The organism is Bacillus sp. JJ1503, from assembly GCF_036965125.1.
Classification (GTDB): Bacteria; Bacillota; Bacilli; order Bacillales; family Cytobacillaceae; genus Cytobacillus.
The window spans coordinates 7643-62847 of record NZ_JBALOZ010000076.1 but is presented as its reverse complement, the minus strand read 5'-3'; the positions used below and the strand labels follow the sequence as shown (position 1 = coordinate 62847).

49 protein-coding genes and 1 pseudogene are annotated in these 55205 nt (G+C 37.8%); 36 read left to right on the top strand and 14 right to left on the bottom strand.

Going from position 1 to position 55205, the window contains the following annotated elements; translation table 11 throughout:
- The 12 genes from hemA to V7149_RS07205 all read left to right on the top strand — a co-directional run.
- Window positions 1-992, top strand: a 992-nt coding sequence (hemA, locus tag V7149_RS07260; RefSeq protein WP_335344978.1) for a glutamyl-tRNA reductase, incomplete at its 5' end; no start/stop codon positions are given.
- A gap of 77 nt (window positions 993-1069) precedes the next feature.
- The gene (locus V7149_RS07255; protein ID WP_335344977.1) at window positions 1070-1777 is read left to right on the top strand and encodes a pirin family protein; all 708 of its coding nucleotides are present in this window, start codon (window positions 1070-1072) and stop codon (window positions 1775-1777) included.
- Between the two features lies 1 nt (window position 1778).
- Complete coding sequence (locus V7149_RS07250; protein WP_335344976.1) at window positions 1779-2045, top strand: hypothetical protein; 267 nt, start codon at window positions 1779-1781, stop codon at window positions 2043-2045.
- A 28-nt stretch (window positions 2046-2073) separates the two neighbouring features.
- The gene (locus V7149_RS07245; protein ID WP_335344975.1) at window positions 2074-2628 is read left to right on the top strand and encodes an NADPH-dependent FMN reductase; all 555 of its coding nucleotides are present in this window, start codon (window positions 2074-2076) and stop codon (window positions 2626-2628) included.
- Between the two features lie 162 nt (window positions 2629-2790).
- Window positions 2791-3213, top strand: coding sequence for a MarR family winged helix-turn-helix transcriptional regulator (locus tag V7149_RS07240; protein WP_335344974.1), 423 nt, complete (start codon window positions 2791-2793; stop codon window positions 3211-3213).
- A gap of 83 nt (window positions 3214-3296) precedes the next feature.
- Window positions 3297-4235, top strand: a complete 939-nt coding sequence (locus V7149_RS07235; RefSeq protein ID WP_335344973.1) for a ring-cleaving dioxygenase — start codon at window positions 3297-3299, stop codon at window positions 4233-4235.
- A 21-nt stretch (window positions 4236-4256) separates the two neighbouring features.
- Window positions 4257-4865: a flavin reductase family protein gene (locus V7149_RS07230; RefSeq protein ID WP_335344972.1), complete on the top strand. Its 609-nt coding sequence runs from the start codon at window positions 4257-4259 to the stop codon at window positions 4863-4865.
- 14 nt (window positions 4866-4879) lie between these two features.
- A complete protein-coding gene (locus V7149_RS07225) occupies window positions 4880-5482 on the top strand; it encodes an alpha/beta hydrolase (RefSeq protein WP_335344971.1) in 603 nt (200 codons plus the stop codon).
- Window positions 5483-5560: 78 nt separating this feature from the next.
- Window positions 5561-6868, top strand: coding sequence for a sensor domain-containing diguanylate cyclase (locus V7149_RS07220; protein ID WP_335344970.1), 1308 nt, complete (start codon window positions 5561-5563; stop codon window positions 6866-6868).
- A gap of 203 nt (window positions 6869-7071) precedes the next feature.
- Window positions 7072-8301: an MFS transporter gene (locus V7149_RS07215; protein ID WP_335344969.1), complete on the top strand. Its 1230-nt coding sequence runs from the start codon at window positions 7072-7074 to the stop codon at window positions 8299-8301.
- A 28-nt stretch (window positions 8302-8329) separates the two neighbouring features.
- Window positions 8330-9754 carry a M20 family metallopeptidase gene (locus V7149_RS07210; protein WP_335344968.1) on the top strand — a complete coding sequence of 475 codons (1425 nt, stop codon included), beginning with the start codon at window positions 8330-8332 and terminating at the stop codon, window positions 9752-9754.
- 481 nt (window positions 9755-10235) lie between these two features.
- Window positions 10236-11441: a DUF418 domain-containing protein gene (locus tag V7149_RS07205; RefSeq protein WP_438824094.1), complete on the top strand. Its 1206-nt coding sequence runs from the start codon at window positions 10236-10238 to the stop codon at window positions 11439-11441.
- A 116-nt stretch (window positions 11442-11557) separates the two neighbouring features.
- On the opposite strand, the gene V7149_RS07200 is transcribed toward V7149_RS07205, so the two are convergent.
- The gene (locus V7149_RS07200) at window positions 11558-12439 is read right to left on the bottom strand and encodes a DMT family transporter (protein ID WP_335344966.1); all 882 of its coding nucleotides are present in this window, start codon (window positions 12437-12439) and stop codon (window positions 11558-11560) included.
- A gap of 120 nt (window positions 12440-12559) precedes the next feature.
- Between V7149_RS07200 and V7149_RS07195 the strand changes: the two genes are divergently transcribed.
- The 5 genes from V7149_RS07195 (at window position 12560) to V7149_RS07175 (ending at window position 17713) form a co-directional block, all read left to right on the top strand.
- Window positions 12560-13426: a LysR family transcriptional regulator gene (locus V7149_RS07195; protein ID WP_335344965.1), complete on the top strand. Its 867-nt coding sequence runs from the start codon at window positions 12560-12562 to the stop codon at window positions 13424-13426.
- Between the two features lie 86 nt (window positions 13427-13512).
- Window positions 13513-14118 (top strand): L-2-amino-thiazoline-4-carboxylic acid hydrolase, encoded by a 606-nt coding sequence (locus tag V7149_RS07190; RefSeq protein WP_335344964.1) that lies wholly within the window; start codon window positions 13513-13515, stop codon window positions 14116-14118.
- Window positions 14119-14206: 88 nt separating this feature from the next.
- Window positions 14207-14755, top strand: a complete 549-nt coding sequence (locus V7149_RS07185; RefSeq protein WP_335344963.1) for a PadR family transcriptional regulator — start codon at window positions 14207-14209, stop codon at window positions 14753-14755.
- 503 nt (window positions 14756-15258) lie between these two features.
- Window positions 15259-16824: a Vga family ABC-F type ribosomal protection protein gene (locus V7149_RS07180; RefSeq protein WP_335344962.1), complete on the top strand. Its 1566-nt coding sequence runs from the start codon at window positions 15259-15261 to the stop codon at window positions 16822-16824.
- 244 nt (window positions 16825-17068) lie between these two features.
- On the top strand, window positions 17069-17713 hold the full coding sequence (locus tag V7149_RS07175; protein WP_335344961.1) for a DUF2238 domain-containing protein: 645 nt from the start codon (window positions 17069-17071) through the stop codon (window positions 17711-17713).
- A gap of 195 nt (window positions 17714-17908) precedes the next feature.
- On the opposite strand, the gene V7149_RS07170 is transcribed toward V7149_RS07175, so the two are convergent.
- The gene (locus tag V7149_RS07170; protein WP_335344960.1) at window positions 17909-18667 is read right to left on the bottom strand and encodes an SDR family NAD(P)-dependent oxidoreductase; all 759 of its coding nucleotides are present in this window, start codon (window positions 18665-18667) and stop codon (window positions 17909-17911) included.
- Window positions 18668-18959: 292 nt separating this feature from the next.
- Here V7149_RS07170 and V7149_RS07165 point away from each other — a divergent pair, with 292 nt between their 5' ends.
- Complete coding sequence (locus V7149_RS07165) at window positions 18960-19169, top strand: hypothetical protein (RefSeq protein WP_335344959.1); 210 nt, start codon at window positions 18960-18962, stop codon at window positions 19167-19169.
- A gap of 182 nt (window positions 19170-19351) precedes the next feature.
- Window positions 19352-20008, top strand: a complete 657-nt coding sequence (locus tag V7149_RS07160; RefSeq protein WP_335344958.1) for a nitroreductase family protein — start codon at window positions 19352-19354, stop codon at window positions 20006-20008.
- 193 nt (window positions 20009-20201) lie between these two features.
- Here the strand turns inward: V7149_RS07160 and V7149_RS07155 are convergent, their stop codons facing one another.
- Window positions 20202-21236: a DUF3231 family protein gene (locus V7149_RS07155; protein WP_335344957.1), complete on the bottom strand. Its 1035-nt coding sequence runs from the start codon at window positions 21234-21236 to the stop codon at window positions 20202-20204.
- Between the two features lie 180 nt (window positions 21237-21416).
- Here V7149_RS07155 and V7149_RS07150 point away from each other — a divergent pair, with 180 nt between their 5' ends.
- Window positions 21417-22511: a Ger(x)C family spore germination protein gene (locus V7149_RS07150; RefSeq protein ID WP_335344956.1), complete on the top strand. Its 1095-nt coding sequence runs from the start codon at window positions 21417-21419 to the stop codon at window positions 22509-22511.
- A gap of 78 nt (window positions 22512-22589) precedes the next feature.
- On the opposite strand, the gene V7149_RS07145 is transcribed toward V7149_RS07150, so the two are convergent.
- A complete protein-coding gene (locus tag V7149_RS07145; RefSeq protein ID WP_335344955.1) occupies window positions 22590-23687 on the bottom strand; it encodes a GerAB/ArcD/ProY family transporter in 1098 nt (365 codons plus the stop codon).
- A gap of 81 nt (window positions 23688-23768) precedes the next feature.
- A complete protein-coding gene (locus V7149_RS07140) occupies window positions 23769-25211 on the bottom strand; it encodes a spore germination protein (RefSeq protein WP_335344983.1) in 1443 nt (480 codons plus the stop codon).
- A 398-nt stretch (window positions 25212-25609) separates the two neighbouring features.
- Here V7149_RS07140 and V7149_RS07135 point away from each other — a divergent pair, with 398 nt between their 5' ends.
- The 9 genes from V7149_RS07135 to V7149_RS07095 all read left to right on the top strand — a co-directional run bounded on the left by V7149_RS07135 (window position 25610) and on the right by V7149_RS07095 (window position 36351).
- Complete coding sequence (locus V7149_RS07135) at window positions 25610-26131, top strand: CBO0543 family protein (protein WP_335344982.1); 522 nt, start codon at window positions 25610-25612, stop codon at window positions 26129-26131.
- 157 nt (window positions 26132-26288) lie between these two features.
- Window positions 26289-27164, top strand: a complete 876-nt coding sequence (locus V7149_RS07130; protein ID WP_335344954.1) for a DMT family transporter — start codon at window positions 26289-26291, stop codon at window positions 27162-27164.
- Between the two features lie 225 nt (window positions 27165-27389).
- Window positions 27390-27917, top strand: a complete 528-nt coding sequence (locus tag V7149_RS07125; RefSeq protein ID WP_335344953.1) for a sigma-70 family RNA polymerase sigma factor — start codon at window positions 27390-27392, stop codon at window positions 27915-27917.
- A complete protein-coding gene (locus tag V7149_RS07120; RefSeq protein WP_335344952.1) occupies window positions 27892-29232 on the top strand; it encodes a DUF4179 domain-containing protein in 1341 nt (446 codons plus the stop codon). Before V7149_RS07125 ends, V7149_RS07120 begins: the two co-directional genes overlap by 26 nt.
- A gap of 393 nt (window positions 29233-29625) precedes the next feature.
- Window positions 29626-29919 (top strand): PadR family transcriptional regulator, encoded by a 294-nt coding sequence (locus tag V7149_RS07115; protein ID WP_438824093.1) that lies wholly within the window; start codon window positions 29626-29628, stop codon window positions 29917-29919.
- Entirely contained in the window at window positions 29916-31016 is a 1101-nt protein-coding gene (locus V7149_RS07110) for a DUF2812 domain-containing protein (RefSeq protein ID WP_335344951.1), read from the top strand. Before V7149_RS07115 ends, V7149_RS07110 begins: the two co-directional genes overlap by 4 nt.
- Before the next feature lie 407 nt (window positions 31017-31423).
- Window positions 31424-33166 (top strand): ABC transporter ATP-binding protein, encoded by a 1743-nt coding sequence (locus V7149_RS07105; RefSeq protein WP_335344950.1) that lies wholly within the window; start codon window positions 31424-31426, stop codon window positions 33164-33166.
- The gene (locus tag V7149_RS07100) at window positions 33163-34914 is read left to right on the top strand and encodes an ABC transporter ATP-binding protein (RefSeq protein ID WP_335344949.1); all 1752 of its coding nucleotides are present in this window, start codon (window positions 33163-33165) and stop codon (window positions 34912-34914) included. Before V7149_RS07105 ends, V7149_RS07100 begins: the two co-directional genes overlap by 4 nt.
- A gap of 279 nt (window positions 34915-35193) precedes the next feature.
- On the top strand, window positions 35194-36351 hold the full coding sequence (locus tag V7149_RS07095) for an FAD-dependent monooxygenase (RefSeq protein WP_335344948.1): 1158 nt from the start codon (window positions 35194-35196) through the stop codon (window positions 36349-36351).
- Between the two features lie 130 nt (window positions 36352-36481).
- On the opposite strand, the gene guaD is transcribed toward V7149_RS07095, so the two are convergent.
- Complete coding sequence (gene guaD / locus V7149_RS07090) at window positions 36482-37852, bottom strand: guanine deaminase (RefSeq protein WP_335344947.1); 1371 nt, start codon at window positions 37850-37852, stop codon at window positions 36482-36484.
- A gap of 157 nt (window positions 37853-38009) precedes the next feature.
- Here guaD and V7149_RS07085 point away from each other — a divergent pair, with 157 nt between their 5' ends.
- The 3 genes from V7149_RS07085 (at window position 38010) to V7149_RS07075 (ending at window position 41631) form a co-directional block, all read left to right on the top strand.
- A complete protein-coding gene (locus V7149_RS07085) occupies window positions 38010-38519 on the top strand; it encodes a DUF1648 domain-containing protein (RefSeq protein WP_335344946.1) in 510 nt (169 codons plus the stop codon).
- Between the two features lie 23 nt (window positions 38520-38542).
- Entirely contained in the window at window positions 38543-39574 is a 1032-nt protein-coding gene (locus V7149_RS07080; RefSeq protein ID WP_335344945.1) for a S66 family peptidase, read from the top strand.
- 392 nt (window positions 39575-39966) lie between these two features.
- Window positions 39967-41631, top strand: coding sequence for a peptide ABC transporter substrate-binding protein (locus tag V7149_RS07075; protein WP_335344944.1), 1665 nt, complete (start codon window positions 39967-39969; stop codon window positions 41629-41631).
- 68 nt (window positions 41632-41699) lie between these two features.
- On the opposite strand, the gene V7149_RS07070 is transcribed toward V7149_RS07075, so the two are convergent.
- The 6 genes from V7149_RS07070 to V7149_RS07045 form a co-directional block, all read right to left on the bottom strand.
- Window positions 41700-43340, bottom strand: coding sequence for a M20/M25/M40 family metallo-hydrolase (locus tag V7149_RS07070; protein WP_335344943.1), 1641 nt, complete (start codon window positions 43338-43340; stop codon window positions 41700-41702).
- Between the two features lie 30 nt (window positions 43341-43370).
- Window positions 43371-44555, bottom strand: coding sequence for an aminotransferase class I/II-fold pyridoxal phosphate-dependent enzyme (locus V7149_RS07065; protein ID WP_335344942.1), 1185 nt, complete (start codon window positions 44553-44555; stop codon window positions 43371-43373).
- 67 nt (window positions 44556-44622) lie between these two features.
- Window positions 44623-45906 (bottom strand): TRAP transporter large permease, encoded by a 1284-nt coding sequence (locus V7149_RS07060; RefSeq protein ID WP_335344941.1) that lies wholly within the window; start codon window positions 45904-45906, stop codon window positions 44623-44625.
- Entirely contained in the window at window positions 45903-46397 is a 495-nt protein-coding gene (locus V7149_RS07055; RefSeq protein WP_335344940.1) for a TRAP transporter small permease, read from the bottom strand. The genes V7149_RS07060 and V7149_RS07055 overlap by 4 nt, the downstream gene beginning before the upstream one ends.
- Before the next feature lie 60 nt (window positions 46398-46457).
- Window positions 46458-47474: a TRAP transporter substrate-binding protein gene (locus V7149_RS07050; RefSeq protein WP_335344939.1), complete on the bottom strand. Its 1017-nt coding sequence runs from the start codon at window positions 47472-47474 to the stop codon at window positions 46458-46460.
- Entirely contained in the window at window positions 47471-48106 is a 636-nt protein-coding gene (locus V7149_RS07045; RefSeq protein ID WP_438824092.1) for a GntR family transcriptional regulator, read from the bottom strand. The genes V7149_RS07050 and V7149_RS07045 overlap by 4 nt, the downstream gene beginning before the upstream one ends.
- A gap of 249 nt (window positions 48107-48355) precedes the next feature.
- Here V7149_RS07045 and V7149_RS07040 point away from each other — a divergent pair, with 249 nt between their 5' ends.
- From V7149_RS07040 to V7149_RS07025, 4 genes are all read left to right on the top strand, one after another.
- On the top strand, window positions 48356-49717 hold the full coding sequence (locus V7149_RS07040; RefSeq protein ID WP_335344937.1) for an FAD-binding oxidoreductase: 1362 nt from the start codon (window positions 48356-48358) through the stop codon (window positions 49715-49717).
- A gap of 188 nt (window positions 49718-49905) precedes the next feature.
- Window positions 49906-51855, top strand: coding sequence for an FUSC family protein (locus tag V7149_RS07035; protein ID WP_335344936.1), 1950 nt, complete (start codon window positions 49906-49908; stop codon window positions 51853-51855).
- An 85-nt stretch (window positions 51856-51940) separates the two neighbouring features.
- Window positions 51941-52369, top strand: coding sequence for an Rrf2 family transcriptional regulator (locus V7149_RS07030; RefSeq protein WP_335344935.1), 429 nt, complete (start codon window positions 51941-51943; stop codon window positions 52367-52369).
- A 138-nt stretch (window positions 52370-52507) separates the two neighbouring features.
- Window positions 52508-53149, top strand: coding sequence for an NAD(P)-dependent oxidoreductase (locus V7149_RS07025; RefSeq protein ID WP_335344934.1), 642 nt, complete (start codon window positions 52508-52510; stop codon window positions 53147-53149).
- Between the two features lie 114 nt (window positions 53150-53263).
- On the opposite strand, the gene V7149_RS26465 is transcribed toward V7149_RS07025, so the two are convergent.
- Both V7149_RS26465 and V7149_RS26460 read right to left on the bottom strand, forming a co-directional pair.
- A complete protein-coding gene (locus V7149_RS26465; RefSeq protein WP_438824091.1) occupies window positions 53264-54121 on the bottom strand; it encodes a methyl-accepting chemotaxis protein in 858 nt (285 codons plus the stop codon).
- A gap of 84 nt (window positions 54122-54205) precedes the next feature.
- Window positions 54206-54415, bottom strand: a pseudogene (locus V7149_RS26460) (HAMP domain-containing protein); the annotation flags it as partial.
- Between the last annotated feature and the right edge of the window lie 790 nt (window positions 54416-55205).

The window sequence follows — 55205 nt, the reverse complement described above, 5'->3', positions numbered from 1 at the left end:
TATTTGAAGTTACATGTGGTGTAACTTCAAAGGTGTTAGGCGAAACCCAAATCTTAGGACAAGTTCGAACGAGTTTTTTGCTTGCGCAACAGGAAAGGACAACTGGGACTGTCTTTAATCATACTTTTAAAAAAGCAGTCACCCTAGGAAAGCGGGCTCACACAGAAACAGAGATTGGCAGTAGGGCTGTTTCAGTCGGTTATGCAGCTGTGGATGTAGCAAAAAAGTTCTTTGCAGGATTTCAAGACCTATCCATCCTTATTATCGGTGCCGGTGAAATGGCAGAATTGCTTCTGAAAAATATTAATAGTAATGGGAAAAATAAAATTACAATCATGAATAGAACTTTTGAGAAGGCAAAGGTATTGGCAGAACAATACGATGCTGAACCAATGCCGATAGAAGAGCTGCCAATTAAAATGATTGGAACAGATATTATCATTAGTGCTGCGTCTGCAGAGAGTTTTATCATTAACCCAAAAATGATTAACACAAGTAAGTCTCAATTATTTATAGACTTATCTGTTCCTCGAAGTATTAATCCTGATACCAATGAAATAAAGAATGTTACTCTTTACAATATTGATGATCTCCATGACATCATGAGTACTAATCTATTAGAACGGAAGAAGGCTGCAAAGAAAATCATGTCACTAATCGAGGGAGAAATGGATGAGTTTATTAATTGGGTGAATTTATTAGGTGTAGTCCCTATTATCTCTGCACTTAATAATAAGGTCTCAATGATCAAAAAAGATACAATGGCAAGCTTGTATAGGAAACTTCCAAATCTATCCGAACACGACAAAAAGGTATTAGAAAAGCACATGAATAGTATTGCGAACCAAATGTTAAAAGAGCCTTTATCCTATATTAAAGAATTAGCGGAGTACCCTGATTCAGACCAGGAGCTAAATGTAATTAGTAAGGTGTTTAATATAAAGGAATCAGTAGAAAAATATCGTGAAGATCAGACATCCCTCACAAGTTAATGCTATATAGAATCTCCAAATGGTGGCAAGTATAATATATATTTTATCTTTAATATGAGATATTTGAGGTGAAGAAAATGATTCAAACATTTCCGGCAACATCCCGCTATTCCGTAAAAAACGACTGGTTAGAGAGCAACTTGAGTTTTTCGTTTGGTGAATACTATGATGAATCCAATATCCAGTTTGGCCCGATTCGTGTTTTTAATGACGATACCATTCAAGCTGGAAAGGGGTTTGGCATCCATCCGCACAGGGAAGCAGAGATTGTATCCATTGTTTTGAAGGGGCAGCTTAAACATGAGGATAGTCTAGGTAATACGGGGATCCTACAATTTGGAAATGTTCAGCGTATGACTGCTGGAACAGGTGTCCTTCATTCTGAAATGAATGCTTCTTTGGAAGAAGAATCTAGCTTTTTACAGCTATGGTTTAAGCCTAATCAAAAACAATTACCCCCATCCTATGAAGATATTGAATATAATGTTGATGCTATGAAAAATCAGCTGTTACCTATCGTTTCTTCAAAAACTATTAATGGAGCGGCGAAAATTCATAGTGATGTTACCTTATACTTATCCAAATTAGAGGCTGGAAAAGAGATTATCTATCAACCAGAACAAGATAGAAAACTGTTTGTGTTTGTTATTGAAGGAGAACTTCTTTTGAACAATGATGTGATTGTTGGAAAAAGAGATAGCACACGAATAACAGAACAAACCGAACTTGTTTTAAAATCAACTAAAGAAACCTTCTTTTTATTGATTGATTTAGGTGGTGAGTAATATGTTATTAATTCGTCATTCGATCGGAAGCCGCCTTTTTTATCAAACAGATGACTATAAGATACAGCCAACTGGTGATAAGTGGAATGTTTATTTTTCCATTTCCGAAGAAGAGGCAAGTGAGATTATCAAATTTAAAGAGGAATTAAACTTATTTGATGTAGAGCAAAACCAAAAGACTTGGTACTATTCTTCAGATGCAAATATTGAGTATAACAAGAATCAAATAATTATTACTGCAGACCATAAAACAGTCTATCCAGTATAGAAATAACAAAGAGAGAGGAACATGAAAAATGACAAAAATCGCTATCTTACTAGGCAGTCTTAGAAAAGAATCTTTTTCAAAAAAACTAGCAGCAAATGTTGCATCTTTATTCCCTGCAGGATATGAAGCTGAAATAATAGAGATTGGGAATTTAGCTTTATATAATCAGGATTTCGATGATGAAAACAACGTTCCAGCGGAGTATACTTCATTCCGTAATAAAATGAAGGAAATTGATGCCGTTTTATTTATAACGCCAGAATATAACCGTTCTGTACCAGCTGTTTTAAAGAATGCCCTTGACGTAGGTTCTCGTCCATATGGAGCAAGCGTATGGAATGGTAAACCAGCTGCGATTATCAGCCAATCTCCTGGAAATTTAAGTGCATTTGGCGCAAATCACCATTTACGCCAATCTCTTGTTTTCTTGAATATGCCACTAGTTCAACAACCTGAAGCATATATTGGGAATGTTGCAGCTTTATTAGATGAAAATGGAAAAGTTAAAGATGAAGGTACAATTAAATTTTTACAATCCTTTGTAGATGCGTTTGTTGATTTAATTAAGAGATATCAAAGCTAAAGATAGTCAAATCTTATGGACTCAATCCAATTCCAGGGTTGGGTCTTTTTTATCAAATAGGATTTTGTGAAAAATAATAGGGTTGTTGACAAAAGTAAAGATAAGTATTAATATTATCTTGAATTCAAGATAAATAAATTTGAGGTTATTGGGGGTAAAATAATGGAGAGAACATGCACGAATTTGCCCTTTCTGATATTAATGCAAACATCAAAAGAAATTTATGATCAAATAAAAGAAGAAATGGCACAAAATAAATTAAGTATAACGGAATTTTCCGTTTTAGAGGTACTATACCAAAAAGGGAAACAAACCATTCAGCAAATTGGAAAGCGCATTTTAATCTCAAGCAGTTCAATGACCTATTGTTTAGACAAGTTAGAACAAAAAGGCTTACTGAACAGAACGGCCTGTCCAGACGATCGCCGAGCGATACATGTTTTATTAACTGATGAGGGAAATGAATTGATGAAGGAAATCATGCCTAAATATCAAGAGTTAGTTGATGGTCTTTTTGATTCACTAAATTCTGAAGAGGCAGAGACATTAGTGCATCTTTTGAAAAAGGTAAGGAATAGAGTATAAACTTAGATTTTTTTTGATAATATATCTCGATATTGAGATACTAAATTTTAGCCTAAATAGTTATAAAATAGGAGTGAAAATAAATGAATAAAAAAACAATGGGTATTCACCATATTACTGCAATCGTAGGGCATCCCCAAGAGAATATAGATTTCTATGCTGGAGTTTTGGGCTTGCGTTTAGTGAAACAAACGGTTAACTTTGATGATCCGGGCACTTACCATCTATATTTTGGCGATGAAGGCGGGAAGCCAGGTACAATTATTACTTTTTTTCCATGGGCTAATGCTTATCAAGGAAGGATTGGCGATGGTCAAGTAGGCGTTACTTCTTATGTTGTTCCTAAAGGGGCTATGAGTTTCTGGGAAGAGAGATTAGAGAAGCTTAATATTTCTTTCACTAAATCAGAACGGTTTGGTGAGCAATATCTGGAATTCGATGATCCACATGGGCTTCGCTTGGAAATTGTGGAGCGAGAAGAAGGGGAAGTCAATAATTGGACCTTTGGAGGGGTAACTCCAGAAGTAGCAATCAAAGGCTTCGGAGGTGCCATATTATTATCCGCTCAGCCAGACAAAACTGCAGAACTGTTAGAGAAAGTAATGGGACTTGAGCTTATCGGGAAAGAAGGAGACTTTATCCGCTTCCGTTCTTTAGCTGATATTGGGAATATTATTGACGTGAAAGCAACTCCGTCTGGAAGAGGACAAATGGGTGTTGGAACCGTTCATCACATCGCATGGAGAGCGAATGATGACAATGATCAATTAGAATGGCAGAAGTATGTGGCAGCAAATGGTTATGGTGTCACTCCAGTTCAGGATAGAAATTATTTTAATGCCATTTATTTTAGAGAATACGGAGAAATCTTATTTGAAATTGCAACAGATCCTCCAGGCTTCGCTCATGATGAATCGCAAGAAACAATGGGAGAGCAGTTAATGCTGCCTGTACAGTATGAACAATATAGAGAACAGCTTGAACGTAGTTTGATACCGATTAAGGTGAGAGAATTAGATTAATTAAGTGAAGGAATGATTCCTATGCTTTCCATTGATCCTAATACAAATACGGAAAGAGAAAATTATAAATTTCTAATTGGAAGCATTATTCCAAGGCCCATTGCATTTGTTACAACTTTGTCTGAAGATGGCGTTTTAAATGGTGCCCCTTTTAGTTATTTTAATATTGTATCTTCTAATCCCCCAATGATTTCTTTATCGATACAACGTTCCGCAGGGAGACAGAAGGATACTGCCAAAAACATTCTTGAGAAAAAGGAATTTGTCGTGCATATTGTCGATGAACAAAATGTTGAAAAGGTAAATAAAACGGCTGCCAGTCTGCCTCCTCATGAGAGTGAAGTGGAGTTAGCAGAATTTACACAAATCGACAGTGTGAAAATTTCTGTTCCAGGTGTTAAGCAAGCAAAAATTCGAATGGAATGTATACTCGAGCATTCCTTGGAATTGGGAGATAAAGATTTGCCTGGCTGTGATTTTATCATAGGAAAAGTGGTTCAGTTTCATATAGAAAATGATATTTATGAAAATGGAAGAATCGATTCAAAAGGGTTGGCTGCTGTAAGCCGTTTGGCGGGAAATCATTATGCGAAAATCGGAGAAATTTTTGAAATCGAAAGACCTAAATAGTAGGAGGATAACGAATGAAACATATATTTAATAAAGGAAAAGATCCGAATAAACCAACTTTTTTAATGCTTCATGGGACGGGAGGAAATGAATTAGATCTACTGCCCCTTGCCGAAATGATTGATGATGAGGCCTCTGTATTAAGTGTGAGAGGGAATGTTTTAGAAAATGGAATGCCTCGATTTTTCAGAAGATTAGCTGAAGGGGTTTTTGATGAAGAAGATCTCATTTTCCGCACAAAAGAATTAAATGAGTTTCTCGATGAAGCAGCAGAAAAATATGGTTTTGACCGAGACAATATTATTGCCATTGGCTACTCAAATGGAGCGAATATTGCAGCAAGCTTATTATTTCACTATCAACATGCTTTGAAGGCTGCCATTCTTCATCACCCTATGGTTCCCAGAAGAGGAGTAGAGCTTCCTGATTTATCCGGAAAATCTGTGTTTATTGCAGCTGGAACAAATGATCCAATTTGTTCACCAGCCGAATCTCAAGAACTTCAATCACTATTAGAAAAGGCAAATGCAAAAGTTGAACTTCATTGGGAAAATAGAGGCCATCAATTGACAGCTGAGGAAGTTAGAGCAGCTGGCAAATGGTATCTAACTTTATAATGCAGTTCATGGTTTTGGGAAGTAAGAAGATTGCAATTAATAATATAAATCAACCTATGCATTAGAATTTGGGTGGTCATGATGAACTCGGTATATCAACCTTTAATGACTGATAATATATTGGATCTTATTTGGAGTAATTCAACAGATGCTATTTTTGTTCTTAATTATGATGGATCAGTAATTGACGCCAATCCAGCCTTTCAAAACATGCTTGGCTGGAATACGGAGGAACTAAACGGTATTGCGTTTCCTCCGTTCATAGCCAATATGACAAAAGAGGAGCACCAAGCACTTATAAGCCAATTAAAAGATGGTCAGAACTTCCCTTATATGATTGTGAAAAGAAGAGATAAAGATGGTGCAATGTTGGATATTTTAGCATCCTATTGGTCTGTTAATAATAAGAGGATTCTTGCAATTGGGATGTATAAAAATTTTACGGAGCAAATGGAAATACAAAAAAAGCTTGAAGAAAGTGAATATTGTTATCGAACGCTTGTCGAATATTTACCCGATGCAATCGTAAAACAATGTAATAATAAAATAAGATTTGTAAATTCATCGGGGATGGAATTTTTCGGTGTAAACAAGTTAGAAGATATTTTAGGCTATTCCATTTGGGATTTTGTGACAAGCGAAGGAAAAGGAAAAATCCAAAAATTATTTGATGACGTTTATGATAACAATATTCGGAACAGTCCAAAAGCGATTGTCGATCATTTTGTACGACAAGATGGTAAAGAGATATGGGCAGAAGTTAAAGTAATACCAATCGGAAGAAGGGACCAGCCAGATATTCAAATTGTCTTTCGTGATGTCACCGAAAAGAAAAGATATGAATCACAATTAGAATATCTAGCCTATCATGACCCATTAACTGGATTAAAAAATCGGAGAATTTTCACAGAAATAGTTACAGAATCCATTGAATCAGCGAAAATAGCTAAGGAAAAAATCGCTATTATGTATATTGACATTGATAAGTTTAAATCAATAAACGATACCTATGGTCATGACGTTGGAGATCAATTACTTCAAGAATTTGCTAAAAGATTAAAGTCCTGTGTGCGTGAATTTGATGTTCTTTGTCGTGTAGGCGGAGATGAATTTCTTGTTTTACTGAAGGGTATCAAAGAGGTAATGGAAATTGTCAATGTTGCAGAGAATATGATTTTAGCTTTTCAAGAACCTTACAAAATGATTGGTTCAAAGCTTCATGTAACATCTAGCATAGGCATCGCTGTTTTTCCAGAGAACGGAAGGGATTGCCAGACACTAATTTATCGCGCGGATAAAGCCTTGTATCGTTCTAAAGAAAAAAGAAATCAGTATATGTTTGATGGGATTTCTTCCGGAATTCTCAATAAAATAACATCCAATTAATGGGTGTTGTTTTATTTTTAGGGTGGTCACAATTGTGTCCGCTTTTTTTTTCGTTATAAATTGATTCATGTAAAAATGGGAATGTTAACTTGTGTAAATACATTATTTAAATAAAATATATAGTCTTTTCAACAAAAGGTTATCGAATCCAAAAATGTGTCTTATTAAAAAATTAGTTTTTCCATATAAGGGAGTTGAATAATTTGATTTCTAAACGCACAAGAAATTGGATTCTAGCTTTACTTTTTATCGGTTGGTCTTTAGGCAACCTGGATCGTTATATTATGAATTATGCTGTGTTGTCCATTACGGAAGACCTGAATTTGAGCGCATCTTCAACCGGACTCTTACTCAGCAGCTTTTTTGCTGGATATGCGATTATGCAAATGCCTGGGGGATGGCTAGCAGACCGATTTGGGCCTAGAAAAGTTCTCATTACCGCAGTTATTTTGTGGTCGATCTTTACTGGATTGACGGGTGCAGCTTGGTCCTTAGCCTCTATGGTTGTAATCCGTTTTCTATTTGGTATTGGAGAGGGTGGCTTCCAGCCTGCTAGCTCAAAAATTATATCCATTACGTTTCCGAAAGCAGAACGTGCTCGGGCGATGTCAGTAATGCTGTCTTCGAGCGGGATTATTGCGCTTATTATCCCGATCGCATCTGCCGGTCTGCTTACAACGATAGGCTGGCGCACAACATTTATCATATTTGGAATCGCAGGTGCTATTATTGCAGCTCTTTATTGGCACTATATAAAACTTCCTGAAAGCAATTCAGAAGATAAAATGAATCAAACTGCTGTCTCGAATCAAAAGGGTATTTTTAGATCGCTGTTTAAAACACCTATGATATGGAATTTGATTATCGCCTATTTTTGTATTTATGCAGTTAACTGGGGGCTTGCAGCATGGATCCCGACTTATTTAGTGAAAACGCGCGGTCTTGATTTAATTTCTCTTGGCTGGGTTCAGACGATACCAGGAGTAACATTGTTAGGAGGGATTTATTTAGGCGGTTATATCATCGATAAGCTCCCAAAAGGCCGAGAAAGATTGGCAGGAAGTCTTTCATGTGCCTTTATTGGAATACTGCTCTATTTAATGTTCACAGCCTCAAGTGTTGCATCATTTATTACGTATCAAACGATTGTTAATTTGTTTATTGCCTTTGTGATTATCCTATTGCCAGCAATTATACTAAAACAATTGCCTTCTTTAGTTACTGGTACAGCTATGGGAATTGCAAATACAGGTGGTCAACTAGCTGGTTTTGTCACACCAATGGCTATAGGGTTTATCGTTGATGCATTTAATGGTTCCTTTCATGCTGCATTTTGGATGTTAATTGGATTCTCCATAGTCTGTATCGTAACACTTTTAACGATAAGTGATAAAAAAGGGGAACTGCTCAAACAAAATGAGGCCGAGCAATAGAGGTGTGATCAATAAGGAGGTCTTTCTCATGGAATTACATACACTCATTTCTGATCTTATCGAACAAAAAAGTGAGAAAATTATTGAGTTAAGCGATAAAATTTGGAATTGCCCGGAAATCTACTTCGAAGAACATCAATCATCTGAATACATATGTAAGGCGTTGGAAGATGAAGGGTTTCAGGTTGAGAGAGAGGTTGCCGGACTGCAGACAGGGTTTATTGGAAGCTATGGGGATGGTAAACCAATCGTAGCTATTTTAGGAGAATTTGATGCTTTATCAGGCTTGAGCCAGAAAAGGGGCCTTACTGAACATGAACCTGTTATTGCAGGCGGTCATGGGCATGGATGCGGTCATAACTTGCTAGGAGCCGGGGCTTTTGCTGCTGCAGTTGCCATTAAAGATTATATGGAGCAAACAGGCTTACTGGGAACGGTTCGGTATTATGGTTGTCCTGCTGAAGAAAGCGGATCTGGAAAAGCGTTTATGACTCGTGCTGGATTGTTTGATGGCGTTGATCTGGCGCTTTCCTGGCATCCATTCACAAAACCTAGCATTATGAATGTCAGCAGTCTTGCCAATTACTCAGTGACTTTTAAATTTAATGGAAAGAGTGCGCATGCTGCGGCTGCTCCTCACTTAGGCCGAAGTGCACTAGACGCAGTAGAATTGATGAACGTTGGTGTCAATTATTTAAGGGAGCATATGGTTTCGGAAGCGAGAGTGCATTATGCGATTACGGATACAGGTGGAGCTTCCCCGAATGTCGTACAACCTCATGCGGAAGTTATCTATTTAATCCGCGCACCGAAAAAGCGGCAAGTAAAGGATTTATACGAACGTGTTTACAATATTGCTAAAGGTGCAGCCCTGATGACTGAAACAACGATGGGAGTCGAGTTTGAAGGTACTGCATCGAATTTAATACCGAATACTACATTAGCAAATGTGATGTATAAACATTTAACTGCAGTTGGTGTTCCTTCTTATGATGAATTTGACCAGCAGCTCGCTCAAGAAATTCGAGCTACTTTTTCTCAAGAAGAACTTGATGCTGACCTTGCAGGTTTGGATAAAGAAACCCTTAAGATATTGAAAGATAAAAATATTGCAGATGTTATTCCGCCTCTCGGAAAAGAGGGGGCATTATCTGGGTCCACCGATGTTGGCGATGTTAGTTGGGCAGTGCCAACGATGCAATGTATGACAGCATGTTGGGCGCTCGGAACACCTTTTCATACTTGGCAAGTCGTATCACAAGGTGCCATGCCTATTGGCTACAAAGGCATGCTGCAAGCAGGTAAAGTTATCGCTTGCACGGCGATCGATGCCATTCAAAATCCAGAAATCATTGAAAAAGCGAAGTCAGAATGGAAAGAACGTTTGGAGGGGGAATCATATGTTTCATTAATTCCTGAAAATATGGTGCCGCCTCGAAAAGCAGCCAAATAAAATAAGTTTATTAAATTGGTTTATGATGAGAATTTACTTAATTCTCATCATTTATTTTGCTTCTGCAGAAAGGAAAGATGGAACATGACTGTAGCAACAGAGAATCCAGTGTCCTTTAATCTCTAGAAAAAAAGAATGGAACAACAGTCCTCTTATGCAAAAAAAAAGAACTTCTTTGTTAGCATTAAAGAAAATTCACTTCAAGTGAAAACTAGATCCAAAGTGTCCGTCATTGGTGTTATGACGGACATTTCAAGCGGTAATGCGAGTCGAAGTGTCCGTAAATGTAAGCAGACGACTTATTTTACTGAAAATATAAGTTTTAGCACGATAATGTGAGGAAAATGAAATTTTGGGAACCATTGGATCGCATGGGACGTATATAAAAGTAGAAAAAACGGCTCTTGTCACTCTTTGGGCCATCATGAAGATTCAGCGATTTAGAGGAGTGCCAGGGTACATAAAGAGAGGCAGGGAAACAATGTCTAGCGAATCAGTATTAGGAAAAGATCGAATTGTCACTTTAGATGTTATAAGAGGGTTTGCCATACTAGGTATATTTTTAGTGAATATGCCGTCTTTTACAGGAAGCGAATTTATGGTCTATACAGGCGTGGATAAAACCATTCGAATGCTGTTTGATATGTTTATCCAAACGAAATTCTATACCATCTTTTCTTTTTTATTTGGACTTGGATTTTATATTTTTATGACACGAGCGGAAGCAAGAGGGGAAAAAGTATTCCGTCTATTTTCTAAAAGGCTGCTTGCTTTGCTATTATTCGGTATTTTGCATCTAGTATTTCTTTGGGAAGGCGATATTCTGCATTCTTATGCGTTAATAGGATTCTTTCTATTATTGTTCTATCATCGGAAGGCAAAAACGGTACTTATTTGGGGACTCATCCTTATTTTTCTATTCCAATTTATAACTGGGGCATCAGCATTATTAGCGTATATTGGCGAACAATTTGACGAATCGTTAAATATTTCGGGACAGCTGCAAATGGAAAGGATGGAAGAGGGAGAAAAGAAGATTGAGGCCTATACAAGTCTATCGTACCCTGAGTTGTTGAAATGGCGTGTTCCTAATGAATTAAAAGAAATAATAATGAATGAACCTTTTGTTATTCCTGATATACTTGGGATGTTTTTACTTGGTCTGTATGCAGGTAAAATCAACTTATTCCGCAGGGTTGCTGAATTGAAGCGTAGACTCCGTATTATACAGTTAATTACGCTTTTGCTCAGTATTCCTCCGCTGGCTGCTATTGTTTTCAGTTACTCCAAGCTAGAAGAAGTAGTATTTATGCACAGTCTAGGAAACTATTTTTACCTTCATTTTAGCGGATTTACTTTATCCATCTTCTATATTGTAACGATTGCACTTCTGTTGGAAAAGCAAATCTGGCAGCGTCTATTAAATCCGTTTCGCTATGTCGGCCAAATGGCGTTAACAAATTATTTATTCCAGACTTTTTTTGGTGTCATTGTATTTTATGGATTTGGTTTGTTCGGACAAATATCGTTATCGATGGGACTCCTATATTCACTTATCTTTTATTGTGTACAACTCATCTTTAGCCATCTTTGGTTAAAAAAGTTCCGGTTTGGTCCTTTCGAATGGTTGTGGCGAGTTATGACGTATGGAAAAGCACAACAATTTAAGAGGGATGTAAGTAATTAGCTGAAACAGTGATTATTGTTGATTTAGCCATATGTGTGCATGTGAACGTTTTTTTTCGAGAACATGTGCGCATATGGCTATTTGCAAGTTGTTTGAATAGTAGTGTTCTAGTTATTTTATACTTTCATCTCCTTTAGTAAAACTTGTTTTTTAGACGTAGAGTTTGCAATCAAAACGCCAGCCAAAATGAGCAAAGCACCAAAATAACCTTGCATCCCCATATTTTCATGCAGGAAGATGAATGCAAATATGGCTGCAAAAATCGGTTCAAGCGAAAAGAGAAAACCAGTGCTTTCAGGAGTTGTGTATTTTTGAGCAATGGATTGCATGACAAAGCCAAAAGCAGAGCAAATGAGCGCCAGGCCAAGTATTGCTAACCAATCGATCATTCCAGTCGGTAAAATAGGCGTTTCGAATATAAAAACTCCAATGGTTGCATAAAGGCAAGTAAATCCGAGCTGATAAATGCCGAGCTGAAGGGTGTCTACCTCTCGAGCAAAGAGGTTTGTTAAAATAATGTGGACCGCATACAGGAAGGCGGCAATCAAACAATAAAGCGAGCCCAGCGCAAAAGTAAAACCATCTTCAATCGTAACTAGAGCTAAGCCAATAGAAACGATTATTACTCCATAGACAATTTTTTTTCGAGGCAAATTTCGTGTGATGAAGGTCTGCAAAATGGGCACTAAAATAACGGTTGTACTTGTCAAAAAACCCGCTGAAGAAGCGGTCGTACTCTTCATGCCATACAAAAGAGCTACGAAAATACCACATAGCAGAGCTCCGACAATTGCACTGTATGTCAATACTTTAATATCTGCACGAATTATTTTTTTATAAAATATCGCCATCATAACGATAAATGCAATGCCAAAACGTAAGGCAATAATTGAAAATGCAGATATGGAATCCACACTAATTTTCATAAAAATATAAGATGTTCCCCACGCCATTGATACAGTAGCTAAAATCCAGTTAGCTTGTTTTTGTGTCATCATCGTAAGTACCTTTCAAGTATTTATTTTAAGATTGGCTATATCGTATCACCTGCATTTACATTAGTAAAACGAATATTTATAATACAAGTATTAATGATTCTAATGCAAGGAGTAGTGAGTATGAATACGTATTATGCTTTTATCAAAGCTATAGAAACAGGCAGTTTTACTAAAGCGGCAGAAGAGCTAGGCTATACCCAATCCGCTATTAGCCAAATGGTACATTCATTGGAGGAAGAACTTTCTACTATTCTAATTTTACGTTCTCGATCGGGTATAACTCTGACGCCTGATGGTGAGGAGTTTTTGCCGTATATTAGGAATATTTGTAACTCGCACAGGGAGCTGCAGGAAAAGCAAAAAGAAATGGAAGGGCTGGAAAGCGGGCTTATTCGAATTGGCACATTTTCTAGTGTTGCATGTCAGTGGCTGCCGGGATTGATAAAGGATTTCAAAAAACAGTATCCAGCTGTTTATTTCGAATTACTTCAAGGTGATTATACGGATATCGCTAATTGGATCAAAGATGGAAGTGCAGACTTTGGCTTTGTGAATCCGAAGGCAGTATCGAATTTAACTACTATTGATTTGCAAGAAGATGAAATGCTTGCTGTATTGCCAACAGAACACCCTTTAGCTGCTCACAATAATGTAACATTGAAAGAATTAACGAATGGACCTTATATCCTTTTAGATGAGGGAGAAATAAGTGAGCCATTAACTGTTTTTAAACAAAACAACTTTGAACCTAATATACAATACCGTGTACATGATGATTATTCCATTATGTCCATGGTTGAACAAGGCCTAGGTATCTCCATTTTACCGAAGCTTGTCTTAGAGAGATGCCCGTATAATATTATTACGAAATCAATCTCCCCCACTTTTGCTCGTACCATTAGTCTGGCATACAAGGACAAAAGGGTACTGCCAATAGCAAGCAGATATTTTATTGACTTTATTATTGGAAAATACACTACCCAGTAATTAATTAGGCTTTACAAACTAGAACTAACATGTTATTTTATATTCAACGTTGACTATTCAACATTAATTAACAAGGAGGTAATAACATGATTAATAAAATTATTGAAAAGGGATATTTTAAGGGGTTACAAGAAAAGATTGGAAAAGAGAAGTCAAAGGAAGCGCACGATTTGTATCTAACTGTTCTTGAAGAAAATAAGAGTTGGGCAACGGATAAACCTACTGAACTCAACTTAATTTTTACCTCAACGGTACTTGCTTCGTATAGAGTATTGAAGAAGTATCATTTTGAGAATTGGGAAGAAATTATCCGCTATTGTTTAATAGAAAGAACAAAAAGTAAGCAGCAATTTTTTATGAAATTGTATTTGCTTTTGGATCGTAAGCCTTTTAAACGAATTGTGAAAATATCTAAACTTAAACAAATAAAGCATTATGGAGATCATCATTTTACTCACCATATCGAAAAAGATACAGAACAGTCCTATCATTTGCATATAAAGAAATGCTTCTACTTTGACTTTTTCCGCTCAAATAATGCCATTGAGGTAATGCCTATTTTTTGCAGTATGGATGATATTTGGGGAGACCTTCTCCATTCTAAAAAGCATGGTGTGACGTTTTCGCGACCGAAGCTACTGTCTAAGGGAGATTCGTACTGCTTTTTCAAATTTGATCAAATAGATGAATAAATTGCGCTTCTCTTTACATCACTATTGAATAGTGTTATATTTTTACCACAATACTTAACGTTGAATATTTAATGTTGGAGTGGTGGTTATGACACGACTAATGGTACTTGGATTACTAAGGATTAAACCTATGTCAGGCTATGAGATGCAACAACTTTTACAAGTGAGTGCAGTGGACGAATGGGCTGGAATTCTCCCAGGTTCAATTTATCACGCCTTAAAGAAAATGGATAAGGAAGGACTCGTCAAAGTAACTAAAGTTGAAACAACAGGTCATCGTTCGAAAGCTATTTATGAAATAACGGATGATGGAGAACAAGAATATAAGAAGCTTTTAGTGGAATCTTTTCGTGAGACTTCCGTTTTTCTGCCGGTCCATTTATATACGGGACTATCTATGCTAAATTTGCCGAATCACCAGGCAGAACCAGATTTGATTGCTGAAGCAATAGCAGCACAAATTGAAGAGCTCTCCTCAAAGATGGATAAACTTGAAGCAGGGCAAACGACAAAGTCTCAGTTTATTGAAGTGAGTGAATTAACGAAGATCACTTTTCAAAATATGCTAGATCATTACAAACTCCAAATAGACTTTTTAAATAAAATATTGAAGGCAATGAGGAACAGCAAGGATTAGGAGGAAGGAGCTCTGTCCAATAATCTGGGAAAAGGGTACGCCAAGAACAGAGTTTCCTGCTCTTAACCGTTACGGTCGGATTCATCACGCAATTCGGTAATCCCGTCAATCTTTTTATCTTTGACCAGCAGAAATGCAGGATCTGACATTTCAAGTAAAGTTGGCACTCAAACATCTAAGCGGTTGACAATTCATAAAATACCATTTAAAGTGGAATTAAATTACAAGCAACGGAAGGGTGAACCAACTCAATGAAGTTCTAATCCTATTTACGAAAGCAAACAATTGAAGGGTATTTTTTTAGCGGATCTTATCTGCTTATTTCTGTTCCCCTCAATTGTCGTTTTTCAGAATAGGATTGGATTTCTATAGTGGACCCGGAAGAGTAATGGCTTCTGTATACTCTTTTTGACGTGCATCTATAAGTTTGCCAATGCCTCCTATTCTGAATGAAATAGGAGGCATTTTGTGTCTCCAGACTTTGTTCATAAGGAGATGTTAATATGCTTTTATTAGAAGCTCTTAATTTAAAGTACTTTGTACAGGATCGTTTATTAATAGATATTGAGCAATTGCAAATTCATCAGAACGATCGAATCGGATTAGTTGGCCGGAATGGAAGTGGTAAAACGACCTTACTGAAAATTCTAGCTGGAAAGATATCTTCGGAGGAAGGGACTGTCCATCATTATTCGCAATGTGAACTGATCCCACAGTTAAAACGAACAGATACAACGAAAAGCGGCGGGGAAGTAACTCAAGCATATATTAAGGAAGCCTTTCTTAAAGACCCAGATCTTTTAATTGCGGATGAACCAACGACAAATTTGGATACAGATCATATTGAATGGGTAGAAAAGAAACTAATTCAATGGCGAGGCGCATTTATCATTGTTTCGCATGACCGCGCATTTCTAGATGCTCTTTGCACAAAGATTTGGGAAGTCGATGGAGGAAAAATAAAAGAATATAGCGGTAATTATAGCGATTATGTGGCGGAAAAAGAATTAGAGCAACAACAGGAGAAATTAGCATACGAAAAATATGAAAAAAAGAAGAAACAATTAGAAGAGGCCCTACTCTTAAAAGAGAAAAAGGCTGATAAAGCAACAAAGGCTCCGAAAAAGGTAAGTAAATCAGAAGCAAGAATTACTGGTGCAAAGCCATACTTTGCGAAAAAACAAAAGAAGCTGCAAAAAACAGCGAAAGCCATTGAAACAAGATTAGAAAAACTAGAAAAGGTAGAAAAAGTGAAGGAACGCCCACCACTTAAAATGAACCTGCCTAATGCAGAAGCGATCAAAGACCGGATTATCTTACGAGCACAAGATGTGTCAGGCGTTATCGGCGAACGTGTTCTTTGGAATCAAACAAGTTTTTATGTTCGTGGAGGCGAAAAAGTAGCAATCATTGGTCCAAACGGGTGTGGAAAAACAACCTTAGTTAAAAAACTTATCAATCTAGATAATGGCATTACTCCTTCTCCATCTGTGAAAATAGGGTACTTTAGCCAAAATTTAAATATTATAGACGCAGAAAGGTCAATTTTAGAGAATGTCCAGTCGACTTCAAAACAGGATGAAACACTCATTCGAACGGTCCTTGCAAGAATTCATTTCTTTAGAGACGATGTGTATAAACATGTAGATGTTTTAAGTGGCGGTGAGCGGGTAAAAGTTGCGCTGGCCAAGTTATTTTTAAGTGATATTAATACGTTAATTTTAGATGAACCAACTAATTTTCTTGATACAGAAGCCGTAGAAGCATTGGAATCTCTCCTAAAAGAGTATGAAGGGACGATCATTTTCGTTTCCCATGACCGGCGATTTATCGAAAATCTTGCAACACGAATTTTAGCGATCCGAGATGAGAAGGTTGAATTGTTCGAAGGAACCTATCAACAGTATCTACATGATGAACCTCAAAAATTTCGAAATGTCGAAGAAGATCAGCGGCTCGTGCTCGAAACGAGAATTTCTGAAGTATTAAGTCGCTTAAGCATCGAGCCATCGGAAGAATTAGAAATGGAGTTTCAAAAACATTTAAAAGAAAAACAGAATTTAAACTAGGAAAAAGGGGTTAGGTTCCTCGTCTCGCTAATAGTATCGGGACAAGAAGCCTGCCCCTCTTTCCTATAGTGGAGCGATAATGGAATTTTTTCAGTATGAAGAACGCTTTAAAAGGGAGATAGGGGAAGTAGTTTTTTGCATTAATATCGAAATGTTATTAATACTAAGGTTAAAAAGAGCAAAAACTATCCATAAGCGGTTGGAGGAAAGGGTTTTTCGCCTTAATATTACATGACAGTAAGGAATGGTAAAAGTGGTAAGAGATAAAAGTACAATTATTCATATAATATTGCTGCTGATTGTTACGGCTGTTTTTATTTGGTCAGTTATCCGGCCTGCTGGGTATTTGATATGGATAATGGAAGTATTACCTGCACTTGTCGTATTAATCGTTGTAATTGCAGCCTATAATAAGTTTCGTCTCACTACACTATCCTATATCATTATTGCTATACTTTCGATTTTGACGTTCATTGGAGGTCATTATACTTACGCAGAGGTTCCTCTTTTTAATTGGATAAAGGATCACTTTGATTTAAAACGGAATAACTATGATCGGTTGGGACATTTCTTAAAGGGTTTATTTGCTATTGTGATCAGAGAAGTTTTAATAAGAAAGACTCCATTAACGAGAGGGTCGTGGTTAGTTGCTATTGTACTAAGTTTCTCACTTGCAATCGGTGCCTTATATGAAATTATCGAATGGTTATCTACAAAAATAAAAACAAGAGGAAATGAACCTAAGGAATTTTTGGGAATGCAGGGCGATATTTGGGACGCGCAGTGGGATATGTCATTAGCTTTTGTTGGTTCAATACTCGCACTACTTATTTTTTCAAAACTCCATAACAAGTTGTTAGAAAAAAGGAATTTCGGAAATAAAAGATGACTGTGCTCTTTACAAGTGGAAATGGGGTCATCGAGCTTTTCCACTCGATTTTAATACATCCTAATTTTATATGCTATAAAACTAATTAGTTGCTCTTTACGAAAAGTGGTGGTCAACGGTGAAGATGATAAAGCAAAATATAACTGTTAGCGTTGTATTTTTATTAGATGCTGTTTCTTATAACTAATAATAACATTAACTCACATTTTTTATGGCTTTTTTAGTCAATTTTACAAGCATTCTTCCCATTGACAATGAAAAAAGGTAACTGAATTTTACTGACACAGCATCGGCCAAGGAGGGGGTAATGATGAATTTCTTACTGTCTATGTGTTTAATAAAACCTTTTCCAACTTTTTCAGGTGATGCTTTAAAATCTGTTGGAATTGGAAGTGGTGAGGATGATTTTGTATTTGTTAATGGCGGATGCATGATATGAAATGTCACACCGCTATCAGCATATTCCATTCTCAAGCATTTAGCTAAGGATTCTATTGCCCCTTTACTGCATGCGTATGAACTTATATTATAAAATCCGGTAACGCCTACAACTGAACTTGTAAAGCATATCCTGCCGCATCTTTGCTCTTTCATAATAGGTAATAACGCCTCTGTCAAATTTATAGCACCATGAAAATTCACATTCATAACTCTATCGAAATTTTCTCTATTGTGCTCTTCAAAACTTTTGAATAAACATAAGCATGCATTATGGACAGCATAATTTATGCTGCCAAATTGGGATTTTGTTTGATAAACCGCCATTTTTACTGACTCAATGTCATGTACATCACATTTAAAACTTAACAGGGTTTTGGGAAAGGTATCTTTAAGTTTATCAATGTTATCGCAATTAATATCAAGCACTGCAACACAGTTTCCATTCTCAAGCCATTGTTTAGCCATGAAATAGCCAATGCCATTATTTCCGCCTGTTATGAATAATGTCTTCATACTTTCACCCCCTATAATACTATTCTTTATAATAATGCTGATATTTCACTACTCATTAAACCTTTTTATACTGGGTTCAATTATTTCTTATAAAATCTTTAAGAATTTCAATAACTTCATTCTATTCTAGTCATCAATCATTCATTAAATGATAAATTATTTGTCTTTTTGATTTTCCCTTTTTCAACTAAGTAGAAAAGAATCTGCCCGCCTGCCTCACTCTATGAATTAATTACAGCCATAAGGAGCATCCTTCATTGTTGGTTTCGGCTGCGACTCAACGAAACTGGATATGGAAAATCAAACAGAGGTAGAGAAAGAGCTTCGCAAATTTATTCCGGACATCGAGGTGATGGAGAGCACAGGCCATGACTGGATGGCCGATCCACTCTCACGAACATGGGCCATGTTGAAAAAGAAGCAATTAACGGAGTATCTGGCTGAACTTCAGAGGGAAGAAGAAGGGGTGTTTATCGCAGGTTCAGATTATGCAAATGGCTAAAACCTTTTTTTTGACAATTCGTTTCACTTTTTAGTAATGTAAACTGGTAAGATGCGAACAATAGAAATAGAACGATCTTTTATCACGTTCATAAAAGGGTTAAAAACCTTTAAGATATAAGAGTTTTCTTGAAGCGTTCGTAGTAGAGATGAAGTAATTGATCATTACTAGGAGGAATTATTATGTCACAAACTATCTATGTACCCGAACAGCAAATGTTCCTCGATGTTATTCAGGAACGCCGTTCTGTTCGTTCATATGATCCAACAGTGCGAATCTCACGCAAAGAAATGACGGAGATATTGGAGCTGGCAACATTGGCTCCATCATCATCAAACCTGCAGCCATGGCGTTTTCTAGTCATTGATAAGCCGGAGTTAAAGGAAAAGCTTCTGCCAATCGCGTTTAACCAACAACAGGTAGTCGAGGCTTCTGCCGTTATTGCTGTGCTTGGAGATGTGGAAAGCTACAAGAAATCCGAAAAAATTTATGGACAGGCTGTTGAAGCAGGTTATATGCCGGAGGATACGGCTAAATCATTTATCGAGCGTACGACCGGAATGTACTCTACCTTGCCCCCTGAAGTGGCGCGTCAAATCGTATATACGGATGGCGGCCTCATCTCGATGCAGCTAATGCTTGTCGCCCGATCCAAAGGCTACGATACGGTTCCGATGGGTGGATACGATAAAGCGAAGTTCGTTGAAGCATTCGGAATTTCCAAACAGTATGTGCCGGTCATGCTGATTGCGATCGGAAAAGCAGCGAAACCTGGACATCCAACAACACGTCTTCCTGTTGAGGATGTTGCGTTCTTTAACGAAATGCCATCGAAATAAGCAAAACATAATCATCAGGGGAATGTGTGGAGAGGGAACACTTTCCAATTAAAAATGATGTATGATAAGAAACCTGCCCCCATGTCCCATAACAAAATGAACTGCCCCGTAATTGTTAGACACAACTAACGATTACGGGTGTTTTTTGTAACAAAAGCTTTTTTTTCAAGGGCTGTACCCCTACTGGCTGCCCTTATTTAGAGGTCAAATCTTCTCTGTTTGCTGCTTCTGGAGGCTGCTCCATCCATCCATTTTCAATCATAAGTTTGGCGGCTGATTCTACAAACAAGGAGATATTTGCTAATGATTTAGTGTACATCAGTGCGATATCATGTCTGCCATTAACAGCTAAGGAATTTCCTACTGCTCGAATTTTCATGGAAAACATATCTACTTTATGAAATAACATTAATTTATCTGAAAAAGGAGCAACGATTGATGTAGTGACTAAATGGTCCAAATAGGATGGTGATGGCAAGTTTTCCTTATGCAATTTTTCTATATAGTGTTCAATTACTTTATTTGTAATATCTTCCCCTCTCTTAAACAATTCCCGAACATTTTTTGATTTTGCCGTTTGACAAAAGCTTAAGAGTATCGCTTTGCTAGTTACGTTATTCTCGATATTATCGTAAAGATGGGCAATTTCTAATGCGTGCATAGGTCTGATATCTCCAAAAAAGCCATTTAGAAAATCTTTATCGATAAATTTTACTTTCTCAGGTATTGGAATATAGGGTGGTTTCCTAATGAAGCCTTTATTCAATAATATGCTTTTAACTTGTTCGAGTAACTCAATCGTAGAATTCATGCAATAGAGAAAAAAGTCATTTACATCCTTTCTGAACACTAAAGGAATGGCGACATTATATATGCTCATTCCAGCTTTCCCTACATAATTTATATAATGTACGTAGAATTCATCTTCGAAAAGCCTCGGTGCATCAAGGTTTACATCCTTATCAGTAAACCCAGCTGGAATCGGAAAGTTATCCTTTTCAAAAATGTCCTCTATCGTGTTTAAAAATTCATGAACTAAGTTCAATGCATTGTCCAATAATTTTTTTATATCTTGATCCTCTACATGTTGAAGAAAGTAGCTAATCACACATTTTGACATACTATTCCCCATATATACTGCCCATAGTTTCCCCATTTCTGCTGATGTTAATTTTTCATTTTGATTTGCTGGTGTTTCGGCTGTTTTATATTGTTTGACCGGTTCCATCGCATAATCACATCCATTTTTTTATTTAGCATTCCCTCTCGCTTTAAATCCTTATTCTATTTTGTGGACTTGATCTTGGAAAAAAATAATTTCATATTTATTTGGCAAAATATAATATAAGTAAAGATATTCTTGTACCCATCCTCTTGTAAAATTACTCTCTTGATAAGGAGATACATAATGGTAAAAAAAGTTTTCATCCCTATTTTCTGTTTTGTTTTCATTCTCGGAGGATGCATACAGACTAAAACGATTGAAAAAATTCAAATCATTGAAAGTATTGGATATGATGCGGCTGATGACAAAAAATACGAATTAACATTAGGCGTTATCATGTTTAGTCCGCAAGAGAAAGGCTCTTTTACAGGTAAAACTATCAGCGCTGCAAATTTTACTGGGTATGGTGCTGTTTGGAATGCCGAAAGAGAATTGCCGAAAGCTGTCGCAAGCGGAAAAACCCTGATTGGTTTATTCGGAGAGGATTTGGCAAAGAGAGGGATTGGCACGTCTTTGGATGGAATAAAAAGACATCCATCCATTGGGAGGCAGGTTGACTTTTGTATAGTTGAAGGGGAAGCGAAAAAGTTGTTAGACGGAAAATATGAAATAATGGATCAGACGACTTCACGTTATATCAAAGACCTTATTACACATAGTAAAAAAGGAAATTTACCAACATCGAATTTTCATGAATTTATGTATGCCTATTATTCAAAAGGGCAAGATGCTTTTATGCCAATGCTAAAAAGACATGGAGAAAATGTCCAGCTATCGGGGCTTGCTTTCTTCCAAAAAGATAAATATGTTGATAAAATTGGAGCCGAAAAACTGTTCGTTTTTAAAATGTTATACGAGAATATGAATAGAGGAAGTTATGCTGCCTCCTTTCCAGATAAGGATATGTATATTTCGATGGAAAGCTTAAAATCCAAGGTGGATTATACGATTACAAATGGAATGACACACCCCAATATTAAGATTAATGTAAAAATGAATGCTCTAATAGATGAAGTGAACTCGAACATTGAGTTATTGACAGAAATGGACGTGAAAAAATTTGAGAGGTTGTTAGGAAAGGATTTAGAGGAGAAAGGATTAGAATTAATTAACCAGTTTAGAGAAAAGGGGATTGATCCTTTAGGAATAGCAGATAGAGCTAGAAGTCAAACAAGGGGATGGGAATTAAAAAAGTGGCAGGAATTATTTTCTGATGCCCCTGTTGAATTAAATATTAAAATTGATTTTCTGGAAACAGGTATATCTGATCATCATTAATAAAATATTGTAAAAAAACAAAAGAACCGCACGATAGAACGGTGATTCTTTTGTTTTTTTGTTTATCTTGGGATAATATTATTGTTTTTGTTTTGCCCCTTTCAGCTTATAAATAATTTTCTGTGCGATAAATAGGAAAGGAATGTAACCATAAATAAAGTAAAAACCAGCGTCACCAGCTATGCTTCTTAATTTTTCAATGCTTGTCCGTTTTTCAATCATCCCCACAGCTACTACTAAAACGAACAAAATGACAACTAAAAGGAACCTTTTGTTGACTGGAAATATCTGAATAAGGCCTCGGTGTGCACTCCATATTGTCAAACAAATAATTGGCAAAACGATAAATAACCAAGCTGCTATTCCAAAATGTTCAAACCGTTCAATACCTGGCAATTCAATGATTTTCCAAAACATAATGGTACTCCAAACAATATGCTTCAGCTGATCTTGATGATAATAAACGATAGTAATGATGGCGATGTAAACAAAAATAAACGTAGTAAATATGACAGCAAAATGAGCCCATTTTTGTGATTTTTCAGGATGCTTTATAAAGGGATAGAATATTAGTAACAATTCAAACCCGGTCATGCTGAGGGTCCCAACTTTTGCTGAAACCAAAATATCTGAAATACTATGATCCATAATCGGAAATAAATTGCCGAAATGGGCAAATTTCAGCGGAAAAAGAAAGGACAATAGCAGAGGGAGCATGTAAAGCGTACTTAAAAAGCAAATACCTGTTATAACTCGGAACCCATTAATGACAAAATAGCCTACAACCAAAAGAACAACTAGGCAAAAAAACCATACTGATATTTCTGGGAACACCCACAATTGGATGATTTCGACATAAACACGTAAGACGGTTAATCCTAGCATTAATATATACAATGTAAATATCAAACTAAGTATTCCCCCAACCCATTTTCCAAACAGCTCCCGGTGGATAGCGATGATATCGCCTTTCCCATTATTCAAGATTCTATATAAGATCCAAACTAGGACATGGATGCTCATCCCTGACAGAATAATGGAAATCCACATATCTTGTTCAGCTTGGCGGCTAATTTTGGCTAAGTCAAGAACCCCTACACCTAATTGCATTGCATTAATGATATAGAAGACAAGAAAGGGGGAAACTAGAAGATTTTCTTTTATTAGATTTCGCATCACGTCACCAGTTTCTGTAGGAGCGGGCCTTATCCATTCTTTCGATCAAATAAAACAAAGCAGCGGCCCACTCTTAAATTGTTAATTTTCATTATCATTTTTTTCATTAAGACGAGTTGGATTTGCGCGCATAGGATCTTCCGGTCGCTGATACATAGGCCGTTTAGCCTGGCGATTGAAAGGCATTCTGAAAAAAGCATCTTTTAAATCTGAAAGTCGAGGCGGAAAAATAGGCTCAATAAAAGGCCTTCCTAAAGATGTCAAATTGAGCAGGTGACCTACCATAAAGGCAAAGAAAACCGCGATTCCGATTAAACCCCAGATTTGCGCAAACACTAGAAATGGAAAGCGGATCAAACGGATTGTGTTGCTCATTTGATAAACGGGTGTAGTAAATGAGGCTAGTGCAGCCAGTGCGATAATAATCAGTAATACACTGCTAGTTAATCCAGCATCAACGGAGGCGGTTCCAATAACAATACCACCAACGATACCGATCGTTTGACCGACCTTGCTCGGCAGCCTTGCTCCTGCTTCACGCAATAGTTCGATGACTAATTCCAAAATAATCACTTCGAGAAAAGGCGGAAAAGGAACGTCTGCCCTGGATGTAATTAAAGTAGCCAATAAATCCAACGGAATCATTTCATAATGATACGTACAAATGGCAACATAAAATGGGGTTGAAAATACCGAAAATGTAACAGCAAACAAACGAATTAAACGAAAGCTCGATGCAATATACCAAACTTGAAAATAATCTTCGAATGCAGAAAAAAATTCAACGATCGTAATGGGTGAATAAAGGGCATGCGGGGATCCATCAGCCAAAATAGCAATTTTCCCTTCAGTCAGGACTGCACTCACACGATCAGGACGTTCTGTATCAAGCATTTGCGGAAAAGGCGAATTTTTATTATCTGAAATCATTTGAGTAATATATGAACTGTCAATAATATGGTCATATTCAATATCAGAAATACGCTGTAACATCGTATTGATATTTTCCTGATTCGCGATTCCGTCAATATATATGATCGCTACTCTTGTTTTTGAAACTTTCCCGACTTCGATTTCGCGTATTTGTAATTGCGGGAGCAGAAGCCTTTTTCTTATTAGGTTAATATTCGTATCAAGAGATTCCACAAAGGCTTCTTTAGGCCCAACGACCGTAAACTCTACCTCTGGCATTGTTACTTGTCTTCTTTCCACTGTAACAGCAGAAATCGATAGACAGCGCGCATCATGTTCATTCATCTGGATGATGATGGAGCCATTCATGATTTTCGATTGAATTTCCTTTACATCATCCGTTATGAGAATTTGTTCGATTGGCAGCAGCTTTTTAATCTCATCCAGGCTATTAAAGGAATTCTCCGTTAAATATGGAAACACATCACGATGAATGAAATCCGGATTCACCATTGTCTTAATATAACTTATCCAGCATCGTCCGCCTTTTGTTTCAAACTCAAACCTTTGGAAATCCTTTGATGGTTTTAAGGTGTTAATTAAATCTTCCATAGTAAATCTGTTAACGTTCTGCTTATCAGGCGATTTCTTTTTTGACCATTTTAGCCAATTAAACAATTTATGAAGCTCCTCCCCATGAAACCGCATTATAGAAGATCATCATTTTGCTTATGCTTTCATCAGGTTTTCTATCAAGATATCGACAGTCTTCTTCAATTTTCTGCATGATTTGTAATATTTACTATGCTTAAGGATATCCAAAAAGGCTTCTCATTATTAAATAAAATAAACCCTCTTAAACGAAGCCAAGCAGGATAGAAATAGTGAAATTGTCCATATTATTAGGAAAAGAAAGGCAACATTCCATCTGGGTGTGGCTAAAATTAGGGGCAGTCTTTTTTTATACAAAAAAAGGGAATTGAATGTACAGAGGGTGTGTAGAGTTGAATGTGTTTTATGGCTTATTGTGGATTCTGTCATTGGTTAAATGGGGTGATATGAAGAATTGGAAGAAGTATTATCCGACCATATTATTTTATGCTTTAGGTGACTTTCTTTATCTTTATCTATTATCAGACTTTTATCCAATGTGGAAATATGTTCCTCAGGGTTTGGATAAATATTTCGGCTTAACCAGTACCCATATAACTTTAGCCGCAATTTTAATTAAATATCCAGCCACGATCCTTATTTACCTATCTAAATTCCCAGATAGAAATAAGATAAAACAATTCCTATATGTGATAGGCTGGGTGTTGATTTATTTTATAAATGAATTAATCGATGTTAAGCTTAACCAGTTTACATACTTTAATGGCTGGAATTTATATTGGTCAACCATGTTCACTATTGTTATGTTTTTAATACTTAGAATCCATCATACCCGTCCACTATTGGCGTGGTTCTTTTCATTTCTTTTTATTTTCCTTCTATGGCAAGTATTTGATGTTCCTAGTAAAGTGTTTAGGTAAACAAAGCTCCTCAAGCAATGTTTAATACATAAAATGATTTTGACTCAATAGGTAGTTTAGAGCCCGTACAAAAATTATTTCGTAAGTTTAGAAAATTAATCAGCTTCATATATTTCTTCTCATGGTATTATTGTTTTTAGTCAGGAGGAGAAAGAAGATGAAACGATATATTGGGGATGGAATGCTGCTCTTTACAGCGATTGTCTGGGGCAGCGGGTTTGTTGTAACTGCGATTGCACTAGAATATTTAACAGCTTATCAGGTGATGGCAGGCAGATTTGTGATCGCAACCCTCATTCTAATGATCTTATTTGGATATAAATTCAAAGGGTTTACGAAGTCTATCATATGGAAAGGCGTCCTTTTAGGAACTTTTTTATTTATCGGCTTTGCCTTGCAAACGGTTGGTTTAGAATATACCACCCCATCCAAAAATGCCTTTTTAACAGCCGTTAATGTTGTCATAGTTCCAATTATTGCTTATCTCTTATATAAACGCAGAATTGATCGTTATGAAATGGTCGGCTCTTGTATAGCCATCGTTGGTATTGGATTTTTGTCATTGCAAGGTACTATGACCATTAATATTGGTGATGCATTATCTCTCGCATGTGCAGTTGCATTTGCTTTTGATATATTTTATACGAATCTTTTTGTTCAAAAGGAAGATGCTATATCACTAACGATTGTACAGTTCATAACAGCATCTTTATTAAGTGTTGTGGCAGTGTTCATTCATGGGGATATACCGACAACGCTAGAAAATGAAGCTATATATTCAATTGTGTATTTAGCGATATTCTCAACAACGATTGCTTACCTTTTTCAAAATATCGCCCATCAATATACTACGGCGACAAAGGCGGCTATTATTCTATCGACTGAATCCTTTTTCGGAATGGTCTTATCGGTTATCTTTTTACATGAAATACTGACAGGCCGTATGATCATCGGTGCTGTGTTAATCATGCTCGCTATATTATTTGCTGAAGTGAAGCCAGTGTTCCGTAAAAAGCGGGCTTTGGTAAAATAACCTGTTATTCAGAATAGGATTAAGAGCTGTATACCTACTGCTCAATAAAATAATTTTATAATACACTTTAAAGAGAAGAGCGTGTTTCTATATGACATGCTCTTTTTATTATTTTACAAATAAATGGAACGATTCTGTTTAAGTCAATGTCTAATAGGTAGGACGTCTAATTAAAACTGAGCGCGCTGTTGTCATATTGATAATGAAACAAAAAGGAGGGAAATTGTGTCCATTTTTAAATCATTCTCTAGCCATTCCTTTGAAAAATTAATTAAGCATGAGCAGGAAAAACTTTATAAAGTTGCCTATTCATATGTAAAAAATGAACAGGATGCCCTTGATATTGTGCAGGAAGCCATTATTAAGGGATATAAATCCTTTCATAAATTGCAGGATATTCATTATTTTTCAACATGGATGACTAGGATACTAATAAATACGGCAATTGATTTTATTAGAAAATCTAAGGATGTTATTTTGCTTGAACCAGACTGGGTTGAAACTGGTCTAAATGAGGAGAATGCTGCCATTATGGCGATGGATATTGAACAAGTTTTTGAGATGCTAAAGCCACAGCAAAAAACATTGTTGCTTCTTCGCTTTTACTACGGATATTCTATTTCGGATATTTCAGAAATACTGGATAAACCAGAAGGAACCATCAAGTCTCAATTACATAGGACACTTTATCAGGTAAAAGGAATGCTTGAAAAAGGAGGAGTCACGTATGGAGAAGCTTCAAGAAGATATTAGGAAGATGGTAAATAATATGCCTGTGCCATCAGATCAGCTAAACAAAACAGTCCAAGAAGCTTTAATAATGGGGAGAAGCGGTAAAAAACAGTCATTTTTAAGAAGCCAGAGGATACTAGCTAGTATTGCCTCCGTTCTCATTATAGCTATTGGAGGTATATTATTAAATTCATTCATGACAGGAACTTCAACTGGCCAACATGCGGAAAACATTTTATATAACAACGGGGATGAAGGATTAAAACTGATGGTTAAGGAGGGGAAAGTAAAAAAACTATCATTAGCAGCGGAAGATCAAAATATAAAGGTCATGCTGGAAGAGGCGTATTTGGACAATCATCAATTAGCCATATCCTACCACGTAGAGTTTAGTGATCAAATGAGGAAGAAATATGATACATCTGACATTGAATTAGAACTATTCGTGAATGACCGTTCAGATGGGAATTCTTATTTTAGCGGAATGAATACGAAGGATCTGATAGAAAAGGGAGATATTTTAAAGTTTTATAATTCGAAGGAATTCCCTATCACTTCAGAGCTTGAAATTCGTATTAAAAAGATTAACGATGTAGAGGGAGATTGGTCCTTTGCTTTCACCTTGCAGAAAGATAGTGAATACATTGAAAAGACTAGTCCAATTGTAAAAGAGGATGAGCTTGGAAATTCATTTGCTGTCAAAGAGGTTCAACTAACTCCATCCTTTTTGCTTTTGAACACTAAAATAGAAATGAAGCTGCAGGAAGCGATGCCTGACAACAGTTATCTTGATTTGTCATTGGTTGCGATTGGACCTGACGGGGTTATGTATCTAGAAAAGGCGGTTAGAAGCACAAGCAGCAATAAAAATGCTTATGACCAAATTGTTTCAGAAAGAATCTTAAACGAGAAAGTTGAAGTGCCTAGAAGTATTAATGTCCATTCTTATAAAATTGTTCCCTATATCTCAACGTATAAAGGAAAAGAGATACCATCCAGCAATGGAAAAGCCTATATGTGGGATAGTGTTACAGCACCTTTTATGAAGGGAGCCATTTTAAACTTAGATTCAAAAATAAAAGTATTAAACATCATAGAGAATACCGCAGGGACCGTTGTCCATTATGAGATGGACCCATTACAGCCTGTTTTCCCGAGAATCATAAATCAAAAGACCGATCAACTGTACGAGGCTATTAGCTTTAAACAACTGCCTAACCATATAGAAGTAACCTATCCAAAAGTTAGTCAAGAAGAACCACTTGAATTCAATATGATTGATTCTGCTTATAAAGTATTTTCAGATTTGCAAATTGATATTGATTTAAATGAATAAATTTTGGGGATATTCACTATGAATTATATATTCATATGATTCATCTTTAATTGTTGTGAGATAGTGCCTGAGCATATAATTTTTAAAAAATAGGTTTAGGCACCTACTCTGTAATGATCCCCCCGACTGGTGAAAAAGGCTAATCTTTATTCAAAACGGTACCATCTAATCTACGAGAAGTATATAGTGATAATAATTATTTGGAAGCTGCATATCTGAGAATTCATTTTGAATATTATTTCAAAGCGAATTCTTTTTTTTATGAGTTTTTTAGTATTGAAATAATATGTCACGACATGATATAGTCAAAATATGATATGACACGGTGTGACATATCGAGTTCCGATATACGGAGGTATAGAGGTGGAAAAGCTAATCAAAAAATATGTACCAATGTCCGAAACTGCCTTTTATATATTATTGACTCTTACAGAACCTCTTCATGGCTACGGGATTATTAAGCGTGTTGAAGAACTGACAAAAGGGCGAATTAGGCTTGGATCGGGCACCATTTATGGAACCTTAACAAAAATGCAAAAGGATGAATTAATTACTGTTTTTGCTGATGATAAAAGAAAAACGGTTTATGAAGTGACGCAACTTGGTAGGTCGGTTATGAAGGCTGAAATGGCACGTTTAAAGGAATTACATGTAAACGTTTTACGCTTTGAGGAGGATTTCATATGAAAAAAATGAAATGGCTTTGGAGTTATCGGATTGATCAGACGGAACGCTGGCTTACTCAAATGTCCAATGAGGGCTATCGACTTGTGAATTTTAATCATTGGTCCCGAAAGTTTAGATTTCAGGAGGGGCAGGGCAAGAAGGCCACATATGCAGTACATTATGGAAGAGGAGAATTGGCACATGGACTTACAAGTGCAGGTTGGGAATTAGCAGCCTCATCAGGAAAGTGGCAAATACTGAAAAATGAAATTTCTGAAATAGAGGCTTATCCTGCACGGGATGCTATTTTAAAACATACAAGAATGCATGCCTACCTATTTTTGCTGATAACTATGTTTATGCTTTCAATTCAGGTGCCCGCACTCCTCGTTTTTGGGACAATTTTTAGCATAACGAAAGGGCAAATTGGGGTATTATCGATTGCCGTTCCAGTGATCATATTACTTTTCTTGATTGGATTAACTGTTTTTGTTTTCCGTGCCTATCGTAGGTTTGAGTTAAGTGTAATGGATATGACGATTGAAAAAAAAGGTATGGGGCAAAGAGTGCGTAAATTATATCTTGGTTGGATGTATCAACCGTTCCAAACGAAGGAATGGCTGGAAAAAATGGCTAGTGAGGGGCTGGAGTTAGAATCAGTTTTCGGAGCAGTTTTTACATTCCGTAAAACGAAATCTCAAAAGATTATTTACGAAGTGAGCTTTGAACCGAAAGTGAATGCAAATTATTTCGCGCTCCACAAGGAAATGGGCTGGAAGCTAAAGTTTACGTCAAATATTACATGGCTCAACTATTCAATTTGGGCGAGATCCTACAGTGATTGGGAAGAGGTACCAGCTTTTACTTATGATCTACAGGAGAAGCGGCGCTACATGAAGAAGGCCTTTACAATGAATGTAGGTATGGGTGTATTCTTATTGTTTATTTGCATCCAAAGTTTGTATGTAAATGTTATTTCGAAGCCAGATTCATTTTTTGAATGGTCTTTTAGTGGGTTTTTAAAAGTAGCCTTACTATTATTAACGGTCATGTGGATTGTGTTATTGACAAAAATTATTGCAGGTTATCGGAAAGAATTAAAAATGCTAAATGGCTGATTCCTTATGATTGTTTAAATAACAAAAATCAACTTGTCTGACAGTTGACAATTATATGAAAAAGATGGTAATCTTCAAGAACACTAAACAATTTAGCGAAGGAGGTAAGGACAATGAGAATGATTAAAGTGAGCTTCAAGATGAAAAATTTCATACATTGTCCACGCCTATTCTCTGTGTAATTGTGAATTCCTGAAGCATAGAAGGGTATGGAGGAACTTCTATACCTTTTTGGAGATGCATGCTCTTTTTAGGGTATGCATCTTTTTTGTTGGAATTTTTTAGTGACCTATTAAAGAGGAGTAGATGACAATGAGAAGCAAACAAAAAAGACTGATTTTCAGAAAGGAATCTCTAGATAGTGGGTAGCCATGTTCATAACCTGAAAGAGAAAGAGGGTTTGATCGATGTTTGATGTTTTAGGGAAGTTAAGTTGGTTTTTCGGTAAGTATTGGAGACAATATACAATTGCCGTTATCTTATTAATTATTGCTAGTGTCCTTGAGGTGGTGCCGCCATATTTACTTGGCTCCATTATTGATATTTTGACTGCTGGTGATATGACAAAAGCAATATTGGGACAATATATTCTCATATTCATTGCGATTATTATTGGTGGCTATTTCTTGAACTTTTTTTGGCAGTACCGCTTATTTGAAGGGGCGATTAATCTCGAAAGAGTTATGCGCCGTAAGTTAATGCTGCAATTTCTTAAAATGACGCCAACCTTTTATGAAAAAAACCGTACAGGCGACTTGATGGCGCGTGCGACAAATGATTTAAATTCCGTGGCGCAAACGGCTGGCTTCGGGATAATGACACTCATTGATTCTACTCTATATTTAGGTGCTATTATTTTGGCAATGGGTTTCATGATTTCATGGAAATTAACACTCTTCGCCATGCTGCCAGTGCCGATTATGGCGGTGCTCATTCAGTATTTTGGGAAGCTTGTTCATGAACGATATATGAAAGCACAGGATGCATTTGGGGAACTGAATGATAATGTCCTAGAATCTGTTGCTGGAGTGCGTGTCATTCGTGCCTACGTGCAGGAGACAAAAGATGAAGTCTACTTTGCCGACAAGAGTGAAGAAGTATACGAAAAAAATATGCATACGGCGAAAATAAACGCATTATTTGGTCCAATCACGAAAATTGGAACAGGTATTAGCTATGTTGTGGCACTCGGCTATGGCGCGGTTCTTGTTTCAAATGGAGAAATGACAGTCGGCCAGCTCGTCACATTTAACGTTTATTTAGGTCTCGCGGTTTGGCCGATTTTCGCGATTGGCGAGCTAATCAATGTGATGCAGCAGGGGAATGCTTCACTTGATCGTGTACAGGAGACGCTTAACTATGAGGCGGATGTTCAAGACACGAAGGTACCGATAGCTGTTGCGGCTCCAAGTGCCATTGGCTTTGATGACCTCATGTTTCAATATCCAACGAGCCAGGTGAAAAACTTACAGAAAATCTCGTTGTCTCTTAAAAAGGGAGAAACGCTTGGAATTGTGGGAAAAACAGGGGCGGGTAAAACAACATTCCTAAGACAATTACTGCGTGAATATCCACTTGATGAAGGGCAATTACAAATTGGCGGAATCGACATCGCGTCCCAAACAAAAGATCAGATTCTTGATTGGATCGGGTATGTCCCGCAGGATCATGTCTTATTTTCACGGACGATTCGGGAAAATATTTTATTTGGGAAAGAGGATGCAACAGAGGCTGATTTGGAAAAGGCCATTCACCTTGCATACTTTAAAAAAGACTTAGAAAACCTGCCAAGCGGGCTTGAAACATTAGTTGGCGAAAAAGGGGTTTCCTTATCTGGCGGACAGAAGCAGCGTGTGTCCATTGCGCGTGCGCTCATTAAAGATCCTGAAATCTTAATCCTTGATGATTCTCTGTCAGCAGTCGATGCTAAAACAGAAGCTAGTATTATTAAAAACATTCAAAATGAACGAAATGGCAAGACTACCATTATTACAACACATCGTCTATCCAGCGTGCAGCATGCAGATCAGATTATTGTACTAGAAGAAGGGCAAATTATTGAGCAGGGAACACATGAAGAGCTTCTTGGACAAAATGGCTGGTATAAGGAACAATTTGACCGTCAACAGCTAGAAGGAGGCGGGGCATGAGTACGAGTAAACGATTAACGAAATATGCGATGCTTTTTAAGCGGACCATTTTCATCGGGTTATTTTTCTTATCGGTTGCGGTCTTTGCTGATCTTGCGGGCCCGTTCATCGCTAAGAAAATTATCGATGAGCATATGACAATGGGAATTATAGAAATAAAGCCAATTGCCTGGCTGCTTTGCTTATATCTTAGTTTAGCGATCGCCACAGCGATATTACGCTATTTTATGTATATTTATTTGCAAATGGGCGCAAACCGGGTTGTCCAAAAATTGCGCAAGGATGTGTTTGGGCATATACAAACATTGCCAATACAGTATTTTGACAACCTGCCAGCTGGGAAAATTGTCGCACGTGTCACAAATGATACAGAGGCAGTAAGAAATTTATATGTGCAAGTACTTTCTAATTTCGCGACCAGCTTTATTTCAATTGCAGGTGTCTATATTGCGTTGTTTATCTTAAATTGGAAAATGGCGATGATTGCTTTAATCATGATTCCATTTATTTATATGTGGATGATTTTGTACAGAAAATATGCGAAGCAATACAATGGTGTTATTCGGACGAAGATTGCTGACATTAATGCGATGATTAATGAATCCATTCAAGGGATGACGATTATTCAAGCTTTTCGCCGTGAGCAGCAAATGACGAAGGAATTCGATGAAATGAATGAAGAGCATTATGCTTATCAGCGAAAATTATTGTTTTTGGATTCAGCAACATCCTTTAACCTAGTGAATGTCATACGGCTTATCATGTTTACCATTTTCATTGTATATTTTGGCACCAGATCCATTACGGCAGCAGAAATGGTGTCTGCGGGAACTTTATATGCATTCGTTGATTATTTAACGAGATTATTTAACCCTATTACAAATGTGGTGAATCAGTTTTCGCAGCTAGAACGTTCGCTTGTTGCAGGAAATCGGGTCTTTGAAGTTTTGGATATAAAGGGTGAAAAAGTATCTCAGGAAATGATGCCAAGATATGAAGGGCATGTCGTATTCGAGGATGTGACATTTGCTTATAAAGATCAAGATTACGTGCTGAAGGAATTATCTTTTGAAGCGAAGCGCGGCGAAACGGTGGCACTTGTAGGTCATACAGGATCTGGAAAAAGCTCAATAATGAACTTGCTGTTCCGCTTCTATGATCCGTCAAAAGGGAAGATTTATATCGATGGTGTAGACATAACAGCTGTACCTAGACAGACCATCCGTGAACATATGGGTATTGTATTACAGGATCCATATTTATTCACAGGAACAATTGCTTCAAACGTGAGCTTGAATGATCCAAAAATCACACGGAAAAAAGTAGAAGAAGCCTTGAAAGCAGTTGGTGCCGAACGTGTACTAGGTCATTTGGAAAAAGGGATTGATGAGCCTGTTATTGAAAAAGGCAGCACCCTTTCCTCTGGACAGCGTCAGCTCATTTCCTTTGCACGGGCCCTCGCATTTGACCCTGCGATTTTAATATTGGATGAAGCTACATCGAATATCGATACAGAAACAGAAGAAATTATCCAACATGCAATGGATGTTCTGAAAAAAGGACGAACAACATTTATTATTGCACACCGTCTTTCAACTATTAAAAATGCTGATCGGATTCTTGTGTTAGAACGAGGCGTAATTAAAGAACAAGGCACCCACGATGAACTGCTTGCACAGGGCGGCATCTATGACCAAATGTATCAAATGCAGGCTAAGTCACTGCATAATAAAGTGAGTGTTGGCTAGGTTCCGTTAAGGTAGAAAAAACATTAAATGCGCTTTAACGCAAAAAATTAACGCTCAACCTTGAGCGTTAATTTTAATAATGAGGTCAATAAATTCGTTATTTTCATTTAATGAGCCTAATTTAAGAGCTATGCGGACACAGTGTGCGCTATTTACGAAAAACCACGAGGTAATTACTGCTTTTTTACAATATAAAGGTACCTGTGTCCGTAAACATAAGGAATTAACCCATTTTGTACAAATAAAGGAACTGGTGTCCGCCGATTGGGGTGAAGATACATGGGGAAGAAGGCAATCATAATTGGTGCCGGTATTGGTGGATTATGTTCAGCAATTTCATTACAAAAAGTAGGCTGGCACGTAAAGATATTTGATAAGGCGAGCGAGTTGTCGGAAGCCGGAGCGGGTATTGTTTTAGCCCCCAATGCTTTGAATGTACTAGAGCAATTAGAAATAGTTAAAGAGGTTCGTTCGTTAGGAGCTCCCGTGGGAAAAGCGGAAATACGTAATTGGGACGGGAAGCTTTTACTTAATTTGCCCACTCATGAGCAAGCAAAGCGATATGGAACGTACAGTTATCTTATTCATCGAGCGATGCTGCAATCTATTCTGCTTAAAGGTCTGCTTATAGGCACAAATGTATTGCTTAACAAAAAGTTGCTAGAAATTAAACAAAGTGATGAAAAAGTGACGGCCATATTTGCCGATGGTACTAAAGAAGAAGGAGACTTACTTATAGGGGCGGACGGAATTCACTCTACTGTTCGAGCTCAGCTTTTTGGCTTTGAAAAACCTCGATATTCAGGATATACAGCTCTGAGGGGGATTTGCAGCTTCGAGGATGAACGATATTTATTCGAACAGGGCGGAGGGTTTGAAGCATGGGGATCAGGAAAAAGGTTTGGGTTCTCTCAAATTGGAGAAGGGCGAGTATTTTGGTTCGCAGCTATCAATTCTCCTCAAGAGATCCAGATCCCAATAGGAGAAAGGAAGCAAGTTGCCCTAAGGCATTTTCGAGGATGGTATAAGCCGGTTGAAGCAGTAATAGAAGCAACGGAGGAGTCAGAAATCCTTCATCACGATATTTTTGATCAAAAGCCACTTTCATGTTGGAGTAAAGGACGAGTGACTCTCCTTGGAGATGCTGCTCATCCTATGCTGCCAAATCTTGGCCAAGGTGGTGCTCAAGCGATGGAGGATGCGATTGTATTGGCGCGTTGTCTTGAGAAAAATGCAGGTATTTCAAATGCATTAATAGATTACGAACAAAAACGGGTAACTCGAACCTCAAAAGTCGTCCATCATTCAAGACGAATGGGAAGGCTCATGCAGTTGGAAAATCCGTTGATAATCAGCATTCGCAATAAAATGCTTAAAGCCATACCACCTAGACATTTTTTGGAGCGCCTGAATTGGGTCGTTGGGTATAAAGTTTAAAAAACAAACACTGTAATAAAATAAAATGACCTCTAGAAATTATATTTTCTATGAGATCATTTTTAATTTGAAATGTTTTTTTATCGTGCACTGAATTTACGAGGGACTTCTCAAGATTGTATGATATACATTATTTACTGCGTGAATGAACCTTCTCTCCTTGAACCCACACTTCTCGAATGTTTTCTGGTCGAGTCAGGTACATGATTTTCTGGAAGACATCCATAAGATCTTCATTCGCATCGAAAATCGGTAATTTTGCCGAAGGTAATGAGGTATCGATGATTTGCGCATCCCAAGAATAATTTTCTGCTAGGCGGCCAATTGGTAAGCTTAAGCTTTCTCCGCCTCCAGCAGTTGCCAGATAAAATGCTTCATTAATAGTGATGCGTGAGTTCGGCACACCTCGTTTTTCAGCCGGAAGCTTCGTATTCACACCATCCTCTAACATTCTAGATGACATCACAGCTTGTCTGGCATTATCGAAAAGACTAGGTGAGAAACCGCCTGAAATGTCGGAGCCTAAACCAATATCAACGCCCTTTGAATGCAAATGAGCAATAGGAATGACACTATTGGCAAAATAAGCATTTGAGATTGGACAATGGCCGATAGCCGTGCCTGTTTCTGCGAATAAATCAGCATCATTATCATCTAGGAAGTTACAATGCGCCATAACAGACTTTTCACGCAGCAGACCAAAGTCGTGTAAGGCAAACGCATCGTTCTTATTATAACGTTCCTTCACATAACCATGCTCCCAATCACTTTCGCTGCAGTGAGATTGAACATAGGTATCATATTTTTCTGCTAATTCCCCTAAGCCTTTCAAAGCCTCATCTGTGCAGCTAGGAATAAAGCGCGGTGTTACAACTGGATAAACACCCTGTTTTGTTGATTTTGCTAATTCCTTGACTGCTAAAATAAATTCCTCTGTATCAGCTAGGGCGGTCTTCGTATCAGCATCACGGTAATATTCAGGATTTTGTTCAGGGTCATCCATGACTACTTTCCCAACTAAACCGCGCTGTCCTTTTTCAGCACATATTTTTGCTAATAAGAAACTGGCTTCTTTATGAACAGTGGCAAAATAAAGTGCAGTTGTTGTCCCGTTTGCTAGTAGGGTACTGACCACATCCTGGTACACTTCATTTGCAAAATCTAAATCTGCAAATTTGGATTCAACCGGGAAGGTATAAGTGTTAAGCCAATCATAAAGTGGAATGTCTAAAGCTGTTCCAGACTGTGCCCATTGCGGAGCGTGAACATGCAAATCAACGAAACCAGGCAAGAAATACTGACCGTCAGCTAAGCAAAGGAAGTTCTCTTTGCCTTGATACTCATCCAGTAAGGATTGATAATCGCCATCTTCCGGAGAAGCCATTTTTTCAATCATTCCGTCTGAATTAATACAGAAAAGATAGTCTTTTAGAATTTGGACTTCTTTAGATGACTGGCTGGAAAAAGCAGTTCCTTTGAAAACCTGCAAATATTTATTCATTCATATACATCCTATTGTTTAGATTTAATATTCGATTATTATAAGGGATATCATTTGTAAAGTCTAATTCGCATTTATGATGAAACTAAGGCGTTTTATAAAACGTATGAAGAAGTATCATGAGTATTAGCTTTTATTCTATATGTTAGGGGGGAGTATGATAAATTCATGGAAACGGCCAAAATTAAAGATTCCGAAGACAGCGGGCGAATGGGTTTGGGATGTTGTTGGATATTTATGCTATTTGGGTTCGATTATTCTACTTATTTCCATTTGGAGTGAGCTTCCGGAAAAAGTGCCTGCCCACTTTAATGGTCTTGGTGAAATAGACCGTTGGGGATCAAAATGGGAACTGTTTTTGTTACCTATTATAGGTGTATTCATTATCGTTTTGATGCAGGTTTTGGAGCGATTTCCAGAATCTCATAATTATCCGGAACGATTGAATGAATCCAATGCAGAACAGTTTTACCTGCAAAGCCGAAAAATTGTGAATCAAATAAAAAACATTTGCCTTGTGCTCTTTGCCATCATCTTATTCGAATCAATTTCAATAGCGATTGGCTGGGGAAGCGGAGGATTTGGGAAATGGATTTTACCGATAACGCTATTCGGGATAGGTATTCCCATTGTGATGGGGATTATGAGGATGAGAAAGATTAAATAACAGTTTGGAAAGTAGGTATTTACATGTTAAACAAACCAAAAAAATTACAGCCCGGAGATCTTGTAGCAACAATCAGCCCTTCATGGGGAGGGGCAGGAGATCCCGAGCTTAAATGGCGCTATGAGCAGGGTGTGAAAAGATTAGAGGAAGTGTTTGGTTTAAAGGTAGTTCCTATGCCTAATAGTTTAAAAGGTTCAGATTATTTATACCATCATCCGCAGGCACGTGCAGAAGATTTAATGACTGCTTTTAAGGATAAGAACATTAAAGGGATATTCGCGAATATTGGCGGGGAAGACAGCATTCGCCTTCTTCCTTACATAGACTTTGATGTGATTAAGGAGAATCCAAAGATTTTTGTTGGTTATTCAGATGTGACGATTTCACATTTGATCTGCCATAAGGCGGGGGTTTCCTCCTATTACGGTCCTGCGATATTAACGGACTTTGCTGAGAATGTAGAAATGGATCCATATACCATTGAAATGGTCAAACGAATCCTCTTTTCAAATGAAGTAATTGGAAACATTCAGCCAGCGGAAAATTGGACTAGTGAGCGTTTGGAGTGGTTGGAATCAAATAAAAACAAGCGGCGGAAAATGCAGCCGAATTCTGGTTATGAAGTCCTGCAGGGGACAGGTGTGGTACAGGGGCGTCTAATTGGCGGCTGTATGGAAGTATTGGAGTTTGCGAAAGGAACTGCCATTTGGCCGGATCAGAAATATTGGGATAATAGTATTCTATTTTTCGAAACATCAGAGGATAAGCCAAAACCAGATTTGGTAAGGTACTGGCTGCGTAACTACGCAGCACAAGGCATTTTGCAAAGGGCAAATGGAATTATTTTTGGGAAGCCACAAGATGAAACATATTACGAGGAATATAAAGTTGAGATTCTTAAGGTCATGAAAGAAACTAAATTAGAGCATATGCCGATTCTCTACAACATGAATTTTGGGCATACAGAACCAAAGTTTATTTTGCCTTATGGTGCGATGGCGGAGATTCATTGTGAGATGGGGACTTTTGCTATTTTGGATAGTGGAGCAGAGTAAAAAGATAAATGACCTCCTTGAGATTCATTCATTCTCAAGGGGGTTATTTTTTTATCAAAAAGCGGGACAAGGGACTAGACATGTCCTATATACCCTTAGTATAGAAAATCTATTCGGGAGTAAGAAATGATAAGGCTAGGTGAAGTCTTTCAGGATTATTCCCATGTTTGTGTGAGAATCCACTAGCTTGCTTTTTTGTCCGTTAAAAATGAAAAAGAAGATTATACAGAAAAATATAACTTGCTCTATTATTCTATAAAATTTATAATTATCTTAACACGCAGACTTTTCGATATATTACCCCGATTAAGAAACAAAAAAGTTAGTATAGATTAAAAATAGAATGGGGTTATAGAAGAGTGATGGTGGAACATTCATAAGGGGGTCATACAGTGAATAAGAAGAATTTAATCTTTATTAGCATGCTGCTAGTTCTCAGTATGTTTTTAGCAGCTTGCGGCGGTGACAAGAAAACAACCACCACAGAAACACCAAAAAACAACGAAAATGGTGGAGAAAAGCAAGAAGAAAAGGCTGAAGTACCGCAGAATTTAAGAATAAATATTAATACGGAACCACCTTCTTTACATCCTGCTTTAGCGAAGGACACGACTTCTGGTGCAGTATTGAATCAAACATTCGAAGGTTTAACACGTATTAACCAAGAAGGAAAGCCTGTAGAAGCGGCAGCAGAAAAAATTGAAGTTTCAGAAGACCAAAAGGTTTATACTTTTACTATCCGTGATGCACAGTGGACAAATGGTGATCCTGTAACAGCAAATGACTTTGAATATGCTTGGAAATGGGCGCTAGACCCGAATAACCAATCTGAATATGCATACCAGCTTTATTATGTTAAAGGTGCAGAAGCTGCAAATACTGCTGGCGGATCACTAGATGAAGTTGGTGTTAAAGCATTAGATGAGAAAACGCTTGAAGTCACATTGGAAAATCCGACTCCATATTTCACAGAGCTAACAGCGTTTTATACTTATTATCCAATTAATAGCAAAGTAGCTGAAGCTAACCCAAATTGGGCTAACGATGCTGGTGAAAACTATACATCTAACGGACCTTTCGTTATGACTGAATGGGCTCATAGTGATAAAATCATCCTGAAAAAGAATGAAAATTATTGGGATGCCGGCGCTGGAAAATTAGAAACAATCGAAATGATCATGGTTAATGATCCTAATACGGAATTATCTATGTTTGATAATGGGGAGCTTGACTGGGCGGGATCGCCTACAGGTAATCTGCCTACAGATGCCATGCAGGCTCTAAAAGATCAAGGGCGTTTAACGACTCAAGCTATTGCTGGTGTATACAACTACAAGTTCAATACAACAGTTGAACCATTTAATAATGTAAATATCCGTAAAGCATTTACTCATGCAATCAACCGTCAAGAAATCATTGACAACATTACTCAAGGTGAACAGCTTCCAGCGATGGCGATTGTACCTCCATCCATGTTCCCTGAAAATGAAAAGGGTTACTTCCCGGACAATGATGTTGAAAAAGCAAAAGAGTTTTTACAAAAAGGCTTAGAAGAGCTTGGATACAAAGATGCTTCTGAGCTACCAGCTATAACGCTTTCTTACAATACATCTGAAGCACATCAAAAGATTGCACAGGCGGTCCAAGATATGTGGAAACAAAATCTAGGTGTTGAAGTTACACTTGATAATGCAGAGTGGGCAGTATACTTAGATAAATTACATTCACTTGATTTCCAAGTTGGACGTTTAGGCTGGTTAGGTGACTTTAACGATGCGATCAATTTCTTAGAAATGTATCGTGATGCAGATGGCGGTAATAATAATACTGGTTGGGAAAATAAAGAATTCCAAGATTTACTTGCTAAATCTGCTCTTGAAGGCGATCCTGCGAAACGTCAACAATTATTAAAAGATGCAGAAGCAGTCTTTATGGAAGAAATGGCAGTCGCACCTATCTACTTCTACACTCAAAACTGGGTACAAGTTGAAAACTTAAAAGGTGTTCATATTTCGGGACTTGGTGATGTTCAATACAAGTGGGCTTATTTTGAATAAGTTTGTTTAATCGAAAAAGGATTACTTTGTCAAAAATATTTGGCGAAGTAATCCTTTTCTATATAAGTTTAAACAATTTGTCTTTCGTTAGAATCTGTTACCAATCCTGGAAACAGGCTGCGGACAAGTGTTTCTAGCATAATCGGAAGCTGTATAAAAGCACTTTCGATATGGAGTCTCTCTGTTCGTTTGTGGGCGTCTTTTCCAAAAGGGCCCACATTTAAAACTGGGGCCTGCAATTGCTCCATTTCAATAAACGGAATGCTATAAGTGTCTCCCCATACGGGTGTATTTCGTTCGAAAGCAGTCCAGCCCTCAGCATTATCCTGATAGGATACATAGCTTAGGTCGCAAATTCCATTAAAGTAATGGATTTGATTCACTTCTAAATTGAACTTTTCGATGCCTGTCTTTTTCATTAAATTAACGGCTTTAATGACGAGTGGATCATGGGAAGTATTAACAGCTGGGTAATAAGGCGGCGCATATAAAAGAACGATAGTTGGCCCAAGCTCTTGACACTGAATCATAAGTGAATCGACAATGCGAATCGACTTTTCGCGGTCATCCCAATTTGCGTTCGTTAGGGCATTAGATTTAATCTTCGATATTAACTCAGTCCCCAATTTCTTTTCTGCATATTGGAGCAGCTCCTCATAGCGCATTACCTTCACTTTTCCGACAGGCTTTACACCTTCGCGCGTGCATATTTCTGTGTAAGCGGCAGTACAGGCTAAAGCAGCCTTCTCAGCTACCTCTGTAAAAATATCCATTACTTCAGCTGCCGTGCGCTTCATGAGAAAAACGTTATAAAGAGCTGCAGCGCGGTATGGAGTTTGGGTCGAATACTCCATTTTCAAATCCTTTTGTTGAAGTGAAACAGGTAATGGTGTTTTTTCGTTTAGGTCAAACTCACGAAAAATTGGATTCCATTCCATCTGCTGTGTAAGAAAGGATGCCATAAAGTTGGCAGTCATCCCGCTCATCGGTTCCCCAACATGGGTTTCTTTCCCGTAGAAAAGAGCTGCAGGCATAATTTTCCCAATTGATCCAGAATAAATATAATAGTTTGGATCTCCCGGCTCCTGGGAAAAGGAAGGCTCACTGTTCAAGAATAATTTGTAGTTTAATTGGTGTTCATCACGTAAACGTACTAGCTCCGGAACGGCAGCGCGCATTCCAGCTGAGTTTACCTCTTCATCCGGAACTGTCACGAGCAACAGATTGATTGGCCATTTTTCGAGGCTGGCTTTTTCAATTAGGGCCATATGAAGAGCAAGTCCTGTTTTCATGTCCATTGTTCCACGGCCGAATAAGTATTCTCCTGACTCAAGATCAGTACGGGCTTCTTCCGGCAGCTCATCTAGTCGATCCATTAATACTCTTGTTAGTTGCTCTGGCTGGAAAGCTAATGGTTCTAAATCACCGTATTCTTCCGTGTGGACCGTATCAAAATGACTGATGAGAACGATAGTTTCCGATACTTCAGGGTTTTTATATAAAGCAGTAACGGCATTACGTCCTAGTCCTGCATCATGTAGGCCAATGTAGGAAGGGTTTAATTTAAAGTAATCTAGCTCCATTAACTTCGCATTTAGATTGTAGGCAAATTTGCATTCTCCTTCAGTAAGTGTTCGACTTTGCCAGCTAACAAGCTCGCAAAGTAATGCACGTAATGATTCAGGTGTACCCCATTTTACATGACTCATTTTAATAGCTCCTTTTGTTCTATAATGAAACTAGCAAGATTTTGTGGCAGCGGGTTCACTTTCTAATTTGGCCAAAAATTCCTCGAGCCTTTGCATTCCTTTTTCTAGCATTGGCATTGCATAGGCATAGGAAATGCGAATATAGCCTTCCCCATATTCTGTAAACGTGCTGCCCGGAACAACTGCAACACCGCCCTCATGCAATAATTTTGTTGCAAACTCAAAAGAGGGAAGCCCAAACTTTTTGATCGATGGGAAAATATAGAAGGCCCCGTTTGGCTTGACAACGTCTAGTCCCATACTGAGAAGACGTTCATATACAAAATCCCGACGCTTTATATATTCAATATTCATAATGGAGGGAACCTCTCGGCAGGCTGTCAATGCCTCGATTCCCGCATATTGACCTGGTAATGATGCACAAATGGAGTTGTATAAATGTACATTAATCACATGCTGCATTAGCCTCTTGGGCCCTAATACAAAACCGATCCGCCAGCCAGTCATGGAATGAGATTTTGACAAGCCATGGATTAAGAATAAACGTTCACGAATCTGTGGATAGGATGCAAGTGATCGATGCTTTCCTGCAAATGTGTTTTCACTATAAATTTCATCTGAAACGATATAAATGTCAAGCCTTTCTAATAGACTAACTAAATTTTCCATTAAATCGGGTGCAATTGTAATGCCGATTGGATTTGATGGATAGTTTAATAGAATGGCTTTTGTTTTTGATGTAACTAAAGCCTCCAGACGTTCTAATGAGGGCAGAAATCCAGTGTCAGAAGTATTTAAATAAACTACCTTAGCCCCGCAAAGTTCAATAATTGGCTCATATCCAGAATAGATGGGAGCAGGTATGATGACCTCGTCACCTTCTTCAAGAATGGTTCGAAAAACAGAATCTATTCCTTCGCTTGCCCCGTTAGTAATAATGATTTCAGTTTCTGGATCATAGGAGAACCCATACCTATCCTTGAAAAATGAAGCGGTTGCCTGTCTTAATTCCAATAGTCCAGCATTATGAGAATAGGCGGTTTGATTATTTGTAATGGCTTTGATCCCTGCTTCTTTGACAGCTTCTGGAGTAGGGAAGTCTGGCTGTCCAATTGTTAAGTTAATAGCCTCCGGAAAATGTATGAGTTGGTTAGCAAATTGGCGGATTCCTGGGGCCTCCAATTCCTTTGCTCTGTGATTAATAGATAATGACATGCTTTTCACCTTTCTTGGGGTAATCTATCGCTCTATTTAATAGATGAAATATTAAAGCAAACTGATATTATTTAAATAATCCTGGCAGCCATAATGATAGGGCTGGAATAAATGTAATGACCAATAGACAGATAATCATGGACACCATGAATGGGATAATGGCATGGACAATACGTTCGAACTTAACTTTCCCAACACTTGAAGCAACGAATAGGTTGACGCCAAGCGGAGGTGTGATGAAGCCAATGGCCAGGTTTGCGACAAGTATAACTCCAAAATGAATTGGGTCAACCCCTACTGCAATAACAATAGGTAATAGAATAGGTGTTAATACAACTAATGCCGAAATTGTGTCAATAAACATCCCTACTATTAATAATAAAATGTTGATGGCAATTAAAATAATATATGGGTTTGTTGATAATTCAGTTAAAAAGGTAGAAATATCATTTGGAATTTGTTCAAGGGTCATAAAATAGGCAAATGATACAGATAAACCAATGATAATCATCGTTGTTGCATTAATAACCACGGCTTCACGAAAGCTTTCGAAAACACTCTTCCAATCCAATTCTTTATAAACAAACATTCCGATGATAAGCGCGTAGACTACAGCTACAACAGCGGCTTCTGTTGGTGAAAAGATCCCTCCGTAAATACCTCCCAAAATGATGACAGGGATTAATAGAGCCCACTTCGCATCATTTGTAGCCTTCAAAACACTTTTGAAATCAAATTTCTGCACTTGTTCAGGCTTATAGCCTTTTTTCTTCGAAATGAAATAGGATGTAATCATTAATCCAATCCCAATAAGCAGACCTGGAATAATCCCAGCTAGGAATAGGCTTCCGACCGATACACTTCCAATAACACCGTAAAGGACAAATGGGATACTCGGTGGAATAATAACGCCGATAGAACCTGCAGATGCTGAAACCGCCGCAGCATAACCGCCATCATACTTTTTGGCAATCATAGCTGGTATCATAAATCCGCCAATTGCTGCCACGGTTGCAGGACCAGATCCTGAAATTGCCGCAAAGAACATACAAGCAACGATCGTCACCATCGATAAACCGCCAGTCATCCAGCCAACCATAGTTGTAGCTAAATCAAGAAGGCGTTTGGATACCCCGCCTTTCCCCATTAGAATCCCGGCGAGCATGAAAAAGGGGATGGCAAGAAGCGGGAATGAATCGAGTGATGTGAATGCTTTTTGGGTAATAATATCAAGTGGCAAGGTTGAGCCAAAATAAATGGCCACGAGGGCTGATACACCTAACGAAATAGCGATTGGCACCCCGATGAGCAAGCAAATGAATAATGTTCCGAATAATAATGCAACCGTCATCCGATAATCTCCTCACTTTCCTCTTTCTCATAGTTGCCTTTCCAAATTTCAATTAATTGCTGAATTAATCGAATTGCCATTCCGGAGCCTCCAAGTGGTATGGCTAGAAAGGCAATCCAAATTGGTACCTGCAAAGCTGGAGTTACCTGGCCATGCTGGAAACTGATTAAAACTAACTTTGTACCAAATACAGCTAAAAATAACGAAATAAAAAACCAAATTAATACGCCTAATCCTTCGAAAACTTTCCGAGGCGTCCCTTTTAAGCGTGTAATAAATGCTTCCACTCGTATATGCTGGCGAAGCTTAACAGCATAGCTTGCACCGATCCATACTTGGAAAATATGAATATATCGGGCGAGCTCTTCTGTCCAGCTTGGTGCTGATTGAAATAAATAACGACCGACTACCTGACCGAAAATGAGTGCCACCATTAGGACAAGTGTCCATACTAAAACAACTTCTTCGAATCGAGCAAATTTTTTTGCCATGCTTTACACATCCTTTAATAATGAGGAATCAAGAACTTAATCTTGATTCCTCGAATGTTATTACTTATTTGCTTCTAATGCCTTATTAACTAATTCCTCACCGATTTCAGGTACGTGTTTGTCATAGACCGCTTTTGCAGCTTCACGGAATTGTTCACGCTGCTCAGAACTTAATTCATTAACTTCCATTCCACTTTCTTTCAGTTTTTCTAAAAACTCTACATCCTGTTTTTGTGCTAGCAGACGCTGTTCGTCACGGAATTCTTCAGATGTTTTCATCACTAATTGCTGAAGATCCTCAGGAAGGCTGTTATAAAAGTTGTTGTTCATTAGTAAAATAGTTGCTGCGTATACGTGACCACTCATAGTCAGGTATTTTTGTACTTCGTAAAATTTATTTGTGTAATATAAGGAGATCGGTGCTTCCATTGCATCATAAGTTTTTTGCTGAAGAGCAGTGTAAAGTTCACCAAATGCAAACGGGGAAGCGTTAGCTCCGAATGCAGAAAATGTAGCCGTATGAACTGGGTTTTCTAAAGTACGGAATTTAATGCCCTTTAGGTCTTCAGGGGCCTCAATTGGACCATTATTATTTGACATATGACGGAAGCCGTTTTCTCCAAAAACAAGACCTTTCAAGTCATTTTTCTCTAATTCCTTCAATAATTCTTGTCCAAGTTCACCATCAAGAGCTTTATAGGCAGCTTCGTGATCATTGAAAAGGAATGGCAAATCGAAAACCATAAATTTTTTGTTAAATGAAGCAAGTGGGGCTAGTGCTGGAATTGTCATTTCAATATTGCCGAGCTGTACAGCTTCGATTGCTTCACGGTCAGAACCATAAAGCTGACCATTTGGATATAGTTCAACCTTTAAACGTCCATCAGATTCTTTCTCAAGCCTCTCTTTAAAATCAACTGCAGCTAAATGTGTAGATTGCTCTTCAGAAACTAAGTAAGCAATACGAAGAGTATGAACCTTCTTTTCACCATCACCGCTTGAAGTGATTTCTTTTGGACGTCCACATCCTGTGATGACGAGTAAGCCGATAAGTAATAATGCCAATAATTTCTTCATTTATTTTCCTCCTTTTGGAAATTACTTAAGAATCGCTTTTCAACTTTTTGCAGATGTTCAAGCATTTTTTCCTTCGCTAATGAAACCTTCTTAGATTCTAGTGCCTCAACTAGCTTTACATGTTCTTCGTAGGCTTCGTATGCGCTTACATGAAGTGTGTTAGATAATAAGAGGAATGCGCGGTTGNNGTTCATTTGATGAATCATTTCCTGGAATTTCGAATTTCCGTTTCTAGAAGCAAGAATTAAATGGAATTCACGGTCTAAATCAATGAAATTGTGATAATGATTTTGTTGGACAGCTTCTAATTGATGTTCTAAATTTTCCTTTAATTCATCGAATAGATGTTGATCTAAAAGGGGCATAATTTTTTCGATATTATGAATTTCTAGCACTGACCTCAGTTCCATATATTCCAAAGAATCTTCCTTTGTAAAAGTAGCGACAGTGGCAGGACGTCCCTTTTGTAAAACGATTAGGCCTTCTGCAGCTAGGCGCTTTAACGCTTCCCGTAGCGGGGTGCGACTAATGCCAAGGTCTGCTGCCAGCTTTTCCTCTGGTAATTCCTGTTCTGGTGCAAGTACAGCGGAGCTAATGTCCTTCTTTAATAAATTGTAGGCTTGGTCAGCCAATGAAACATTATGGATGATTCTTCTCAAAGATCACTCCTCCTTTCGGTATTCAGTATACTGTATACAGGAATATTAAATTATTATAATCTATTTGTAAATAGAAATATTTAAATAATTTTGAAGAGTTATTATGGTCAGTTAACTAAATGATCTGAAAAGAGATACAATTCAGGAGGGATTACGCATATAATAGATTAATAGAAAAGTTGAAAGTTTTTGAGGAATTAATTATTAGAGGGGGTTTTCCTTATGTTTATCCAAAAACTCATCGAACGTCTTGGCAGGGAAAAGGTTAGCCAAAGTGAAACAGAACTATTCCGTCATAGTCATGATGAATCATTTCATACACCAGTAGAGCCTGATGTAGTTTGTTTTCCAGAGAGCCGTGAAGATGTTGAGGCCATTACAGGGATAGCCCGCGAGCATAAAATCCCTGTAACCCCTTATGGAGCTGGATCGGGACTTGAAGGTCAAGCGATCCCTATCAAAAAGGGGATTTCAATTAACTTTAGCAATATGAATAAGGTCACTCATTTTTCACCAGAGGATTTATTAATTACTGTTCAGCCGGGAATCACGCGTTTGGAATTAAATAAAGTAGTAAACCGGCATGGATTAATGTTTCCGATTGACCCAGGTGCAGATGCAACTATAGGCGGAATGGTTGCAAATAATGCGAGTGGGACAACGGCCGTTCGTTACGGTTCAATGCGTGATCAGTTGCTAGATTTAGAGGTTGTCTTGGCTGATGGGGCAGTCATTCATACTGGATCTCATGCAAAAAAGTCATCTTCTGGTTATCATTTGACAGGACTGTTTGCGGGGTCTGAGGGAACCTTAGGCATAATCACGGAAATCACATTAAGGCTCCATGGCATTCCAGAACACACATTGGCTGCTCGCTGTACATTTGACACACCTGAGGAATGCGCGGAAGCGGCAAAGTCAGTTTTACTCAGCGGGATTCCGGTCATGCGTATGGAGCTGGTGGATGCAGAAAGTATTTCTCAGGTCAATGCATATGGTGGCTATCAATTCCCGGTTAGCCATTCTTTGTTTTTTGAATTCGCCGGCACCAAGGGAGCGGTGGAGGAAGAGGCGAAGGTAACGGAACAATTAATGAGTGAGCTCGGATGTAGAAATTGGGAAGCGGCAAGCGGATCGAAGGAACGGATGGAGCTTTGGAAGGCTAGGCATGAAATGGCTTATGCATACCGGCATATTAAAGGAATGGCCAATACGGGAGCGGATGTCTGCGTACCAATTTCACGGCTGCCAGAGCTTGTCGTGTATGCTAGACAGCTAATCGATGAAAGTGGATTAACGGGAGGTATCTTGGGACATGTGGGGGATGGAAACTTCCATACGATGGTTATTTATGATCCGAAGGTATCTGGTGAAAAGGAAAAGGCTGAATATACGAATGAAGCACTTGCTTTAAAAGCTATTGAGGTTGGCGGAACTTGTACGGGGGAACACGGTGTAGGGCTTGGTAAGATGAAATTTCAAGAGGCTGAGCATGGAAATGCCGTTATTATTATGAAACAGATGAAGAAAATGCTTGATCCAGAAGGTTTATTAAATCCGGGGAAGATATTCCTATTAGATTGAATGTAGTGACCTATCGGAGGTTAAAACTGCTTTCTTAAAAAAATAAAGAATGTTAGGAGAAACGAATCCAAGTTTGTATTGGGTTCGTTTTTTGTTGAGTATGAGAGACGAGGATTCATCGCATATTAGGTAAGACTGTAATTCAATTTCAATCCGCAATAACTGATGGGTGGAAAGAAGGAAACCGAATGAAAAAAGACATGATAAAAGGTGCGTTTACAATTAAGAAGAGTCCTTTTCCTTGGACGAGGGCTATTTCTGCTGGGCTAAGTGCATCTTTGCCTGTCGTCATTGGAATATTATTGGGGAATTTCCAGTTTGGTTTACTGGCTGGAGTAGGAGGTTTTTCTTATCTTTATGTCCTCAATGAACCGTATCCGCAAAGAGCAAAAAAAGTATTTTTTGTTCTGCTAGGACTTTCAGCTTCTATTGGATTGGGTACACTTACGGCATCTTCGCCACTTGCATTTGCTATCTTGCTTGGCGGAATTGGGGCGGTTGGAACCTTTATTTTTGGTGCGCTTAAAATCCCTGGTCCTGCCTCCATATTTTTTGTGATTGTATTCGCAATGACATCAGTTATGCCCATTGATCCATCTAATGCTGCCTTACGGGCCGGTCTTGTTTTACTAGGAGGATCCCTATCATGGGTAGTAGCCATGATAGGCTGGTTTTTCGACCCACATGGACCAGAAACAAAAGCAGTTAAACGGATTTATTTCGAACTAGCAGCACTTCTTCATTCTATCGATACAGAAACATTTAACGAAGCGAGAGAGAGAACCTTGTCCGCATTGAAAGACGCAGATGCAACTCTTCTAAAAGGATATGTATCATGGAGGAGCTCCAATTCCTTTAAAAGATTGTATTTATTAAAAGAATTAGCGAATGTTATGTGGTCAGATATTCTTGAAATGTATGCAGAAGGAAATACAAAATACCTGCCAGAATTAGGAGAATCTGTGAAAACACTGGCTGATTCATTAGATCGTAAAAAGAAACTCAACCCTTTGGAAATTTTGCAGCCAGAAGAAAGTGATCAAGCTGTAGAGCAACTAATCTCAAGAATCTGTGAAGCTAATGCCATTATGAAGGAATCTATTTCAAAGATTAATCAGGAACTAAAAATAATAAAGCCTACCTTCAAAAGAATTCTTATAGATGCATTTGATAAACATTCCATTGTGTTTCTTTCTTCTTTAAAGTATGGATTTGTCTTAATGGCCGCAGCAATGATTGCTTTCTCATTTGAATTTGAACGATCCTATTGGATACCAGTATCGTGTGGAGCAGTCATGCTAGGGTCTACAATTATAAGTACACTCCATCGAGCCATTCAAAGATCAATTGGGACTACGTTAGGTATCTTAGCAGCAGTAATCATCCTCTCATTGAAGCCAACACCTATGACCGTTGCTTTGTTCATTGCACTATTACATTTTTGTACAGAGCTATTAATAGTGCGAAATTACGCGTTTGCTGTTACTTTCATTACTCCAAACGCATTGTTGATGGCTGAAAGTACGTCTCATATACATAATCTTTCCTATTTTGCTACAGTGAGAATAATTGATATTCTGATCGGATGCGCCATTGGTTTGATAGGAGTATTATTAATTGGCAGACAATCTGCCTCAAGTCGACTTCTTCATTTAATGGCCAAAACCATTCGCAGCCAGTCTCAATTATTATTTAGCTTGTTTTCAGAAAACAATGAAGTTATTTATGTGGAGAGCAAAGAACAAAATAAAATGCGAACTAATTTGGTCAATTTAAGGACCGTCTATTCCACAGCATTAGGTGAAATTCCAGCTAATAAAAAGTGGTTAGAGTATCTATCACCTGCCATTTTTTCAATGGAACAGTTAGGACAATTACTTGATTTATGTTCAAAAAATGCACAACGTCCTATACTATCAGATGAATCCCTTGCTCAATTTCTTTTCGTGTTTGAAACAATGGCAAATACGCTTGAACATGATGTAATAGCAGAAAGAAAACATGTCCCATGGATCGAGGGGTATTCTAAAATACAAAAAGAAATTATTTCTTTGCAGGAATCACTGGAGCTTTTGAAGCATAAGGACGGTTCTCGCGTTTCCGCAGAAGGGTCTGTTCCTTCGAAAATCACCGAATAAGCCTTACACAGGGCAGTTTTTCAAAAATATCTTGACATTAAATATTTGATGTAACTATAATGGTTACATCAGGAGGTTGAAGGAAATGAAAATTAGCAGCCGATTTACTGTAGCTGTTCATATTTTGTCTCTCGTATCTATTGAAAAGAGTACACTTTGTACGTCTGAATGGATTGCTGAAAGTGTGAATACAAACCCAGTAGTCATACGAAGAGTAATGGGGAAACTTAAACGAGCAGGCCTCATTCAAGTTCGCCGAGGTACAGGTGGTGCTGAGCTTCAAAAACCTTTACAAGATATTACCCTCCTTGATGTGTATCATGCTGTCGAAGTTGTCGAAGAAGGCGAGTTATTCCAATTCCACGACAGTCCGAATCCAAGTTGTCCTGTTGGGGCTAACATTCAATTGGTTCTTGAATTGATTTTATTGAAGGCTCAAGAGGCAATGGAATTAGTATTAAAAGAAGTAACGATGATGGATATTGTAACGATTTTAAATGAAAAAATTGGGTGAAACATCTAATTTTTTTATTTTTACACACGTTGTAACTACCTTGGTTACAACGTGTGCAAAACCATCTATTGGTATGGATGCATAGCCGACCTACCTTGTGGTGAAAATAATAAACATAATTTTAGGAGGTTTTTTCAGATGAAAATTGGCGTAATTGGAGCTACAGGAAAAGCAGGAAGTCTTATTTTACAAGAAGCATTGGATAGAGGGCATGAAGTTACAGCGATTGTAAGAAACGCTTCAAAATTAACAAATACAAATGCAGCTGTTCTTGAAAAAGATGTATTCGAATTGAAGGCAGGAGATGTAAGTCAGTTTGATGCAGTCGTGAATGCGTTTGGTGCGGTACCAGGACAAGAGCATCTTCATGTTGAGGCAGGAAAAGCATTAATAGAAGCGATGAAGGGAGCTCCAGAAACAAGATTAATTGTAGTAGGCGGAGCAGGAAGCCTATTTGTAGATGAAGATCAAAAAATCAGATTGATCGATACTCCCGAATTCCCGAAAGAATATTACGCAACAGCCTTTAATCAAGGCAAAAATCTGGAAGATCTGCAAAACGCAGCAGGCATTAAATGGACTTTCCTTAGCCCAGCCGCATTTTTTAACCCGGAAGGTAAAAGAACAGGTACTTACCAAAAAGGAAAAGACAATCTCATTGTTAATTCAAAAGGGGATAGCTATGTGAGCTATGCAGATTATGCAATTGCGATTGTAGATGAAATTGAAAATCCAGCTCATATCAATGAGCGTTTTACGGTTGTATCTGAGGGAGAGTAAAATCGGGCTTTTTTTAATAGAAAATAAGCAAAGTTGCCAGGCACCACGATGCAATATCTAGATATTGATATTATTGTGGAGCCAGGCGCATTAAAGGACAGGCCCTAGGAAAGGTTATAATTTAAACTTGTTTGCAATGGATTCCATTTCTGTAGCCATGGAAGCTAATATTTGGATCGCTGAGTTGATTTCTTCCATGGATGCAGTCTGTTGCTGTGATGAAGCAGAGACTGTCTGCATGCAATCGGAAACATCCGAGGTAATCTTCTCTATGCTCTTTACATCTAAATTGGCGTTCTGAATGTCATCATTAATTCTAATAATCCCCTGAAAAATTTGATCAAACTCGTGTGTATTCGTTTTGATAGATTCATGGATTTGCAAGAATGTTTGCCCGGCATTTTCCACCTTTATCATGCCGTCTTTCACTGTTTCATTCCCATCATTCGTTAAAGAAACGGCTTCATTTGTTTTTCCTTCGATTTCAACTATGATATTCGCTATATTTGAAATGCTATTAGAGGTTTCTTCTGCTAAGCTTCTAATTTCATTCGCGACAACCGCAAAACCCTTTCCTTGTTCCCCGGCCCTTGCTGATTCAATCGATGCATTTAAGGCAAGAAGATTCGTTTGCTTGGATATATTCGTAATCATTTTAAGAATTTCCCTGACTCTTGCGGACATATGGTTGAGCTCTTCCATTACAATAGTAAGATTGTTCGTTTTCTCTTGGATGTTTTTCATATGATGAACAGAGTCTTTGATAAGTGTGTTCCCTTCGGCTGCTTTTTGCAATACTTGCTGAGAATGAGATGCAGTTCTGCTAATTTTTTCGGTCATTGAACCTGTGTTTTGAGTGATATTTCCAAAGGTATTCTTCACTCTTGTAAGATTAGCAGCTTGATTCTTAACTGAATCTGCAACGTTCTGCAGGGTATTCGAAACATCATCTACAATTTGGGTTACTCCCATTACATTGACAGTCAACTCTTCAGAAGACGCAGCGATTTCTTTAGAACTGTTCGAAGAAAGATGCAAGCTCGCCTTCAAGCTCTCTACCATTTGATTAAAATTCTCAGATAGTTCATGTATTTCACCTGTGGCATTCAAGTCTTGCATATCGAGGGTCAAATCCCCTTCAGAAATCCTTTTTGTGTATGAAGTTAGCTTTTTCAATGGGAGAATCGTTTTTCTGACAAATAGGATAATGATTAATCCTGCAATTAAAAGGGAAATGACACCGACAATAATCGTAGTTGCCACCATACTCCACGTTCTATCTGCTAGAATCTCAGCATTAAAGTCAATTGCACTAATGGCAATTAACTCATTAGTAGGGTCATGGTTTTTAAAAATAGGAGCATATCCAGTCAATCGCTTTATTCCGGCAAATTCATAAACATCAGAGTAGATTGGATCTCCCTTCTCTTTTAATTGTGTAAGAATACGGGGATCAATCGGAATTTTATCGCCAACGTTAACACCTTGAGTTTGGAGATTATGATCAGCAACAAGGACTGTGCCGTCAAGTGATAGAAGTGATTGGTTCTGAAAAATTGGCTTATGAGCAACCGTCCAACTAATTTTTTGATTAAGTTCGTTCACCTCAGAATCACTTAATTCATGCAAATTATTAATATCCTCATTCGATAGCAGACCAGTTGTGATATTAGCACAACCAATTAACTCAATACCGGCTGCTTCTTTTACCTTAAAGTATGTCATTTGATACGTAGTAAAGGAAATGATCACTAGGCTAATAAGTACCACAACGGAAACTAGCGAGATTAATCTTGTAAGAATAGATTTTTTCACAATATTCCCCATTTCATTTAACTTTTTATGATTATATAGGAAAAAATACCCATGTTTTATCTTACACCAAGTTTTCTGAATTCGGCAGTGATTTTTAATACAAATTATGGAGAATTGGTGAAAAATGTGGTTTGCAAAAATAGGATATAAATGGGGGGCGGGGATTGTTTTGTTATTAATCTATTAAGGCGAGAGTCTGGATGGACATTTCACCAAGAAATTGGTTTAAAAAGTCCAAGCA

What these genes read in the sequence shown, in the direction of transcription:
- V7149_RS07255 (WP_335344977.1), top strand. Translation starts at nt 1,070, where the DNA reads ATGATTCAAACATTTCCGGCAACATCCCGCTATTCCGTAAAAAACGAC.
- V7149_RS07250 (WP_335344976.1), top strand. Translation starts at nt 1,779, where the DNA reads ATGTTATTAATTCGTCATTCGATCGGAAGCCGCCTTTTTTATCAAACA.
- V7149_RS07245 (WP_335344975.1), top strand. Translation starts at nt 2,074, where the DNA reads ATGACAAAAATCGCTATCTTACTAGGCAGTCTTAGAAAAGAATCTTTT.
- V7149_RS07240 (WP_335344974.1), top strand. Translation starts at nt 2,791, where the DNA reads ATGGAGAGAACATGCACGAATTTGCCCTTTCTGATATTAATGCAAACA.
- V7149_RS07235 (WP_335344973.1), top strand. Translation starts at nt 3,297, where the DNA reads ATGAATAAAAAAACAATGGGTATTCACCATATTACTGCAATCGTAGGG.
- V7149_RS07230 (WP_335344972.1), top strand. Translation starts at nt 4,257, where the DNA reads ATGCTTTCCATTGATCCTAATACAAATACGGAAAGAGAAAATTATAAA.
- V7149_RS07225 (WP_335344971.1), top strand. Translation starts at nt 4,880, where the DNA reads ATGAAACATATATTTAATAAAGGAAAAGATCCGAATAAACCAACTTTT.
- V7149_RS07220 (WP_335344970.1), top strand. Translation starts at nt 5,561, where the DNA reads ATGATGAACTCGGTATATCAACCTTTAATGACTGATAATATATTGGAT.
- V7149_RS07210 (WP_335344968.1), top strand. Translation starts at nt 8,330, where the DNA reads ATGGAATTACATACACTCATTTCTGATCTTATCGAACAAAAAAGTGAG.
- V7149_RS07205 (WP_438824094.1), top strand. Translation starts at nt 10,236, where the DNA reads ATGTCTAGCGAATCAGTATTAGGAAAAGATCGAATTGTCACTTTAGAT.
- V7149_RS07200 (WP_335344966.1), bottom strand. Translation starts at nt 12,439, where the DNA reads ATGATGACACAAAAACAAGCTAACTGGATTTTAGCTACTGTATCAATG.
- V7149_RS07195 (WP_335344965.1), top strand. Translation starts at nt 12,560, where the DNA reads ATGAATACGTATTATGCTTTTATCAAAGCTATAGAAACAGGCAGTTTT.
- V7149_RS07190 (WP_335344964.1), top strand. Translation starts at nt 13,513, where the DNA reads ATGATTAATAAAATTATTGAAAAGGGATATTTTAAGGGGTTACAAGAA.
- V7149_RS07185 (WP_335344963.1), top strand. Translation starts at nt 14,207, where the DNA reads ATGACACGACTAATGGTACTTGGATTACTAAGGATTAAACCTATGTCA.
- V7149_RS07180 (WP_335344962.1), top strand. Translation starts at nt 15,259, where the DNA reads ATGCTTTTATTAGAAGCTCTTAATTTAAAGTACTTTGTACAGGATCGT.
- V7149_RS07175 (WP_335344961.1), top strand. Translation starts at nt 17,069, where the DNA reads ATGGTAAAAGTGGTAAGAGATAAAAGTACAATTATTCATATAATATTG.
- V7149_RS07170 (WP_335344960.1), bottom strand. Translation starts at nt 18,667, where the DNA reads ATGAAGACATTATTCATAACAGGCGGAAATAATGGCATTGGCTATTTC.
- V7149_RS07165 (WP_335344959.1), top strand. Translation starts at nt 18,960, where the DNA reads ATGGAAAATCAAACAGAGGTAGAGAAAGAGCTTCGCAAATTTATTCCG.
- V7149_RS07160 (WP_335344958.1), top strand. Translation starts at nt 19,352, where the DNA reads ATGTCACAAACTATCTATGTACCCGAACAGCAAATGTTCCTCGATGTT.
- V7149_RS07155 (WP_335344957.1), bottom strand. Translation starts at nt 21,236, where the DNA reads ATGGAACCGGTCAAACAATATAAAACAGCCGAAACACCAGCAAATCAA.
- V7149_RS07150 (WP_335344956.1), top strand. Translation starts at nt 21,417, where the DNA reads ATGGTAAAAAAAGTTTTCATCCCTATTTTCTGTTTTGTTTTCATTCTC.
- V7149_RS07145 (WP_335344955.1), bottom strand. Translation starts at nt 23,687, where the DNA reads ATGCGAAATCTAATAAAAGAAAATCTTCTAGTTTCCCCCTTTCTTGTC.
- V7149_RS07140 (WP_335344983.1), bottom strand. Translation starts at nt 25,211, where the DNA reads ATGGAAGATTTAATTAACACCTTAAAACCATCAAAGGATTTCCAAAGG.
- V7149_RS07130 (WP_335344954.1), top strand. Translation starts at nt 26,289, where the DNA reads ATGAAACGATATATTGGGGATGGAATGCTGCTCTTTACAGCGATTGTC.
- V7149_RS07120 (WP_335344952.1), top strand. Translation starts at nt 27,892, where the DNA reads ATGGAGAAGCTTCAAGAAGATATTAGGAAGATGGTAAATAATATGCCT.
- V7149_RS07115 (WP_438824093.1), top strand. Translation starts at nt 29,626, where the DNA reads ATGTCCGAAACTGCCTTTTATATATTATTGACTCTTACAGAACCTCTT.
- V7149_RS07110 (WP_335344951.1), top strand. Translation starts at nt 29,916, where the DNA reads ATGAAAAAAATGAAATGGCTTTGGAGTTATCGGATTGATCAGACGGAA.
- V7149_RS07105 (WP_335344950.1), top strand. Translation starts at nt 31,424, where the DNA reads ATGTTTGATGTTTTAGGGAAGTTAAGTTGGTTTTTCGGTAAGTATTGG.
- V7149_RS07100 (WP_335344949.1), top strand. Translation starts at nt 33,163, where the DNA reads ATGAGTACGAGTAAACGATTAACGAAATATGCGATGCTTTTTAAGCGG.
- V7149_RS07095 (WP_335344948.1), top strand. Translation starts at nt 35,194, where the DNA reads ATGGGGAAGAAGGCAATCATAATTGGTGCCGGTATTGGTGGATTATGT.
- guaD (WP_335344947.1), bottom strand. Translation starts at nt 37,852, where the DNA reads ATGAATAAATATTTGCAGGTTTTCAAAGGAACTGCTTTTTCCAGCCAG.
- V7149_RS07085 (WP_335344946.1), top strand. Translation starts at nt 38,010, where the DNA reads ATGATAAATTCATGGAAACGGCCAAAATTAAAGATTCCGAAGACAGCG.
- V7149_RS07080 (WP_335344945.1), top strand. Translation starts at nt 38,543, where the DNA reads ATGTTAAACAAACCAAAAAAATTACAGCCCGGAGATCTTGTAGCAACA.
- V7149_RS07070 (WP_335344943.1), bottom strand. Translation starts at nt 43,340, where the DNA reads ATGAGTCATGTAAAATGGGGTACACCTGAATCATTACGTGCATTACTT.
- V7149_RS07065 (WP_335344942.1), bottom strand. Translation starts at nt 44,555, where the DNA reads ATGTCATTATCTATTAATCACAGAGCAAAGGAATTGGAGGCCCCAGGA.
- V7149_RS07060 (WP_335344941.1), bottom strand. Translation starts at nt 45,906, where the DNA reads ATGACGGTTGCATTATTATTCGGAACATTATTCATTTGCTTGCTCATC.
- V7149_RS07055 (WP_335344940.1), bottom strand. Translation starts at nt 46,397, where the DNA reads ATGGCAAAAAAATTTGCTCGATTCGAAGAAGTTGTTTTAGTATGGACA.
- V7149_RS07050 (WP_335344939.1), bottom strand. Translation starts at nt 47,474, where the DNA reads ATGAAGAAATTATTGGCATTATTACTTATCGGCTTACTCGTCATCACA.
- V7149_RS07040 (WP_335344937.1), top strand. Translation starts at nt 48,356, where the DNA reads ATGTTTATCCAAAAACTCATCGAACGTCTTGGCAGGGAAAAGGTTAGC.
- V7149_RS07035 (WP_335344936.1), top strand. Translation starts at nt 49,906, where the DNA reads ATGAAAAAAGACATGATAAAAGGTGCGTTTACAATTAAGAAGAGTCCT.
- V7149_RS07030 (WP_335344935.1), top strand. Translation starts at nt 51,941, where the DNA reads ATGAAAATTAGCAGCCGATTTACTGTAGCTGTTCATATTTTGTCTCTC.
- V7149_RS07025 (WP_335344934.1), top strand. Translation starts at nt 52,508, where the DNA reads ATGAAAATTGGCGTAATTGGAGCTACAGGAAAAGCAGGAAGTCTTATT.
- V7149_RS26465 (WP_438824091.1), bottom strand. Translation starts at nt 54,121, where the DNA reads ATGGGAGTAACCCAAATTGTAGATGATGTTTCGAATACCCTGCAGAAC.